At 60.8% G+C, this 54,404-nt stretch carries 62 protein-coding genes (1 of these 62 running past the window's edge); 34 read left to right on the top strand and 28 right to left on the bottom strand.

Going from position 1 to position 54,404, the window contains the following annotated elements:
* The 3 genes from HX815_RS04600 to aldA all read right to left on the bottom strand — a co-directional run.
* Positions 1–945, bottom strand: the 5' portion of a protein-coding gene (locus HX815_RS04600; RefSeq protein WP_008432553.1) for a mandelate racemase/muconate lactonizing enzyme family protein. It extends 273 nt beyond the left edge of the window; the window shows 945 of its 1,218 coding nt (coding positions 1–945); it begins with the start codon at positions 943–945; its stop codon lies off the left edge, out of view.
* A gap of 1 nt (position 946) precedes the next feature.
* Positions 947–2,257: a nitrate/nitrite transporter gene (locus HX815_RS04595; protein ID WP_003212550.1), complete on the bottom strand. Its 1,311-nt coding sequence runs from the start codon at positions 2,255–2,257 to the stop codon at positions 947–949.
* 76 nt (positions 2,258–2,333) lie between these two features.
* Positions 2,334–3,758, bottom strand: a complete 1,425-nt coding sequence (gene aldA, locus HX815_RS04590; RefSeq protein ID WP_177027865.1) for an aldehyde dehydrogenase — start codon at positions 3,756–3,758, stop codon at positions 2,334–2,336.
* Positions 3,759–3,966: 208 nt separating this feature from the next.
* Between aldA and ccoN the strand changes: the two genes are divergently transcribed.
* Both ccoN and HX815_RS04580 read left to right on the top strand, forming a co-directional pair.
* Positions 3,967–5,394 (top strand): cytochrome-c oxidase, cbb3-type subunit I, encoded by a 1,428-nt coding sequence (gene ccoN, locus HX815_RS04585; protein WP_177008515.1) that lies wholly within the window; start codon positions 3,967–3,969, stop codon positions 5,392–5,394.
* Positions 5,394–5,615: a CcoQ/FixQ family Cbb3-type cytochrome c oxidase assembly chaperone gene (locus tag HX815_RS04580; RefSeq protein ID WP_102369024.1), complete on the top strand. Its 222-nt coding sequence runs from the start codon at positions 5,394–5,396 to the stop codon at positions 5,613–5,615. The genes ccoN and HX815_RS04580 overlap by 1 nt, the downstream gene beginning before the upstream one ends.
* Before the next feature lie 110 nt (positions 5,616–5,725).
* Here the strand turns inward: HX815_RS04580 and HX815_RS04575 are convergent, their stop codons facing one another.
* A complete protein-coding gene (locus tag HX815_RS04575; RefSeq protein ID WP_003212554.1) occupies positions 5,726–6,220 on the bottom strand; it encodes a hypothetical protein in 495 nt (164 codons plus the stop codon).
* A gap of 126 nt (positions 6,221–6,346) precedes the next feature.
* Here HX815_RS04575 and HX815_RS04570 point away from each other — a divergent pair, with 126 nt between their 5' ends.
* The gene (locus HX815_RS04570; protein WP_003212555.1) at positions 6,347–7,042 is read left to right on the top strand and encodes an aspartate/glutamate racemase family protein; all 696 of its coding nucleotides are present in this window, start codon (positions 6,347–6,349) and stop codon (positions 7,040–7,042) included.
* Here the strand turns inward: HX815_RS04570 and HX815_RS04565 are convergent.
* From HX815_RS04565 to HX815_RS04555, 3 genes are all read right to left on the bottom strand, one after another.
* Positions 7,039–7,551 carry a GNAT family N-acetyltransferase gene (locus tag HX815_RS04565; protein ID WP_003212556.1) on the bottom strand — a complete coding sequence of 171 codons (513 nt, stop codon included), beginning with the start codon at positions 7,549–7,551 and terminating at the stop codon, positions 7,039–7,041. The two genes, HX815_RS04570 and HX815_RS04565, sit on opposite strands and share 4 nt — an antisense overlap.
* 78 nt (positions 7,552–7,629) lie before the next feature.
* Positions 7,630–8,775 (bottom strand): glycerate kinase, encoded by a 1,146-nt coding sequence (locus tag HX815_RS04560; protein ID WP_177027864.1) that lies wholly within the window; start codon positions 8,773–8,775, stop codon positions 7,630–7,632.
* Positions 8,776–8,866: 91 nt separating this feature from the next.
* Entirely contained in the window at positions 8,867–9,973 is a 1,107-nt protein-coding gene (locus tag HX815_RS04555) for a sugar diacid recognition domain-containing protein (RefSeq protein WP_003212558.1), read from the bottom strand.
* A 161-nt stretch (positions 9,974–10,134) separates the two neighbouring features.
* Here HX815_RS04555 and HX815_RS04550 point away from each other — a divergent pair, with 161 nt between their 5' ends.
* Positions 10,135–11,445 (top strand): MFS transporter, encoded by a 1,311-nt coding sequence (locus tag HX815_RS04550; RefSeq protein ID WP_003212559.1) that lies wholly within the window; start codon positions 10,135–10,137, stop codon positions 11,443–11,445.
* Position 11,446: 1 nt separating this feature from the next.
* Here the strand turns inward: HX815_RS04550 and HX815_RS04545 are convergent, their stop codons facing one another.
* A complete protein-coding gene (locus HX815_RS04545; RefSeq protein WP_177027863.1) occupies positions 11,447–11,734 on the bottom strand; it encodes a hypothetical protein in 288 nt (95 codons plus the stop codon).
* On the opposite strand from HX815_RS04545, the gene HX815_RS04540 reads away from it, so the two are divergent.
* Positions 11,700–12,053, top strand: coding sequence for a hypothetical protein (locus HX815_RS04540; RefSeq protein ID WP_023658819.1), 354 nt, complete (start codon positions 11,700–11,702; stop codon positions 12,051–12,053). The genes HX815_RS04545 and HX815_RS04540 overlap by 35 nt on opposite strands.
* Before the next feature lie 65 nt (positions 12,054–12,118).
* On the opposite strand, the gene HX815_RS04535 is transcribed toward HX815_RS04540, so the two are convergent.
* Positions 12,119–12,823 carry an SDR family oxidoreductase gene (locus HX815_RS04535; protein ID WP_003212561.1) on the bottom strand — a complete coding sequence of 235 codons (705 nt, stop codon included), beginning with the start codon at positions 12,821–12,823 and terminating at the stop codon, positions 12,119–12,121.
* Positions 12,824–12,923: 100 nt separating this feature from the next.
* Here HX815_RS04535 and HX815_RS04530 point away from each other — a divergent pair, with 100 nt between their 5' ends.
* The 3 genes from HX815_RS04530 (at position 12,924) to rarD (ending at position 15,932) form a co-directional block, all read left to right on the top strand.
* On the top strand, positions 12,924–13,826 hold the full coding sequence (locus tag HX815_RS04530; RefSeq protein ID WP_008432540.1) for a LysR family transcriptional regulator: 903 nt from the start codon (positions 12,924–12,926) through the stop codon (positions 13,824–13,826).
* 76 nt (positions 13,827–13,902) lie between these two features.
* Positions 13,903–14,913 (top strand): aldo/keto reductase, encoded by a 1,011-nt coding sequence (locus HX815_RS04525; protein ID WP_008432538.1) that lies wholly within the window; start codon positions 13,903–13,905, stop codon positions 14,911–14,913.
* A 137-nt stretch (positions 14,914–15,050) separates the two neighbouring features.
* Positions 15,051–15,932, top strand: coding sequence for an EamA family transporter RarD (gene rarD / locus HX815_RS04520; RefSeq protein WP_023658818.1), 882 nt, complete (start codon positions 15,051–15,053; stop codon positions 15,930–15,932).
* Here the strand turns inward: rarD and HX815_RS04515 are convergent.
* The 3 genes from HX815_RS04515 to HX815_RS04505 all read right to left on the bottom strand — a co-directional run bounded on the left by HX815_RS04515 (position 15,901) and on the right by HX815_RS04505 (position 19,541).
* Positions 15,901–17,133 (bottom strand): dermonecrotic toxin domain-containing protein, encoded by a 1,233-nt coding sequence (locus tag HX815_RS04515; protein WP_256351040.1) that lies wholly within the window; start codon positions 17,131–17,133, stop codon positions 15,901–15,903. The two genes, rarD and HX815_RS04515, sit on opposite strands and share 32 nt — an antisense overlap.
* A gap of 158 nt (positions 17,134–17,291) precedes the next feature.
* Positions 17,292–18,368, bottom strand: coding sequence for a 4-hydroxyphenylpyruvate dioxygenase (hppD, locus tag HX815_RS04510; protein ID WP_003212566.1), 1,077 nt, complete (start codon positions 18,366–18,368; stop codon positions 17,292–17,294).
* Between the two features lie 249 nt (positions 18,369–18,617).
* On the bottom strand, positions 18,618–19,541 hold the full coding sequence (locus HX815_RS04505; protein ID WP_177027862.1) for a DMT family transporter: 924 nt from the start codon (positions 19,539–19,541) through the stop codon (positions 18,618–18,620).
* Positions 19,542–19,618: 77 nt separating this feature from the next.
* Between HX815_RS04505 and HX815_RS04500 the strand changes: the two genes are divergently transcribed.
* The 3 genes from HX815_RS04500 to HX815_RS04490 all read left to right on the top strand — a co-directional run bounded on the left by HX815_RS04500 (position 19,619) and on the right by HX815_RS04490 (position 22,722).
* Positions 19,619–20,491, top strand: a complete 873-nt coding sequence (locus tag HX815_RS04500) for a LysR family transcriptional regulator (protein WP_177027861.1) — start codon at positions 19,619–19,621, stop codon at positions 20,489–20,491.
* 124 nt (positions 20,492–20,615) lie between these two features.
* Positions 20,616–22,160 carry an EAL domain-containing protein gene (locus tag HX815_RS04495; RefSeq protein ID WP_177027860.1) on the top strand — a complete coding sequence of 515 codons (1,545 nt, stop codon included), beginning with the start codon at positions 20,616–20,618 and terminating at the stop codon, positions 22,158–22,160.
* Positions 22,161–22,356: 196 nt separating this feature from the next.
* Positions 22,357–22,722: a histone-like nucleoid-structuring protein, MvaT/MvaU family gene (locus HX815_RS04490; protein ID WP_003212570.1), complete on the top strand. Its 366-nt coding sequence runs from the start codon at positions 22,357–22,359 to the stop codon at positions 22,720–22,722.
* Positions 22,723–22,892: 170 nt separating this feature from the next.
* Here the strand turns inward: HX815_RS04490 and HX815_RS04485 are convergent, their stop codons facing one another.
* Positions 22,893–23,429 (bottom strand): DUF4946 domain-containing protein, encoded by a 537-nt coding sequence (locus tag HX815_RS04485; RefSeq protein ID WP_008432526.1) that lies wholly within the window; start codon positions 23,427–23,429, stop codon positions 22,893–22,895.
* Positions 23,430–23,622: 193 nt separating this feature from the next.
* Here HX815_RS04485 and gloA point away from each other — a divergent pair, with 193 nt between their 5' ends.
* Entirely contained in the window at positions 23,623–24,144 is a 522-nt protein-coding gene (gloA, locus tag HX815_RS04480; protein WP_008432524.1) for a lactoylglutathione lyase, read from the top strand.
* Between the two features lie 63 nt (positions 24,145–24,207).
* On the opposite strand, the gene ahpF is transcribed toward gloA, so the two are convergent.
* From ahpF to HX815_RS04465, 3 genes are all read right to left on the bottom strand, one after another.
* Positions 24,208–25,773 carry an alkyl hydroperoxide reductase subunit F gene (gene ahpF / locus HX815_RS04475; RefSeq protein ID WP_003212573.1) on the bottom strand — a complete coding sequence of 522 codons (1,566 nt, stop codon included), beginning with the start codon at positions 25,771–25,773 and terminating at the stop codon, positions 24,208–24,210.
* Between the two features lie 127 nt (positions 25,774–25,900).
* The gene (ahpC, locus tag HX815_RS04470; protein WP_003173835.1) at positions 25,901–26,464 is read right to left on the bottom strand and encodes an alkyl hydroperoxide reductase subunit C; all 564 of its coding nucleotides are present in this window, start codon (positions 26,462–26,464) and stop codon (positions 25,901–25,903) included.
* 149 nt (positions 26,465–26,613) lie between these two features.
* Entirely contained in the window at positions 26,614–27,540 is a 927-nt protein-coding gene (locus HX815_RS04465) for a site-specific integrase (RefSeq protein ID WP_177027859.1), read from the bottom strand.
* A 161-nt stretch (positions 27,541–27,701) separates the two neighbouring features.
* Between HX815_RS04465 and HX815_RS04460 the strand changes: the two genes are divergently transcribed.
* Positions 27,702–28,709 (top strand): DNA-binding protein, encoded by a 1,008-nt coding sequence (locus tag HX815_RS04460; protein ID WP_177027858.1) that lies wholly within the window; start codon positions 27,702–27,704, stop codon positions 28,707–28,709.
* Here the strand turns inward: HX815_RS04460 and gorA are convergent, their stop codons facing one another.
* Together gorA and HX815_RS04450 are read right to left on the bottom strand one after the other, a co-directional pair.
* Positions 28,710–30,068 (bottom strand): glutathione-disulfide reductase, encoded by a 1,359-nt coding sequence (gene gorA / locus HX815_RS04455; protein ID WP_102369015.1) that lies wholly within the window; start codon positions 30,066–30,068, stop codon positions 28,710–28,712.
* Positions 30,069–30,124: 56 nt separating this feature from the next.
* On the bottom strand, positions 30,125–32,263 hold the full coding sequence (locus HX815_RS04450; RefSeq protein ID WP_177027857.1) for a TonB-dependent siderophore receptor: 2,139 nt from the start codon (positions 32,261–32,263) through the stop codon (positions 30,125–30,127).
* Between the two features lie 133 nt (positions 32,264–32,396).
* On the opposite strand from HX815_RS04450, the gene HX815_RS04445 reads away from it, so the two are divergent.
* A complete protein-coding gene (locus tag HX815_RS04445; RefSeq protein WP_177020095.1) occupies positions 32,397–33,164 on the top strand; it encodes a helix-turn-helix domain-containing protein in 768 nt (255 codons plus the stop codon).
* A 55-nt stretch (positions 33,165–33,219) separates the two neighbouring features.
* Here the strand turns inward: HX815_RS04445 and galU are convergent, their stop codons facing one another.
* Positions 33,220–34,059, bottom strand: coding sequence for a UTP--glucose-1-phosphate uridylyltransferase GalU (gene galU / locus HX815_RS04440; RefSeq protein WP_003212579.1), 840 nt, complete (start codon positions 34,057–34,059; stop codon positions 33,220–33,222).
* Positions 34,060–34,366: 307 nt separating this feature from the next.
* Here galU and HX815_RS04435 point away from each other — a divergent pair, with 307 nt between their 5' ends.
* Both HX815_RS04435 and HX815_RS04430 read left to right on the top strand, forming a co-directional pair.
* A complete protein-coding gene (locus HX815_RS04435; protein ID WP_003212580.1) occupies positions 34,367–34,552 on the top strand; it encodes a hypothetical protein in 186 nt (61 codons plus the stop codon).
* A 144-nt stretch (positions 34,553–34,696) separates the two neighbouring features.
* On the top strand, positions 34,697–34,981 hold the full coding sequence (locus tag HX815_RS04430; protein ID WP_003212581.1) for a hypothetical protein: 285 nt from the start codon (positions 34,697–34,699) through the stop codon (positions 34,979–34,981).
* Here the strand turns inward: HX815_RS04430 and HX815_RS04425 are convergent, their stop codons facing one another.
* The 4 genes from HX815_RS04425 to HX815_RS04410 form a co-directional block, all read right to left on the bottom strand.
* A complete protein-coding gene (locus tag HX815_RS04425; RefSeq protein WP_003212582.1) occupies positions 34,982–35,212 on the bottom strand; it encodes a hypothetical protein in 231 nt (76 codons plus the stop codon).
* Positions 35,213–35,275: 63 nt separating this feature from the next.
* Positions 35,276–36,199, bottom strand: coding sequence for a c-type cytochrome (locus tag HX815_RS04420; RefSeq protein ID WP_003212583.1), 924 nt, complete (start codon positions 36,197–36,199; stop codon positions 35,276–35,278).
* Positions 36,196–36,846: a c-type cytochrome gene (locus HX815_RS04415; protein ID WP_256351039.1), complete on the bottom strand. Its 651-nt coding sequence runs from the start codon at positions 36,844–36,846 to the stop codon at positions 36,196–36,198. The genes HX815_RS04420 and HX815_RS04415 overlap by 4 nt, the downstream gene beginning before the upstream one ends.
* Positions 36,847–37,041: 195 nt before the next feature.
* On the bottom strand, positions 37,042–37,392 hold the full coding sequence (locus HX815_RS04410; RefSeq protein WP_003212585.1) for a hypothetical protein: 351 nt from the start codon (positions 37,390–37,392) through the stop codon (positions 37,042–37,044).
* Positions 37,393–37,604: 212 nt separating this feature from the next.
* Between HX815_RS04410 and HX815_RS04405 the strand changes: the two genes are divergently transcribed.
* The 5 genes from HX815_RS04405 to ada all read left to right on the top strand — a co-directional run bounded on the left by HX815_RS04405 (position 37,605) and on the right by ada (position 40,693).
* Complete coding sequence (locus HX815_RS04405; protein ID WP_003212586.1) at positions 37,605–37,907, top strand: DUF1883 domain-containing protein; 303 nt, start codon at positions 37,605–37,607, stop codon at positions 37,905–37,907.
* A gap of 11 nt (positions 37,908–37,918) precedes the next feature.
* Positions 37,919–38,083 (top strand): hypothetical protein, encoded by a 165-nt coding sequence (locus HX815_RS04400; protein WP_177019849.1) that lies wholly within the window; start codon positions 37,919–37,921, stop codon positions 38,081–38,083.
* 82 nt (positions 38,084–38,165) lie between these two features.
* Complete coding sequence (locus tag HX815_RS04395; protein ID WP_177027856.1) at positions 38,166–38,882, top strand: 2OG-Fe(II) oxygenase; 717 nt, start codon at positions 38,166–38,168, stop codon at positions 38,880–38,882.
* The gene (gene alkB, locus HX815_RS04390) at positions 38,872–39,552 is read left to right on the top strand and encodes a DNA oxidative demethylase AlkB (RefSeq protein ID WP_087693902.1); all 681 of its coding nucleotides are present in this window, start codon (positions 38,872–38,874) and stop codon (positions 39,550–39,552) included. The genes HX815_RS04395 and alkB overlap by 11 nt, the downstream gene beginning before the upstream one ends.
* Before the next feature lie 76 nt (positions 39,553–39,628).
* Entirely contained in the window at positions 39,629–40,693 is a 1,065-nt protein-coding gene (gene ada, locus HX815_RS04385) for a bifunctional DNA-binding transcriptional regulator/O6-methylguanine-DNA methyltransferase Ada (protein WP_003212590.1), read from the top strand.
* A gap of 6 nt (positions 40,694–40,699) precedes the next feature.
* On the opposite strand, the gene HX815_RS04380 is transcribed toward ada, so the two are convergent.
* Positions 40,700–41,284, bottom strand: a complete 585-nt coding sequence (locus HX815_RS04380; RefSeq protein ID WP_177027855.1) for an ABATE domain-containing protein — start codon at positions 41,282–41,284, stop codon at positions 40,700–40,702.
* A gap of 176 nt (positions 41,285–41,460) precedes the next feature.
* Here HX815_RS04380 and HX815_RS04375 point away from each other — a divergent pair, with 176 nt between their 5' ends.
* The 7 genes from HX815_RS04375 to HX815_RS04345 all read left to right on the top strand — a co-directional run bounded on the left by HX815_RS04375 (position 41,461) and on the right by HX815_RS04345 (position 48,069).
* Positions 41,461–42,339, top strand: coding sequence for an alpha/beta fold hydrolase (locus HX815_RS04375; RefSeq protein ID WP_102604916.1), 879 nt, complete (start codon positions 41,461–41,463; stop codon positions 42,337–42,339).
* 110 nt (positions 42,340–42,449) lie between these two features.
* Entirely contained in the window at positions 42,450–43,514 is a 1,065-nt protein-coding gene (locus HX815_RS04370) for a nitronate monooxygenase family protein (RefSeq protein ID WP_003212593.1), read from the top strand.
* Between the two features lie 119 nt (positions 43,515–43,633).
* Positions 43,634–44,401, top strand: coding sequence for a molybdate ABC transporter substrate-binding protein (gene modA, locus HX815_RS04365; protein WP_256344303.1), 768 nt, complete (start codon positions 43,634–43,636; stop codon positions 44,399–44,401).
* Positions 44,402–45,082 carry a molybdate ABC transporter permease subunit gene (gene modB, locus HX815_RS04360; RefSeq protein ID WP_177027854.1) on the top strand — a complete coding sequence of 227 codons (681 nt, stop codon included), beginning with the start codon at positions 44,402–44,404 and terminating at the stop codon, positions 45,080–45,082.
* Complete coding sequence (modC, locus tag HX815_RS04355) at positions 45,082–46,167, top strand: molybdenum ABC transporter ATP-binding protein (RefSeq protein WP_177027853.1); 1,086 nt, start codon at positions 45,082–45,084, stop codon at positions 46,165–46,167. Before modB ends, modC begins: the two co-directional genes overlap by 1 nt.
* Before the next feature lie 91 nt (positions 46,168–46,258).
* Positions 46,259–47,287 (top strand): DNA topoisomerase IB, encoded by a 1,029-nt coding sequence (locus HX815_RS04350; protein WP_008432490.1) that lies wholly within the window; start codon positions 46,259–46,261, stop codon positions 47,285–47,287.
* Between the two features lie 77 nt (positions 47,288–47,364).
* Positions 47,365–48,069 (top strand): YoaK family protein, encoded by a 705-nt coding sequence (locus HX815_RS04345; protein ID WP_003212598.1) that lies wholly within the window; start codon positions 47,365–47,367, stop codon positions 48,067–48,069.
* A 141-nt stretch (positions 48,070–48,210) separates the two neighbouring features.
* On the opposite strand, the gene HX815_RS04340 is transcribed toward HX815_RS04345, so the two are convergent.
* Positions 48,211–48,564, bottom strand: coding sequence for a hypothetical protein (locus HX815_RS04340; RefSeq protein ID WP_087693907.1), 354 nt, complete (start codon positions 48,562–48,564; stop codon positions 48,211–48,213).
* A 109-nt stretch (positions 48,565–48,673) separates the two neighbouring features.
* On the opposite strand from HX815_RS04340, the gene HX815_RS04335 reads away from it, so the two are divergent.
* Positions 48,674–48,934: a hypothetical protein gene (locus HX815_RS04335; protein WP_003212600.1), complete on the top strand. Its 261-nt coding sequence runs from the start codon at positions 48,674–48,676 to the stop codon at positions 48,932–48,934.
* Between the two features lie 152 nt (positions 48,935–49,086).
* On the opposite strand, the gene HX815_RS04330 is transcribed toward HX815_RS04335, so the two are convergent.
* The 3 genes from HX815_RS04330 to HX815_RS04320 all read right to left on the bottom strand — a co-directional run bounded on the left by HX815_RS04330 (position 49,087) and on the right by HX815_RS04320 (position 50,378).
* Complete coding sequence (locus tag HX815_RS04330) at positions 49,087–49,398, bottom strand: AzlD domain-containing protein (protein WP_008432487.1); 312 nt, start codon at positions 49,396–49,398, stop codon at positions 49,087–49,089.
* Positions 49,395–50,090 carry an AzlC family ABC transporter permease gene (locus HX815_RS04325; protein WP_003212602.1) on the bottom strand — a complete coding sequence of 232 codons (696 nt, stop codon included), beginning with the start codon at positions 50,088–50,090 and terminating at the stop codon, positions 49,395–49,397. Before HX815_RS04325 ends, HX815_RS04330 begins: the two co-directional genes overlap by 4 nt.
* A gap of 72 nt (positions 50,091–50,162) precedes the next feature.
* Positions 50,163–50,378 carry a hypothetical protein gene (locus HX815_RS04320; RefSeq protein WP_003212603.1) on the bottom strand — a complete coding sequence of 72 codons (216 nt, stop codon included), beginning with the start codon at positions 50,376–50,378 and terminating at the stop codon, positions 50,163–50,165.
* Positions 50,379–50,555: 177 nt separating this feature from the next.
* Between HX815_RS04320 and HX815_RS04315 the strand changes: the two genes are divergently transcribed.
* From HX815_RS04315 to HX815_RS04295, 5 genes are all read left to right on the top strand, one after another.
* Entirely contained in the window at positions 50,556–50,912 is a 357-nt protein-coding gene (locus HX815_RS04315; RefSeq protein WP_003212604.1) for a metalloregulator ArsR/SmtB family transcription factor, read from the top strand.
* An 18-nt stretch (positions 50,913–50,930) separates the two neighbouring features.
* The gene (locus HX815_RS04310; RefSeq protein WP_003212605.1) at positions 50,931–52,214 is read left to right on the top strand and encodes an arsenic transporter; all 1,284 of its coding nucleotides are present in this window, start codon (positions 50,931–50,933) and stop codon (positions 52,212–52,214) included.
* A 13-nt stretch (positions 52,215–52,227) separates the two neighbouring features.
* Entirely contained in the window at positions 52,228–52,698 is a 471-nt protein-coding gene (locus HX815_RS04305) for an arsenate reductase ArsC (protein WP_087693911.1), read from the top strand.
* Positions 52,699–52,778: 80 nt separating this feature from the next.
* Positions 52,779–53,570, top strand: a complete 792-nt coding sequence (locus HX815_RS04300) for an AraC family transcriptional regulator (protein WP_023658815.1) — start codon at positions 52,779–52,781, stop codon at positions 53,568–53,570.
* A gap of 74 nt (positions 53,571–53,644) precedes the next feature.
* Positions 53,645–54,256, top strand: a complete 612-nt coding sequence (locus HX815_RS04295) for a LysE family transporter (protein ID WP_177023094.1) — start codon at positions 53,645–53,647, stop codon at positions 54,254–54,256.
* Positions 54,257–54,404 lie beyond the last annotated feature (148 nt).

Here is a 54,404-nt window from a genome sequence, read left to right as displayed (position 1 = left end):
GATCGGTCCGTTGTACAGGTGCGGGGCGATCTGCGCGTAGTAGGCCTCGGCCATGCTCGCGATTTTCTTGGCTTCCAGCAGGCCGCCGCAGCGGGCCACGTTCATTTGCAGGATCGATGCACCACCGGCCTGCAAGAGCTTGAAGAACTCGTACTTGGTGGTCAGGCGCTCGCCGGTGGCGATGGGAATGCTGGTCTTGGCCGCGACTTGGGCCATGGCCTCTTCCTGGCCTGGTGGCACCGGTTCTTCGAACCACAGCGGGTCGTATTTCTCCAGGCGCTTGGCCAGGCGAATCGCCGACGACGGCACCATCTGCCCGTGGGTGCCGAACAGCAGGTCGCACTTGTCGCCCACCGCCTCGCGAATCTTGCGGCAGAAGGTTTCGCAGCGTTCCAGCACTTCCAGGGAGATCTGGTGGCCGGAGTACGCGGTGTACGGGCCTGCCGGGTCGAACTTCACGGCGGTGAAGCCCTTGTTCATGTTCTCGATCGCGCATTCGGCGGCCAGGTCCGGGTCGTCGTAGTCGTACTCGCCCTTGCTGTTGACCGGGTACAGGTAGGTGTAGGAACGCAGGCGTTCGTTGACCTTGCCCCCCAGCAACTCATAGACCGGTTTGTTGGCGGCCTTGCCGATGATGTCCCAGCAGGCCATTTCCAAGCCGCTGACCACCCCCATCATGGTCAGATCGGGGCGCTGGGTGAAACCGCTGGAGTACGCCTGGCGGAAGAAGCGCTCGATGTGGTGCGGGTCGTGGTTGAGCAGGTAGCGCTCGAACACGTCCTCGATGATCGGCAGCATGGCCTTGGGGCCGAAGGTGGCGGCGTAGATCTCGCCCACGCCTTCGATGCCGCAGTCGGTTTTCAGTTTGACGAACAGCCAGTACATGCCGCCGATGTGCGGCGGCGGTACGGCGACAATATGGGTTTCAAGGGCGACGATTTTCATCTCAGGCACCTGTCTGGTTGAATTTTTTACGATTGATCCGGGCGCGCAAGGTCAGGGCCGCGAGGGTCCCGAGCACGCCGATGAAGGCGATGTAGCCGAAGTACAGGTTGTAGCCGACCTGCCCCGGGTATGTGTCGGTGAGGTAGCCATTGATCAGCGGGATAAAGGTGTCCGGCAGGTAACCCACCACCGAGACGATGCCGATGGCCAGGCCGGTGATGCGCAGCGGGATGTCGCAGCTGTCGAGGATCGCCCAGTACAGGCCGCGAATCGCGTAGGTCATCAGGCCGATAAAGATCACCGTGCCGATCAGCAAGCCGAGGCTGCCAATGGCCGGGAACACGATCAGGCCGACCATCGCCAGGGTCACCAGCAGCAGCGCGACGATCAGCACCGAGATGTTCGAAAACTTGTCCCCCAGCCAGCCGCCGCCGATCCCGCCGATGGGTCGCATCCACAACTTGATGGTGGTGATGGTGCCGGCCATCACGGCGGTCATGCCGCTGCCTTGCAGGTAATCGGAGAAGCTGTAGGTGGCCCAGAACATGTGGTAACCGCAGAACACGATGGCGGTCACCAGCCACAGCTCGGGGATTTTCACCAGGGTGGTGAGGTCGGCGATCAGGTTGAACTTGCCCTTCTCGACCGCCGCAGTTTCGGCCATGGACTTGGGGTCCTTGAGCAGCACCAGCACACAACCAATGGCGATACACACGAACGAATACAGGTAGACCACGTGCTTGAAGCCTTCGGCCGCAGTTTGGCTGCGGGTCTCGGTGGCGTAGGCGAACAGCCCCAGGGCCACGGTCGCCAGCAAGGCTTCCACCAGGCCACGGCCGCCGTCGAGGATGCCGAAGAAACGGCCCTGCTCACTGTGATGGGCGATCATCTTCACCCGCTTGAGCACCGAAGCCCAGAAGGTCAGGCCGGTGGTCAGGCCCCAGCAGCCGAAGATGATCATCAGGCCGGTCATCGACGGCACAGTGGAGTACCAGATACCCAGGGCCCCGGTGGCCACCAACGAAAAGAAGATCAGGAAGCGTGGCGGCAGGCGATCGGCCAACCAGCCGCTCGGCAGGTAGCTGAGCAGGAAGATCGTACCGAGCATCGAGTACAGATAACCCAGCTGGCTGTGGTTGATCTGGAACACCTCGAGCATGGTGGTCTGGTAGACCTGGCGCAGGTAGAGGATCGGGTAGATCGCCCCGGCAGCCAATACCAGCAACATCAATTGGAAGTAGCGACTGGCTTTGTCGCTTTTAGCCGCGGACACGGCATCGAAACCCTGGGCAACGGGTGCAGGCTTGGACATCTTGTAGACCTCGGGCACCCACTGTGCAGGTGCCCCGATAATTGTTTTTATTGAGGTGAAGCCGGTGGTCGGTGAATCAGTACTTCATGACCACCAAACGGGTCTGGGTGAATTCAAGCATCCCGTGCTTGCCGTCATCGCCGCCCAGCCCTGAGCGTTTCCAGCCGGCGTGGAAACCCTGGTAAGGGTCGGCCGGGGTCCGATTGACGTACAACTCGCCGGCCTCGATGGCGTTGGCGACTTTCATGGCCGTGCGGTAGTTCTCGGTATAGAGCACCGACGACAGGCCGAACTGGTGATCGTTGGCCATGGCCAGCGCTTCGTCGATATCGCGGTACTTGAGCACCGGCAGCACCGGGCCGAAGATTTCTTCCTGGATGATTTCCATGTCCTGGCGGCAGGCGCTGAGCAGCGTCGGCGGGTAGAAATGGCCCGGGCCGTCGGGGAGTACGCCGCCTGTTTCCAGTACAGCACCGTCGGCGATGGCGCGCTCGACCATGGCGTGAATATTCTGCCGGGAGCTGGCGTTGACCAGTGGGCCCATCAGGCCCGCATCCGTGGCACGGTCACCGAATTTGACGGCGCCGATCTTGGCCTTGAGCAGGGCCAGGAATCGGTCATAGACGCTTTCCTGCACATACACCCGCTCGACGGCCGTGCACAGTTGGCCGCAGTGGGTGGTCTTGGAAGCGATGATGTCGCTGGCGGCTTTTTCCAGGTCGGCGTCGGCCTCGATGATCGCCGGGGTCTTGCCGCCCAGCTCCAGGGACGGCTTGGCGATGTTGGCCTTGCAGTAGTCGAGCACGATGCGCCCGGCGTTGACGCTGCCGGTCAGGGTGATCAGGCCCATGGCCTTGTGGGTGCACAGGGCGGCGGCGGTGGCGTGGTCCATGGTCAGGATGTTGATCACGCCGGCCGGCATGCCCGACTGCTCGACGGCGCGGGCGATTTCAAAGGCGGACAACGGCGTGTTGTTGCTCGGGCGCACCACCACGGTGTTGCCGGCAATCAGCGCCGGGGCGATTTTGCGCAGCAGGGTATAGACCGGGTAGTTGAACGGAATCAGGCAAGCCACGACGCCAATGGGCTCGCGTTGCAGGAACAGGTTTTCGTCCGGGGTGTCGCTGGGGATGATTTCGCCTTCGATGCGGCGTGCCCATTCGGCGTGGTAGCGGGTGATCTGGGCGGCGTAGCGCGCTTCGTTGCTGGCGTCGTCGAGGCTTTTGCCGGATTCGCTGGCCAGCGCTCGGCCTATGCTTTCAGCGCAGGTTTCGAGGGCGGCGGCGAAAGCCCGCAGGTGTTCGGCGCGCTGGATGCTGGTGAGCTTGCCCCAGGTTTTCTGTGCGCTGGCGGCGGCATCGACGGCCGCAATGGCTTCATCAGGGGTGGCGGCGGACACCCGGCCTACCTGGGCCTCGGTCGCGGGGTTGTAGACCGCGATTTGGGCGGTGCTGGCAGGTTCGGCGAAGTGGCCGTTGTAAAAGTTGCGCTCGATTTGCATATGGTTTTTTGCCCAATCGTTGTTGTTTTGCGAGTGACTTGCAGTTTTGTCATTGGGCGGGGGTTGGACAAACGATTTATTGACGGGGGTAACGTGCGAAAAATGCAGGTTAGTGGCTGATCCGTATTAATGACCCGGGTCTGAGTCTGTATTGTTCTACCCATACTTCCTACAGTGCCGCCCACTTGGAACCGTGGGAGGACTAAGCATGCAACCACCATCAACCGCACAGGCCTACAACTACAAGGTCGTGCGTCAATTCGTCATTGCAACCATCGTCTGGGGCGTGGTCGGCATGGCCATGGGCGTGTGGATCGCCTCGCAACTGGTGTGGCCCGAGATGAACCTCGACCTGCCGTGGACCACCTTCGGGCGCCTGCGCCCGCTGCACACCAGCCTGGTGATTTTCGGCTTTGCCGGCAGCGCGCAATTCGCCGCCAGCTACTACGCAGTACAGCGCACCTGCCAGGTACGGCTGTACTCGGACAAGCTCGCTGCCTTTACCTTTTGGGGCTGGCAGTCGGTGATCGTGATCATGCTGGTCAGCCTGCCACTGGGCTACACCACCACCAAGGAATACGCCGAGATCGAGTTCAGCGGCGCGGTGTGGATGACCGTGGTGTGGGTGGCCTATGCGATCGTGTTTTTCACCACTGTGGTGCAGCGCAAGACCCAGCACATCTACGTCGGCAACTGGTTCTTCGGTGCATTTATCGTGGTGATCGCCATGCTGCACGTGATCAATCACCTGTCGATCCCGGTGGACTGGTTCAAGTCCTACCCGGTGTATTCCGGGGCCACCGACGCGATGGTGCAGTGGTGGTACGGGCACAACGCCGTGGGGTTCTTCCTGACCACCGGTTTCCTGGGGATGATGTACTACTTCGTGCCGAAGCAGGTCGGGCGGCCGGTGTATTCCTATCGCCTGTCCATCGTGCACTTCTGGGCGCTGATCACCCTCTACATCTGGGCCGGTCCGCACCACCTGCACTACACCGCGCTGCCGGACTGGGCGCAGTCGCTGGGGATGGCGATGTCGCTGATCCTGCTGGCGCCGAGCTGGGGCGGGATGATCAACGGCATGATGACGCTTTCCGGGGCCTGGCATAAATTGCGCACCGACCCGATCCTGCGCTTCCTGGTGCTGTCGCTGGCGTTCTACGGGATGTCGACCTTTGAAGGGCCGATGATGGCGATCAAGACCGTCAACGCCCTCTCCCATTACACCGACTGGACCATCGGCCACGTCCACGCCGGCGCCCTGGGCTGGGTGGCGATGATCACGTTTGGCTCGCTGTACCACATGATCCCGAAAATCTTCGGGCGCGCGCAGATGCACAGTGTGGGGCTGATCAATATGCACTTCTGGCTGGCGACCATTGGCACGGTGCTGTACATCGCGTCGATGTGGGTCAACGGCATCACCCAGGGCCTGATGTGGCGGGCGGTGAACGATGACGGCACCCTCACCTACTCGTTTGTGGAAGCGTTACAGGCCAGCCATCCGGGATTTGTGGTGCGATTCGTCGGCGGGGTGTTCTTCCTCAGCGGCATGTTGCTGATGGCGTACAACACCTGGCGCACCGTGCGTGTGGCGGATTTGAAGGTAGCGCAGCTTGACGCGCAGATCGCCTGATGTGGGAGATAGCGCTGAACCTGGCGGCGGTGATCGGCCTGTATGGCGCGGTGGAGTATTGCCTGCGGGGCCAGTCGAAGGAGAGCCTGGATGAGGCCAGCCTGACGCCGTTCGCCGATGACCCGGAAGTGGCACGGCGGGTGGAGCTGGCCACGGGCAAGCGGGTCAACGCGGTGGCGCCTGAGGAAACAAAGCAGGACTGGGGCAATATAGAGATCTAATTGTGGGAGCGGGCTTGCTCGCGAATGCGGTGGTTCAGTCAACATATACAGCGACTGACACACCGCTTTCGCGAGCAAGCCCGCTCCCACACAAGCACCACATTGAGCGACTAGCCGCGTTCGCGGGGAATCAGGCTCTGCAACTGCAACGCCAGGAAGTTGGCATCGAAGCCGAACGTATCCGGGTCTTTCAAACCGTTGGTTTTCTTCCACAGCCAGTCGTTTTTCCCCGGCAGCAATACCAGGGAAATGCTGCCGTAGCGGGCGGCGGTCAAGCCCATCACCGACAGCGAAATCAAACCGCCGGCGCCCATCACATCCGGCACGAACTCCACCGGTTTGCCGGCGATATGGATGGTCAGTTTCTCGGTCTTGAAGGTGGAGGTCTCCACCGGCACGCTGGGGCCGGAAGCCACGTACGCCTCGCGCTGCACTTCCAGCAAACCGACCGTCTTCACAGGCGCAAGCCACTGCTCGATCTGGCCGAACAACTCGCCGATCTTCTGCGCCCAATGGGCCGACTGCACTTCGAACTGCTGTTTCTTGTGGGCTTCGCTGTCGGCGTAATGACGCAGCATCTCGCCCAGTTGTTGTACATCGTCCATTGCCGTGTTCCTTGGGTGACCCATGTTGCGAGCCTTGATCATGGCAGATGCCGCACACCGGCGTATGACTAAAGCGCAGCGCGCGGGTAATGTGGTGCCCTCGCCCGTCCAATTCAGGAGCATCGCATGCGCACCATCGGCCTTATCGGCGGCATGAGCTGGGAGTCCAGCGCCGAGTATTACCGCATCATCAACCAGAACGTGCGCGACCAGCTCGGGCCGCTGCGCTCGGCACAACTGTTGATGTACAGCGTCGACTTCGGCCCGGTGGAGCAGGCCCAGCACGCCGGGCGCTGGGACGATGCGGCGCTGATCCTCGAAGACGCCGCCCGCCGCCTGCAAGCCGGGGGCGCCGAGTGCATCGTGCTGTGTACCAACACCATGCACCTGGTAGCGCCGCGGATTGAAGCGGCGGTGTCGATACCGTTTCTGCATATTGCAGACGCTGCCGGCGCGGCGGCCGTGGAAGCTGGCACCCTGAGCGTTGGCCTGCTGGGTACCGCGTTTACCATGGAGCAGGAGTTTCTCAAGTCACGCCTGGCGGCACAGGGGCTGACCGTGCTGGTGCCGGACGCTGAAGAGCGCCAGGCCGTGCACCGGATCATTTACGAAGAGTTGTGCGTCGGGGTGATCAGCGACGCATCGCGCGAGGTGTACCAGCGGGTGATCGAGTCTTTGGCCGCCCGTGGCGCCCAGGCCATCATCCTCGGCTGTACGGAAATCAGCCTGTTGATCAAGCCGCAGCACAGCGACCTGCCCTTGCTGGACACCACCGAGCTGCATGCGCAGGCTGCGGTGGCGTTTGCGTTGCAGGACGACTAGGCCGGCTTGCGGATGCGCGCCATGGTCAGCGTGTCGACGAATGCGCCGTCACGCACGGCGTAGTCGCGCAGCAGGCCTTCGGTCTCGAAGCCGAACTTGTGGTACAGCCGGTGGGCGGCTTCGTTGTCGGCGTACACCGTGAGTTCCACCCGGTGCAGGTTCATCCAGTTATCCGCCACCTCCAGCGCCGCGCCCAGCAGCCGGGAGCCCACGCCCTTGCCCTGCCAGGCGGTGGCGACGCCCATGCCGAATGAACCGACGTGGCTTTGGCGCACGCGCAAATACTGTTCCAAACCCAGCTGGCCGATCACTTCACCGGCATGCAGCGCCACCAGCTGTAGCCGCCGCTCGTTGTCCTGCACCAGGCGTTTGCGCCAGGCCTCGACTGACTGGAAAGGCATTTGCAGCACCTGACGGCAGACAGCCGGGTCGTTGTAGAGCGCAGCGACGCCTTCAAGGTGGGCCTCGGTGAAGCGCGTGATAACGATCTTGGGTTCAGGTGTGTGCATGGTGTTTCGTCCTTTGAAAAACACGTGGCCGACCAGTGTAGGCGGCAAAGCCTCAGAATGGCGAGCCCTGCACTGCACTCATCGGGAACGCGAAGCCACCAATTTCCAGACCCGCGCGATGTCCGAGGCGCGCTCGCGCAACAGGCGCGGTGCCTCGCTGCAGGCCTGCTCCAGGGTAGTCGGGCCGGACGGCAAGGCGAACGCGACATCCACACCGTGGGCGTACATCTGCTCATAGCCATCACCCAGGGTGCCGGCGATCACGATCACCGGCACGTTTTGCTGCCTGGCGATCCGCGCCACGCCAAACGGGGTCTTGCCGCGCAGGGTCTGGGCATCGAACCTGCCTTCGCCGGTGATCACCAGGTCGGCGCCACGCACGGCTTGCTCAAGCCCAACAAGCTCTGCGACCACTTCAACACCCGCGCGAAACTGCGCGCCAAGGAACGCCTTGGCGGCGAAACCCAAGCCACCGGCGGCGCCGCTGCCGGGTTCGTCGCGTACGTCTTTGGGCAATACCCTGGCGCAGTGATCGGCAAAATGGCCGAGGGCCGCATCCAGTTGTTCGACTTGCTGGGGATTGGCGCCCTTTTGCGGGCCGAAAATCGCCGAGGCCCCGTGAGGACCGCATAAAGGGTTGTTCACGTCGGCGGCGATTTCGAAGCGCACTTCGTTCAGGCGGGGGTCCAGTTGTTCAAGGCTGATGCGCGACAGCTTGCCCAGCGCCAGGCCGCCAAGGGGCAGCGCTGCTCCCTCGGCATCAAACAACTGCACACCCAGGGCTAGCATCGCCCCGGCGCCGCCGTCGTTGGTGGCGCTGCCGCCAATGGCCAGGATGATGCGCTGGGCGCCGGCATCCAGGGCGGCGCGGATCAGTTCGCCGGTGCCGAAGGTGCTGCTGGAACACGCATCTCGCTGACCCGGTGGCACGAGTTGCAGGCCGCTGGCTTCGGCCATTTCGATGATTGCGGTGTGGCTCTCGGCCAACCAGCCCCAATGCGCGTCGACACTGCCGCCCAATGGCCCTTGCACACGGCTGGTGCGCAGCTCGCCCTGGCAGGCGGCGAGTACCGATTCCACCGTGCCCTCACCACCGTCCGCCATTGGGCACTTGATCAGCTCGGCGTCGGGCCACACGCTGGCCAACCCCTCGGCAATGGCATTCGCCACGCCCTCAGCACTCAGGCTGTCCTTGAACGAGTCGGGGGCGATGATGATTTTCATGGGCTTTCTCCGGTTTTTATAACGCCCATGCTGCCAGTTGGCACCGGCAATAACGCCGGTCCATTGCACAAGAGTGGCTGGGGTTTGTTGTTCATTTGGACAAAGCTTGCGGCAATAGCTGCACGCCGAGGTACAACGCGAGCATGCCGTCGAGGGTCAGCGGGTCGACGCCGCTCAGCTCGGCGATGCGTTCCATGCGGTAGCGCAGGCTGTTGCGGTGGATCCCCAGGGCATCGGCGCAGGCTTGGCTTTGGCCGTCGTGGTCGCACCAGCTGCGCAGGGTCGCCAGCAACTGGCCGTTGCTGTCCTTGGCCAGTACCTTGCGCAGCGGGTTGAGCAGTTCGTCGAGGGCGTCGTCGTTGCGGTGGCGCCAGAGCATGACCGGCAGGCGGTAGCGATTGAGGGTCAGCAACCGCGATTCGGGCAGCACATCACGGCCATAGGCGAGCAGGTCGCCGACCCGCCGGTAACAACGGCGCAGGCCGGCCAGCCCGTCCGCTTGCCCGCCGACGGCGACCCGCAGGATGTTCCAGCCCAGGCCGTCGAGCTTTTCCAGCAGGCGCGGGTTATCGACTTGCACCGACGCCGGCCGGCACCACAGCAGGGAAAACTGCGCGGAGCTGACGCACCAGCTGTCGGGGTAGCGCGAGGTCAGCCAGGCGCTCAAGGCCTCGGCCGACTGGCCGCTGCCCAGCTCGAACAGGTACGGCGTGCGCGCCAGCTGCGGCTTGAGGCCCAGTTGCTGGGCTTCATCCACCAGGCGCGGCGAATCGCCGGTCTCGGCCAGCAGCAGTGCCAGCAGATCATCGCAGCGCTGGCGCCGCCATTGCTGCTCGGCTTGCTGGTGACGCTGGCTGACCAGCATTTCGGCGGTCATGCGCACCAGTTCGGCATAGGTGCGCAGCAATTCCGGCTCACCGGTAATGCCCAGCACGCCGATCAGGCGCTGGTCGTGCAGCAGCGGCAGGTTGATCCCGGGTTGCACGCCCTTGAGGTGCTTGGCGGTCTGGCCGTCGATTTCCACCACCCGCCCGTTGGCCAGCACCAACTGCGCGCCTTCGTGGCGGGTGTTGATCCGCTCGGGTTCGCCGCTGCCCAGGATCAGGCCCTGGCTGTCCATGACGTTGACGTTATAGGGCAGGATCGCCATGGTGCGATTGACGATATCCTGCGCCAGGTCATGATCCAGCTCGAACATGGGGCTAAATTCCTGAAAAAAACCGGTTGTTCATAGGCACAGCGCAAACCATGCTTCACTGTGCGCGAGCACAAAGACAGCACCCCTTGAGGTGGCCGAGACTCGTTGGGCGATCAACGTTACCCTCGCATCGCGAAAAATCATAATAAAGAGAGACTGCCATGTCACAGAGCGCCGCTGTTACCCAGGCCACCGATGACGATAAAAACGCCGTATACAAGCGCATCACCCTGCGCCTGATCCCCTTCATTTTCATCTGCTACCTGTTCAACTACCTCGACCGCGTCAACGTCGGCTTTGCCAAGTTGCAGATGCTCGACGACCTGAAATTCAGCGAGACCGTGTACGGCCTCGGTGCCGGGATCTTCTTTATCGGCTACGTGCTGTGCGGCGTGCCGAGCAACCTGGCGCTGACCAAATTCGGTCCACGGCGCTGGATTGCGCTGATGATGATCGTCTGGGGCGCCCTGTCCACCTGCCTGTTGTTCGTTACCACACCGACGCACTTCTACGGCTTGCGCCTGCTGACCGGCGCCGCTGAAGCCGGGTTCTTCCCGGGCGTGGTGCTGTACCTCTCGCAGTGGTTCCCGACCTTCCGCCGTGGGCGGATCATGGCGCTGTTCATGTCGGCGATTCCGGTATCCGGCCTGCTCGGCAGCCCGTTCTCCGGCTGGATCCTCAACCACTTCGCCGCCGGCCAGGGCGGGCTTGCGGGCTGGCAGTGGATGTTCCTGCTGCAAGGCGTGCCGACGGTGATCCTCGGCGCCCTCGCCTACTTCCTGCTCAGCGACAGCTTTGCCAACGCCAAGTGGCTCACGCCCCATGAGCGCGCGGTGCTGGAAGCCGACCAGGCGACCGACCTGGCCAACAAACCGAAGACCACCAGCGACTCGCTGCTGGAAGTGTTCAAGAACCCGGCGATCTGGGCGTTCGGCCTGATCTACTTCTGCATCCAGAGCGGTGTGTACGCCATCAACTTCTGGCTGCCATCGATCATCAAGAACATGGGCTTCAGCGATAACCTGGTGATTGGCTGGTTGAGTGCGATCCCGTACCTGCTGGCGGCGGTGTTCATGCTGCTGGTGGGCCGCTCTGCCGACTTGCGCAAGGAGCGTCGCTGGCACCTGGTGGTGCCGATGCTGATGGGCGCGATCGGGCTGGTGATTGCGGTGAACTTTGCAACCACGCCGGCCATTGCGATCCTCGGCCTGACCATCGCCACCATGGGTGCCCTCACCGGCCTGCCGATGTTCTGGCCGGTGCCAACCGCGATGCTCAGCGCAGGTGCGGCAGCGGGTGGTCTGGCGTTGATCAACTCCATGGGCCAGATGGCGGGGTTCCTCAGCCCGTATATCGTCGGGTTTGTGAAAGATGCCACCGGGTCTACGGACCTGGCGCTGTACCTGCTGGCGGCGGTGATCGTCGCGGGCAGTGTGCTGGCGTTGCGCATGACGCGCACACTCAAGGCTTGAATCAGCGCTGACCGGTGCCGCGATATCGAGGGCGGCGCCGGTCATCTATCTGCTCATATAAAGGCGTGTTTTTATAGGCAAACAACTGCCTGACAGCCGTATTAACCTCTACGCCCATTCCAGGTAACAAATAGGCTACAACCTTTACCCAGCCTTTACTTTCGTACCCCATCATCCCGTCCGAAACCGCTGTCTGAAGCATATGCCCGGGGATATTATCAAGACCGGTTCGGTGCATATGTAGAGGACTTATCATGATCAGTCGACTCTCAAAAATGAAAGTAGCCATGTTGCTCATTGCCACCCTCGCCATCGCAGGGCAAGCAGAAGCCCGTGGAGGATATGGCTATGGCTGGGGTCACGGTTATGGGTACGGGCATGGCGGTGGTTGGGGCTGGGGTGGCCCGGCTTTGCTGGGTGCGGTTGTCGGCGGTCTCGTAGTGGGGTCAGTGGTCGCCAACTCCCAGCCTCCGGTCTATGTGCAGCAGCAACCGGTTTACGTGCAACCGCAGCCGGTGTACATCCAACAGCCGCCGCCGGTCTATTACCAGGCGCCACCTCCAGGCTATTACTACCCGCCACAACCGGTTCCGGTGCCACGTTATTAAGCACGGCCCTATTACTGATAATGCAGGTCCCGCCTGAAAGCGGGACCTTTTTTATTCAGCTGCCTTTAGAGTAATCCGCCGCCGTCGACATCAATCACGCTACCGGTGATAAACCCGTTCTCCATCGCCAACACGTACCCGGCAGCCACTTCTTCGGCCTGCCCCACGCGCCCCACCGGCAACGCCCCGCCCGCCTTGGCAAACATTGCCAGTCGCTGCTCATCGGACAATCCGGCATACGCCTCGGTGTCGATCACGCCCGGGCTGACCACATTGACCCGCCGTGGCGCCAGTTCCTTGGCCAGTTGCTTGCCCAGCGCTTCGGTCGCCGCATTGATGCCGGTCTTGATGAACTGCCCCGCGACCGTTTTGCGCCCCAACTGCCCCGACGTCAGGGTGATGCTGCCGCGCTCGGCGAGAAATGGCAGCGCCGACTGGATCGCCCGCAGCGAACCCCAGAGCTTCACGTTGAAGTTGTCTTGCGCCAGGTTCAGGTCGGTCTCGATCAGGGCCTTGGCCTGCACCGCAGGCCCTGCGGTGTAGACCAGATGGTCAAACGGCCCCACGGTTTCGAACAAGCGCTGTAATGAGGCTGCGTCGGTCACGTCCACCTGCTCGCTGCGCACCCCGTTCTCCACGGTTGAAGACAAGCGCCGCCCGGCCAGCACCACATGGGCACCGCGTGCCACGGCCTGCTTGGCCACCGCGGCACCAATGCCGCTGCTGCCGCCAATGACGATGATGGTTGTGCCGTTGAGGGGAGATGTCATGGGGAAATACCTGGCTGAGAAAATGAGCTTTCATCTTCCCAGCTTGGCAATCGTTGAAAAATCCCGGTAAAACGACAAGATCTTTAAAGGATTTTTACAAATGAGCTCAATCCTCGACCTTGAAGTGTTCGTACGCACTGCTGACACCGGCAGCCTGTCGGCAGCCGCCCGCAGCCTCAGCCTGACCCCGGCCGCAGCGAGCATTGCCCTCAAGCGCCTGGAAACCCGCCTGGGCATCCGGCTGCTGGCGCGTTCCACCCGCAGCATGCGCCTGACCGAAGAAGGCCGGCGCTACCTCGACAGTGTGCGCGTGGCACTGGAGGCGCTGTCGGAAGGCGAACAGGCGGTCAAGCAGCAAGGCCAGAGCCTGAGCGGGTTACTGCAATTGGCCGCGCCCTCGGATTTCGGGCGCAATGTGCTGCTGGGCTGGCTGGATGAGTTCAAGCTCGAACACCCGAACGTGCGCCTTCAGTTGCTGCTCAATGACAGCAATGCCGACCTGTTCCGCGAAACCGTCGACATCGCCCTGCGCTTCGGCGTACCACGGGACTCCAGCCTGGTCGCGTTGCCGGTGGTGCCCGACCACACGCGGGTGGCGTGCGCCAGCCCCGACTACCTCGCGCGCCACGGTACGCCACGCCTCCCCCAGGACCTGGCACAACACAGCACGCTGCGCTATATGCGCCAGGGTCGGGCGAACAACACCTGGTACTTTCGCCAGGGTGAGGTGTTGCAGGAAGTCGAGGTCGGCGGCGACTACCTCAGTGATGACGGCGAGATCGTGCGGCGCTGGGCGTTGGCCGGTCACGGCATCGCCTATAAAGCGCGGCTGGATGTAGCCCGCGATATCAAGGCCGGGCGCCTGGTGCCGTTGCTCACCGATTGGCAAGGCGAACCGACCCCGTTCAATCTGATGTGTCCCCATCGGTTGCAGGTGTCGGAGCGGGTCAAGGTACTGCACCGCTTCCTGCAACTTCGCTGCGCCGAACTATTACCGCAATAACCGTCGCGGGGCTTGTTCCAGAGCCTTGCTCTCTGGTATTGGATAGGGCCTGTCTCCCCCTTTTGAGGTGTTCACGATGATTTACCGCACACTGGGCCAGTCCGGGTTGAAGGTCAGCGCACTGACCCTGGGCAGCATGATGTTTGGCGAGCAGACCAACACCGAGGACTCGCTGCGCATCATCGACAAGGCCTGGGATCAAGGCATCAACTTTATCGACACCGCCGACGTCTACACCGGCGGGCGCTCCGAGGAAATCGTCGGCGAAGCCATCGCCCGCCAGCGCCAGGATTGGGTGCTGGCCTCGAAGGTCGGCATCGGCCCGGCGGATGGCCTGCCGAACCGCAGCGGCCTGAGTCGCAAGCGGATTTTCAATGCGCTGGAAGCCAGCCTGACGCGCCTCGACACCGATTACCTGGACATCTATTACCTGCACCGCGAAGACCACAACACGCCACTGGAAGTCACGATTTCAGCGATTGGCGACTTGATCCGCGAGGGCAAGATCCGCCACTGGGGCCTTTCCAACTACCGCGGCTGGCGGATCGCCGAAGTGATCCGCGTGGCCGAGCGCCTCGGGGTGGACAAACCGATCATCAGCCAGCCGCTGTACAACATCGTCAACCGTCAGGCCGAGGTGGAGCAGATCACCGCCGCCGCCGCATATGGCCTGGGCGTGGTGCCTTACAGCCCGCTGGCCCGTGGCGTGCTCAGCGGCAAATATGCGCCGGACGTAACGCCTGAAGCCGGCAGCCGTGCCGGGCGCCAGGACAAGCGCATCCTGGAAACCGAATGGCGCGTTGAATCCCTGCGCATCGCCCAGCAGATCCAGCAATACACCCAGGGCCGTGGCGTGGGGATTGTCGAGTTCGCGATTGCCTGGGTCCTGAACAACTCGGCGGTCAGTTCGGCGATTGTCGGGCCGCGCACCGAGGCGCAGTGGGATGCCTACACCGGCGCGCTGGAGGTGAAGATCACGGCGGAGGACGAAGCATTCATCGACTCGCTGGTCACGCCAGGGCATGCATCGACGCCAGGGTTCAATGATGTGAGCCACTTTGTGTCGGGGCGAGTTGCCCGGCCATAAGTCCCTTTTATGGGGGGACCTGAGAAATCCTCCCATAAACCGCTCCAAAACAGAGCAAACATCTCACCTCAAAAGCACTATATTCCCTCCCTGAAATCCCCCCTTCTTTTGTATCAATCGGCTTTCGTGAGGACAGTGTGTCTAAAGGTGTTGTGTTATCGGTCTTGGCCTCGGTGTTGTTTGCCGTGATGTATTACTTCACGTCGCTGCTTACGCCCTTGAGCGGCCTGGAGATCTTCGGCTGGCGCATGTTGTTGACGGTGCCCTGCATGACCGTGTTCATGATTGTCAGCGGCGAGTGGCGACGGGTGTGGGAACTGGTTCGGCTGGTTGCGGCCAAACCCGCGCTGATCGGCGGGGTCGTGGTGTCTTCGGCGCTGCTGGGGGTGCAGTTGTGGCTGTTCATGTGGGCGCCGCTCAACGGTCGCAGCCTGGATGTATCGCTGGGCTATTTCCTGCTGCCATTGACGATGGTGCTGACCGGTCGGCTGGTGTATGGCGAACAATTGTCACGCCTGCAAAAGATTGCGGTGTTCTTCGCCGGTGCTGGTGTGCTGAACGAGTTGTATCAGGTGGGCGGATTCTCCTGGGCAACCCTGGTAGTGATCATCGGCTACCCGGTTTACTTCGTACTGCGCAAACGCCTGAAGACCGACCACCTCGGCGGGCTGTGGCTCGATATGGCGCTGATGTTGCCGGTGGCACTGTGGTTCGTGCAAAGCGGCGAACAGGGTTTTGCCGTGCTCGACGCCCACAAGGGCTTGTACGCCTTGATCCCGATGTTGGGCTTGATCAGTGCGTCGGCGCTGGTGTGCTACGTCGTCGCCAGCCGCTTGTTGGCCTTCAGCCTGTTCGGGCTGCTCAGCTATGTAGAACCGGTGCTGCTGCTCGGCGTGGCCTTGTTGTTGGGCGAAAGCATCAAGGCGGGGGAATGGCTGACGTATCTTCCGATCTGGCTCGCGGTGATGGTGCTGGTGTTTGAAGGCTTCAAGCATTTGGTGCGTCAGCAGAAGGCCTGACAGCGCTTTTTTTTGCTGCCATTTCGAGCATTACAGCCGTTTGCGACACCCCCCCTCGGATGGCCCCGTAATACGGAATCCTGCCTTGGATTTCGTCGCCTATTTGCGTCAGTGCGGCGTCCATTTGCGCCTTTTCAACGCCAAACAGCTTACCGAGCCGGTTGTCCTGGTTGAGTTCAAGCAAGGTGCCGGTGACGGGGTTTTTGACGATTTTTTCGATGGACTGCGCCACATCCTCAGGCACGCCCAGTGCGATCAAGGCCGTCCCAATGCCTGAACCCGGATTCTTCAGTTGGCGGATGAACTCGTCGAACAGCCCCCATAAATCGTTGGCACCTACATTATCCAGGCTGACACTGACGACCGTTTTCAAGTATTGCTCTCGCGAGACAGGCGACAGCGGCTGGTCATTGTTCAGGCCGTTTTTCACAAAGTAGAAGTTGCCCTTGTTACCTCCTCCATGGAAGTTGCCGTAGGCATCGTACTGATAGAGTACGGTTTCTCCGTCCGGACGTGTGCCTGCGAAAGTCACCCGGCCATCACGGGTCTCAACTTTCAGGTAGGTCCCCGTCAGCCCGTTGACCGGTACCGGCGGCACGCTTGTGTGCTTGTCCAAGCGATTGAAGATATCGCCCTTTTCGTAGCCAAAAGGCCCGACCACGGCATTGATATCGCCTGCGGCGAAGCGCGTCATCGTGTCTTTTACCCGCTTTGTCTGATCGGCAGGTGCATTGCGGGAAAAATGCCCGGCAAATACATCCAACTTCTCAGGGTCGGTGGCGACCTCTTTGAGCCAGGCGTTCATTTCTTCAAGGTTATTGAATTCGAAGAACGAATTGCCCTCCACGTCAGGAATGTACAACAGGACATTCGTTCCGGTTTCAGAGGCGGGTACGCGTTTGACCACCAGAATGTCGCTCGACTGGATCCCGTCCACCGCGAACGTGCAGACCTGCGCACCGACGGTTGATGAGGTACCCGGGGCCAATACGGCATTGGCCAGTTCGACGCCTGCGGCGGTCAGCTCGCCTTGCGCACTGCTCCATTCCACGTTCGAGGAAAACGTCACGCGGGCGACAGTGGCAGGACTTAATGGGGAGGGATCGGTTGGGGCCAAGGGACTGATGGCGGGTACGTCGTTGACGGCTGCTGCCTGATTCAAACCTGGAGGTGGACTACCGGTGTGCGCAATGACTGTCATACATGAACCTCAACTGGGCATATGACACTGAGTAACGCTGGCAGTGAATTCCGTTCCTGGCCGCTAGCAACCGCCTATGTCCCGATGTTTCTGCCGGGCAACAAAAAGCCCGGCCAGGTGCAATCCCGGTCGGGCTTTTTTGTGTATCGCCCAGGCGATCAGTCAGCGGTCAACACACCACGACGCACTTGGTCGCGCTCGATGGATTCGAACAGCGCCTTGAAGTTGCCTTCACCAAAGCCGTCGTCACCCTTACGCTGGATGAACTCGAAGAACACCGGGCCCATCAGGGTTTCCGAGAAGATCTGCAGCAGCAGGCGCTTGTCCCCCGCCACTGACGAGCCGTCCAGCAGGATGCCCCGTGCCTGCAGTTGATCCACCGGCTCGCCGTGGTTCGGCAGGCGGCCCTCGAGCATCTCGTAGTAGGTGTCTGGCGGCGCGGTCATGAAGCGCATGCCGATCTTCTTCAACGCATCCCAGGTCTTGACCAGGTCATCGGTGAGGAAGGCAACGTGCTGGATGCCCTCGCCGTTGAACTGCATCAGGAACTCTTCGATCTGCCCGGCACCCTTGGACGATTCTTCGTTCAGCGGGATGCGGATCATGCCGTCCGGGGCGCTCATGGCCTTGGAGGTCAGGCCGGTGTATTCGCCCTTGATGTCGAAATAGCGCGCCTCACGGAAATTGAACAGCTTCTCGTAGAAGTTCGCCCAGTAGGCCATGCGGCCGCGGTACACGTTGTGGGTCAAGTGGTCGATGACCTTGAGGCCCGCGCCCACCGGGTTGCGCTCGACACCTTCGAGGTACACGAAGTCGATGTCATAGATCGAGCTGCCTTCACCAAAGCGGTCGATCAGGTACAGCGGCGCGCCGCCAATGCCCTTGATCGCCGGCAGGTTCAACTCCATCGGGCCGGTTTCGATATGGATAGGCTGGGCGCCCAGTTCCAGGGCCCGGTTGTAGGCCTGTTGCGAGTCCTTGACGCGAAACGCCATGCCGCACACCGACGGGCCGTGCTCGGCCGCAAAGTAGGAGGCGATGCTGTTGGGTTCGTTGTTGAGGATCAGGTTGATCTCGCCCTGCCGGTACAGGTGTACGTTCTTGGAACGGTGGGTCGCGACCTTGGTGAAGCCCATGATCTCGAAGATCGGCTCCAGGGTGCCCGGGGTTGGCGATGCGAATTCGATGAACTCAAAGCCCATCAGGCCCATTGGGTTTTCGTACAGGTCTGCCATTTTCGGTGCCTCATCATCATTCTTGTAATTAACAAATGTTTATTTGCGAGCAAGGATGAGGTCAGCGGGTGGCGCACAGGAGATACCCCGCACGCTGCGGGCGAGGAAGTCACCAAAGATGAGGGGGGACCCGAGTAGCTTCATGGTTACATCAGTCTCTGACGGGCGAGGCTTGCGTTAGCGCAAGTCCTTATTCTTGTATGCGTAAATCGATTCTACACAGCGTAAACAGATTTGTCCGTACTCTTATCAAATCCCCATTGCCCTGGCCCGCGCAAGGGGTTTGTTGCACAGATAGATGCCCAGCAGGATGACCGCCCCACCCAGCAGCATCGGCACGGTCAGTTGCTCGCCAAGCAGCAATGCGCCGCAGATCACTGCCGTCAGCGGATTGAGGGCGATAAATACACCCGCACGGGTGGCGCCAATGCGGCGCAGGCCATCGTAGTAGCCGATGTAGGCCAGTGCCGAGCCCAGCACGCCCAGGTACAGCAAACTCATCAGTTGGGGCAGATCAATCCGGCCCAATGCGGCCATCGTTAGCCGACCCGTCACCAGCGTGGTGATCGTCAGCATCAGCGTGCCCAGCAGGATCGACCAGGTCACGGTTTGCAACGGCCCCAGGCGCTGGTTGAGACTCCGGGCAAACAGCGAGTACACGCCCCACCCCACCACGCAGCCGAAAATCAGCAGGTCACCGACCCACGCATCTGCCGTGCCCTGCAGCAACTGAGGGTTGCGACTGACGATCACCAGCCCTGCGCCACCCAGGCACAGCGCGATCCCCACCAGCTTGAAGCAGCCCAGGCGTTCCTTGAACAGCAGCCACGAGGCCAGGCCAATCACTGCCGGGTTCAGCGCCACGATCAATGACGCCCGGGACGCATTGATGTAATGCAGGCCGTAGAAAAAACACAGGTTGTAGAAAAAGATCCCGAAAAAGCCCAGCACCATCAATTGCACCCATTGCGCGGTGGTCGGACGCACCAGGCGAATACGCGCGACGCCCAGGAAGGCCAGCAGCGCCAGGCTGGCCAGTGCAAAGCGCACGGTCGCCGCCAACAGTGGGTCCAGGCCTGCCGCCAGATAGCGCCCGGCAACGAAGGTGCCGCCCCAGATCATGGTCACGGCCGCCAGCTTCAGATATGTCAGACGGTCAGGGCTCGGGTTCATCAGATTTCTACTCACAAGACACGGGATTGGCTTATTGTTTGGCTAATCCCCGATCATCGTAAAATGAGTAAATACTCATGACCCTTACCCAACTGGAAATCTTTTCCCTGGTGGCCGAACTGCAAGGTTTCACCAGCGCCGCCAATCGCCTGGGCATCAGCCAATCGGCGGTGTCCCATGCGATCAAATCCCTGGAGCAGGAACTGGGTGTGGAGTTGATCCGACGTCATCAGTCCCAGGTCGAACTCAGCGATATCGGCCAACAACTGCTGTTGCGCGCCCGGGCCATGCTCGGGTTGGCCAACACGCTGCAACAGGAAGCCGCCGATGCCCGCGGGATGAAGCGCGGCACGCTGCGCATCGGCTCGTTCGGGCCGACCTCATCGATTCGCTTGTTGCCCGTGATCCTGCAGCATTTTCGCGAGCAGCATCCGGGCATCGAGGTGCATGTCGACGAAGGCCCCGATCGCCAGGTGACGCAGTGGCTGGAAGAGCGGCGCGTCGACGTTGGGTTTGTAGTGCTGCCTGAAGAGCGCTTCGATACGTTCCCGTTGATTGAGGACCAACTGGTCGCGCTGCTGCCCTTGGGGCATCACTTGGGCGCGCAGGCAAGTGTCAGCCTGAAAGCGCTGTGTGGTGAACCTTTTATCCTGACCCAGGCCGGTTCGGCCGAACTGGTCTCAAGGCTGTTCGTCGGTGCAGGGTTGCAGCCGGATGTGCGTTACCGCTGCTCACAGCTGCTCAGCACCCTGGACACCGTGCGCCGGGGCGACGGCGTGACCATTGTCGCCGAGTTGTCGCTGCCTGAATCCACGCAGGCGGATTACCTGATCAAACCGCTCAAGCCTGCCGTCAAACGCCAGGTGGGGCTGGCGGTACTGGACCGTCGGCAGTCCTCGCCGGCAACCCTGGCATTTATTCAACTGGCCACACGGTTGAAGCTTTATTGAACATGCACAGACGCCTGCCGCCATCTATCATGGCCAATACCGATACGCTTTGTTGGAAGGCCACCGAGGTTGTCCCGACCGCATTTGAGCGTCCTATTGCCCTCTCCCGCTACAGGCTGCGCAAATGCCACTGACCGTCAAAGGCCCCCGAAAGGCCTCCACTCGCCACCTGATCACCCTGCTCAGTGGCGCGCTGCCCATTTTGCTGGGTGTGCTTATCCTGTATTGGCAAGCCGGGCGCACCCTCGAGCACAGCACCGCGCAAACCGCCCAGGAGGCCGTGCGCCAGTTTGACCTGATGCTCGACAACACCGCCCTCGCCGCCCAGGACCTGCTGCCACTGGCCGGCCATGAATGTGATAACCCGACTCAACTGAAGCTGCGGGAACAGGTCACCCGCCGGCCGTTCGTGCGCGCCACCACCTTGTCCTGGCAGCGCAACATCTATTGCAGCTCGTTGTTTGGTGGCAACTACCAGTCCCCGGTCAACCCTGAGGACTACGTCGGCGGCCGTCTCTGGCTGATGAAAGGCAACCCGGTGACACCCGACACCGCATTGCTGGTGTATCGCCTCACCGAGGGAGACCGGGGGGCCTTCGCCTCTATTGATGGCTACCACTTGACCAACGCGTTGCGCCTGATCAGCCGATATACCGACCTGGTGTTGCAGGTGGGGCCTAACTGGCTGGCGGCGGATGGCAAGGTGCACAGCACAGCGCTGCCGACATTTTCCGTCGCGCATCATCATCTCGACTCCACGCGGTATACCTACAGCGTGGAAGCCGGGATGCCGGAGGGTGAAACCTGGCGCTACATGCGGGCGCGGTATCCCGCGCTGTTCGTTCTGGTGGTGTTTTTCGGCGTGCTGGCAGGCATCCTCGCCCACTGGCTGCAAAAGCGCTCATCGGCACCGACCCTGGAACTGCAACGGGCCCTGGGCGCCAATGAATTTGTGCCCTATTACCAGCCAGTGGTGCGTGGCGACAACATCCGGCAGTGGGCCGGCTGTGAAGTGCTGATGCGCTGGAATCATCCCAGGGAAGGTCTGGTGCGCCCGGACCTGTTCATTCCCCTGGCCGAACATTCGGGCCTGATCGTACCGATGACCCGCGCCCTGATGCGCCAGACCGCCGCACAGTTGGCGCCCCACACCGCGCAGTTTGCCGACAATTTTCACGTGGGCATCAACATTACCGCTCGCCATTGTCACGACCTGGGGCTGGTGGAGGACTGCCGGGAGTTCCTCGCTGCCTTCCCGCCGGGCAAGGTGATCCTGGTCCTGGAGTTGACCGAGCGCGAGTTGATCGAACCCACGGATATCACCCGCCAGCTGTTCCAGGCGCTGCATGAAATGGGGGTAATGATCGCGATCGACGACTTTGGCACCGGCCACTCCAGCCTGGGTTATTTGCGCAACTTCAATGTCGATTACTTGAAGATAGATCAAAGCTTCGTGGCAATGATCGGTGTTGATGCACTCTCGCGGCATATACTCGACAGCATCATTGAACTGTCTGCCAAGCTGGACCTGGGCATCGTTGCCGAAGGCGTCGAAACACAAGAACAATGCGACTATCTGGCGGCCCAAGGCGTTGATTTCTTGCAAGGCTACCTGTTTGGCAAGCCTGTACCTTGCGACGAGTTCATTAGATTCCTGAACAGCCATTGAATAGCCAGCCACTTCAACGGAAATATTGTTATTTATACAAAAGACATGATTTACTCATGACTGATTAACTACTACAATTTTTCCTGCCTGTGCTGAATTGGCAGGAAGGCCACTTTCATTGAGTCGCCTTAAGGCTCTTGGCTTATCGCTTTGTTTGCAGTAGATATCAGCCAAATACACTATTGGAGTATAGATTTTGTCCAGACTCGCCGAATTTCGCGCAGCAGAAAAAGCCCTTCAAGAGCAGCTTGCCCAGCTGGAATCCCTGAAGAACGATGCTGGTTTGAAGAAAGAAATCGAATTCGAAGAAAAGCTGCAAGGGCTGATGAAGACCTACGGCAAAAGCCTGCGCGACATCATCTCCATCCTGGATCCTAACCCGGGCAAGTCCGGCGCTTCCGTCGCTGCCGCACCCAAACAGCGCCGTGCCCGCGTCGTCAAGGTTTACCACAACCCGCACACGGGTGAACTGATCGAAACCAAGGGCGGCAACCATCGCGGCCTGAAGGCGTGGAAAGAACAGTACGGCGCAGCCACTGTAGACTCCTGGCTTCGCGGCTAATGCTTTGCGGCTAGTACAAACGCACTAAGAAAAGCCCTGCACATGCAGGGCTTTTTTGTTTACAGGCATCGATAGTGAAACAAATCAGGACGCTGGCACTTTCAAAAGCGAACTTTAAAAAACATTTCACTTTGTTCAAATCGACTTATTTGTCGCGATGCCTACAACGCTCAAAGTTTAAGGCTGTCACGCACCGAACTGACTTCATCCTTGCTTGATTCGTAAGCGTCGGCCTGGCCTGCGTATGAAAAAACATAGGCCTTATCGGTATCGACAGCCCCCACCAACGTTTGCGACAGCACATGCCGACCGTTCTCGGTGATTACACAGGTAGTTTCCAATGCCTCAAGCCGGCTCAATGTTGTGGGGTGCATCTTGGTGCACACACTTTGATAACCACCCTGGGCAAAGTCCTTCTGGATGGATTTGCGCATTTCCAGCAGCACGCCTTGCAGGTTGACCGTATGCCCCGCTTCGATTGGCGTGCCCGTCAACTCCATGACCATCAAGGTCGCGCCATTCTCATCATTCTTTATGGCCCGCTGGCGGGACACCGCCGACGGTTGCGCCGGGGCCTGGTCGTCGGGCGCCACTTCCTCTACCTGCCAGCCGCTGGGCCAATGAATTTCCGGGTCAGCCGCCCATGCAGCGGTGCTGCCCAGCAACAGGCCCAGGGTACTCAACAACGGTGCGCGAAATCCGGTCATTACGAAAAACACTCAAGGTTCAAGCGACAAAGTTTGGGCCCCTGCACCCGCTGGCCGCAAGGGTTGCGTGACCTTTTTCATTTGGCGCAACCGGCAGGGCTGCGTATCATGGACCGGCTGCACGGATGCCAGCCGCAAGCCAAGGGATGCTCCAACCGGAGCCACGTTTGCCCCATTTTTCTCTGGAGGGCCCATGAGCCTGCACGAACTGAACACTTTCCCGGGCGTCACCGCCCAGCCTGACGCCGCCACCACGAACTTCGTGTTCAACCACACCATGCTGCGGGTCAAGGACATCACCAAGTCGCTGGATTTCTACACCCGCGTACTGGGTTTTTCCCTGGTTGAAAAACGTGACTTCCCGGAAGCCGAATTCAGCCTGTACTTCCTGGCCCTGGTCGACAAGGCCCAGATCCCGGCCGACGCTGCCGCCCGCACCCAGTGGATGAAGTCGATCCCGGGCATCCTCGAACTGACCCACAACCACGGCACCGAAAACGACGCGGACTTTGCCTACCACAACGGCAACACCGACCCGCGTGGCTTTGGCCATATCTGCATCTCGGTGCCGGACATCGTTGCTGCCTGCGCGCGCTTTGAAGAACTGGGCTGCGACTTCCAGAAGCGCCTGAGTGACGGCCGCATGAAAAGCCTGGCCTTCGTGAAAGACCCGGATGCGTACTGGGTTGAAATCATTCAGCCAACGCCGCTGTAAGGTTCCGCCGGCAATAAAAAACCCCATGATCACTCATGGGGTTTTTCATTTCCGGGCCGGAATTTACGCCGGGGCGGAAGTGCGGATCAGGTGATCGAAAGCACTCAGGGAAGCCTTGGCGCCCTCGCCTACTGCTATTACGATCTGCTTGTACGGAACAGTCGTTACGTCGCCGGCGGCAAAAACGCCTGGCAACGAAGTCTCACCACGTGCATCGACGATGATCTCGCCACGTGGAGTCAACTCCACAGTGCCTTTGAGCCAGTCGGTGTTGGGCAGCAAACCGATCTGTACAAAGATGCCTTCCAGGTCGATAGTCTTGAATTCGCCACTGTCGCGATCCTTGTAGGCCAGGCCGGTAACTTTCTGGCCATCCCCCTTGACCTCACTGGTCAGCGCGCTGGTAATCACGTCAACGTTCGGCAGGCTGTACAGCTTGCGCTGCAACACGGCGTCGGCGCGCAACTTGCTGTCAAACTCAAGCAAGGTCACGTGGCTGACGATACCGGCCAGGTCGATGGCTGCTTCAACGCCGGAGTTACCGCCGCCGATCACCGCCACGCGCTTGCCCTTGAACAGCGGGCCGTCGCAGTGCGGGCAGAAGCACACGCCCTTGGCCTTGTATTCCTGCTCACCCGGTACACCCATTTCGCGCCAGCGGGCACCGGTGGCCAGGATCACGGTCTTGGACTTGAGGGTCGCACCGCTTTCGAAACGGATTTCGTGCAGCTCACCGTTGTTTTTCGCCGGGATCAGCGCAGTAGCACGCTGCAGGTTCATGATGTCCACGTCGTACTGACGCACGTGGGCCTCCAGGGCGCTGGCGAGTTTCGGCCCTTCGGTTTCCTGTACCGAGATAAAGTTCTCGATCGACATGGTGTCCAGCACCTGCCCGCCGAAGCGCTCGGCTGCAACACCGGTACGGATGCCTTTACGTGCAGCGTAGATAGCCGCTGCCGAACCCGCTGGGCCACCGCCGACGACAAGTACGTCGAACGCATCTTTGGCGCTGATTTTCTCGGCGGCTTTTTCGATACCGCTGGTGTCGAGCTTGGCGAGGATTTCTTCCAGGCCCATGCGGCCCTGGCCGAAGTTCACACCATTCAAGTAAACGCTGGGCACGGCCATGATCTGACGATCATCGACTTCTGCCTGGAACAGCGCACCGTCGATGGCGACGTGGCGGATGTTCGGGTTCAGTACTGCCATCAGGTTCAGCGCCTGGACCACGTCCGGGCAGTTCTGGCACGACAGCGAGAAGTAAGTCTCGAAGCTGAACTCGCCTTTAAGGGCGCGAATCTGTTCAATCACTTCGACACTGGCCTTCGAGGGGTGGCCGCCGACTTGCAGCAGCGCCAACACCAGCGAAGTGAATTCATGGCCCATTGGGATGCCGGCAAAACGCAGGCTGATATCGGCACCCGGGCGGTTGATGGAGAACGATGGCTTGCGCGCATCATTGCCATCGCTTTTCAGGGTAATCAGCGTCGAAAGGCTGGCTACATCCTGCAAGAGGGCAAGCATTTCCTGGGATTTCGCACCGTCATCGAGGGAGGCGACGATCTCGATCGGCTGGGTGACCCGTTCCAGGTATGACTTCAACTGAGCTTTAAGATTGGCGTCCAACATACGGGCGATTTCCTATTAATTCGGTTTATTGCAGACAAAAAAACGCCCGAGCGAATCTCGCCCGGGCGTTTCGAGGGCGGATGCAGCTTACTTAGTTGCGGTAACCCGCCCTTGGCATTTCACAGACTTAGATCTTGCCGACCAGGTCCAGGGACGGAGCCAGGGTGGCCTCGCCTTCTTTCCACTTGGCTGGGCAGACTTCGCCCGGGTGAGCAGCAACGTACTGGGCCGCCTTGATTTTGCGCAGCAGCTCGGAAGCGTCACGGCCAACGCCGCCATCGTTCAGTTCAACGATTTTGATCTGGCCTTCAGGGTTGATCACGAAGGTGCCACGGTCTGCCAGGCCAGCTTCTTCGATTAGCACGTCGAAGTTGCGGGAGATGGTCAGGGTCGGGTCGCCGATCATGGTGTACTGGATTTTGCCGATGGCTGGCGAGGTGTTGTGCCAGGCAGCGTGGGCAAAGTGGGTGTCGGTGGAAACGCTGTAGATTTCGACGCCCAGTTTCTGGAATTCGGCGTAGTTGTCAGCCAGGTCTTCCAGTTCGGTTGGGCAGACGAAGGTGAAGTCGGCTGGGTAGAAGAACACGACAGACCATTTGCCTTTCAGGTCAGCATCAGTCACGTCTACGAAGTTGCCGTTTTTGTAGGCGGTAGCTTTGAACGGTTTTACTTGGCTGTTGATGATAGGCATCGTTGACTCTCCGTCAGGTTTGTAGAAGGGCTTAGTAAGTTGATGAGGTGAATCCTACCCACTCTCCCGGCCGATGGCTCATTGGCAAACCTGATGCTGACGATTGGTTTTCACTATCAAGAGACTGTATTAATAGAAGAAACCTTGAATCACTCGAGGGATGCCCGGGTCATGCCGAGAAAGGGCGTCGCTTCAACATAGCGCATGGCCGATTTCATGTCTTTCCAGCCGACGTAAGTCATCAACGACTTCAAGTCCCAGCCACTGCGATGAGCCCAGGTAGCGAAGCCCCGGCGCAGGGAGTGGCTGGTGTACTGATCGGCCGCAATCCCGGCACGCTCCAGCGCCTGGCGCAACAGCGGGATCACGCTGTTGGCGTGCAAGCCCTCCTCGCCCAGGTTGCCCCAGCGATCAATGCCGCGAAACACCGGGCCGCGCACCAGCGCTGAAGCGCTGAGCCATTCGCTATAGGCCTGCACCGGGCACAGCCGCAACAGCGCCGGCGTCTGGTAAGTGCGGCCGATATTTTCCCGATCACTTTTGCTGCGCGGTAGATACAGGGTGATGCCCGAACCGGGCACCGCCTGCACGTGCTCGATATTCAACCGGCATAACTCATCGCTGCGAAAGCCACGCCAGAAACCCAGCAGGATCAACGCTGCGTCACGCTTGGTCCGCAGCCATCGGGGATGGTCTTCTGCGGCTCGGGCGTCGTGGCCTTCCTGTTCGAGGAACTGGATGACCTGCTCCAGGTGCTGCAGTTGCAATGGCTCTGCCTGCTTTTCCTGAGCCGGGTGCAGGGCACGAATGCCTTTCAGGACTTTGCGCACCACTGGCGCCTTGGTCGGATCAGGAAACCCCTGGCTGGTGTGCCACTGGGCCAGCGCCGATAAACGCAGCTTCAACGTGTTGACCGACAGCACGCCCGCATGCGCCACCAGATAGCGCGCCACGCTGTCACTGGTCGCCGGCAGGAATCCACCCCAATTCACCTCGAAATGCTCGATTGCCGCTCGATAGCTGCGGCGGGTGTTATCGCGGGTGGCCGCATTCAGATAACGGTCCAGCTCACTCATGCCTGTACTGCCATTGGCTGTTGTCCATTTCAAAACCTGTATCACACGGGATAATACGCCAATATCCCATCTGATAAATCATCAATTTCGGCTTTAAAACAATCGTGATATAGTACGTATATACATACTACGTACCACAGTATCAAATCGACGGAGACTCCATGGCTCGCGGCGGCATCAATAAAGCAGTAGTTCAAACGGCACGCCTGGCGATCCTTGCCCGCGGCGAAAACCCGAGCATCGATGCAGTACGCATCGAGATGGGCAATACCGGCTCGAAAACCACGATTCACCGCTATCTGAAGGAGCTGGACGAAAGCGAAACCCGCCAGACCATCACCGAAGCGCCCATTGACGACGAACTGGGTGAACTGGTGGCGCGACTGGCCCAGCGCCTGAAGGAGAAGGCCCAGGAGCCTATCGACCTGGCCCTGGCGCAGTTCCAGCAACAGAAAACCGCCCTGCTCGCCCAGGTTGAGGAGCTGGAAGCGGCCCACTCCCAGCTCAAGCAGCAGTTCGATATCCAGTCCGCCGCCCTGGCCGATGAAAGCGCGGCCTTGCAAAGCACTCGCTCCAGCCTGCAAACCGAGCAAACCCGCAACGCCGGGCTGAGCCAGGCGTGCAGCGATTACGAGTTGCGGATCAACGACAAGGACGAGCAGATTCGCTCACTGGAAGAGAAGCACCTGCATGCCCGGGACGCCCTGGAGCATTACCGCAATGCGATCAAGGACCAGCGTGAGCAGGAACAGCGTCGCCATGAAGGCCAGTTGCAGCAGGTCCAGGCAGAGCTGCGCCAGGCCCAGCAGAGCGCGATGGTGCGCCAGGATGAAATCACTCAGTTGCACCGCGATAACGAGCGCCTGCTGATCGAGCATCGAGTGACCGTGAAGGAATTGAGCGCACTGCAGGAACAGGCTCGCCAGGACCGCGAACAGCAGCGTCAATTGAGCGAGCAAGTGAGTGTGATCGACAGCGAGCGCACCCTGTTGCAGGAGCGCTTGCGAGTTGCCCAACTGGAGAATCAGGCGCGCCAGGAAGCGCTGGCCGAGCATCAGAAGACCAACAAAACCCTGGAACTGGACCTGGTCAAGGCCCAGGCCAGTATTGATGCGCTGCGCCTGGCAGCCGTCGTTGCGACGGTGCCGGAAGCAACTACCGAGGGCTGATTACTGCGCCACTGGCGTGCGCATGGTGACGAACTCTTCCGCCGCCGTTGGGTGCACGCCGATGGTTTCATCGAAATGCTGCTTGGTCGCGCCCGCCTTGAGCGCGATCGCCAGGCCCTGCACGATCTCGCCAGCGTCGGGGCCGACCATGTGGCAACCCAGGACCTTGTCGGTCTCGGCGTCGACTACCAGCTTCATCAGGGTCTTTTCCTGGCAGTCGGTCAGGGTCAGTTTCATCGGCCGGAAGCGGCTTTCGAACACCTGCACCTTGTGCCCGTCTTCACGGGCCTGCTCTTCGCTGAGGCCCACGGTGCCGATATTCGGCAGGCTGAACACCGCCGTCGGGATCATCGCGTAGTCCACCGGACGATATTGCTCAGGCTTGAACAAGCGACGTGCCACGGCCATGCCTTCAGCCAGGGCCACTGGCGTCAGTTGCACGCGGCCGATCACATCACCAATCGCCAGGATCGACGGTTCGGCGGTCTGGTACAGCTCATCCACTTCGACAAAGCCGCGCTTGTCCAACTTGACGCCAGTGTTTTCCAGCCCCAGGTTATCGAGCATCGGGCGTCGGCCAGTGGCGTAGAACACGCAATCGGCTTCCAGCACGCGGCCATCTTTCAAGGTGGCCTTGAGGCTGCCATCGGCCTGTTTGTCGATACGCTCGATGTCGGCGTTGAACTGCAGGTCCAGGCCGCGCTTGGTCAGCTCTTCCTTCAAGTGCGTGCGCACCGAGCCGTCAAAACCGCGCAGGAACAGGTCGCCGCGATACAGCAGCGAAGTCTGTGCGCCCAGGCCATGGAAAATCCCGGCGAACTCGACGGCGATATAGCCACCGCCGACTACCAGCACACGCTTGGGCAGCTCCTTGAGGAAAAACGCCTCATTGGAGCCAATGGCGTGCTCGCGCCCCGGGATGTCCGGGATCTGCGGCCAGCCACCGGTGGCTACCAGAATGTGTTTGGCGGTAAAACGCTCGCCGTTGATTTCTACCTGGTGCGGGTCCACCAGCCGCGCATGCCCTTCGTGCAGGGTTACGCCGCTGTTGACCAGCAGGTTGCGGTAGATGCCATTGAGGCGGTTGATTTCACGATCCTTGTTGGCGATCAGGGTCGCCCAATCGAAATTCGCTTCACCCAGGGACCAGCCAAAACCGCTGGCCTGCTCGAAGTCTTCGGCGAAATGCGCGCCGTATACCAACAGTTTCTTCGGCACGCAGCCCACATTCACGCAGGTACCGCCCAGGTAGCGGCTTTCAGCCACCGCCACTTTGGCGCCAAAACCCGCAGCGAATCGTGCAGCGCGCACACCGCCGGAACCGGCACCAATTACATAAAGGTCAAAATCGTAGGCCATTTCACTCTCCTCGGCAGGACAACAGCATACCTGCTGCCGCGCCAGAGGTCAGCGCCTTACCAGCGATACGTCGCGCTGGCCTGCAACGAACGGGTTGCGCCCCAGTAGCAAAGGAAACCGTTGCTGCAGTAGGCCAGGTATTCCTTGTTGAACAGGTTGCTGGCGTTGAGGGCCAGGCGCCAGTTCTGCACGTCATAGTGCGCCGCGGCATCAAACAGCGTGCGCGATGACACCTCCAGCGTGTTGTCGGCGCTGCCGTAGCTCGGCCCGAAGTAGCGCGCACCCGCCGCGAAACCGACGCCCTGCAGCGGGCCGTCGTGGAAGGTGTAGTCCGCCCACAGCGAGGCACTCTTGCCCGGGATGCCGGTCGGGTGTTCGCCCTGGTCGCCGTCATTGGATTTGAGGATGCGCTGGTCCATCCAGGTGTAAAAACCGATCAGGCTGAGGTTCGAGGTGACCTCGGCATGGGCTTCCAGCTCGATGCCGCGGGAGCGGATTTCGCCTTTCTGGGTGGCAAAATTGGGGTCGACATCGTCGGTGGTCAGGACGTTTTGCTGACGCAGGTCGAACACTGCCGCGCTGTACAGGCTGCGGGAGCCCACAGGCTGGTATTTAACGCCGGCTTCGTACTGCTTGCCGGTGGTCGGCACAAATGTCGCGCCCAGCCGGTCAGTGCCCAGTTGCGGCTGGAACGATTCGCTGTAGCTGACATACGGCGCAACGCCGTTATCAAACACGTAGCTCAGGCCCGAACGCCAGGTGAGTTTCTCGTCGTGCTGGCGCGTGTTGCTCAGGTTGGCGCCGGTCAACGCGCTGTCCTGATTGTCGTAGGTACGCGCCCAGTCTTGCCGCACACCGATCAGCCAGCGCCAATGGTCGAAGCTGAGCTGGTCCTGCAGGTACACGCCAAACTGGCTCTGGGTGGTGTATTGGTTGATGGACACCGGCACCCTCGGCAAGGCGCTGAAGTCGGGGTTGTAGATATTGATCGCACTCGGGAAATACTGACCGCCCCGGTTGATGGTCTGCAACAGCCGCTGGAAGTCCGCCCCCATCAGCACAGTGTGCTTGACCGGGCCGGTGCTGAAGTCGGACTGCAACTGGTTATCAAGGGCGAACTGGCCAAGGTGCTCATGATTGACGTTGACCCACAGCGGCGCGGTGGCAAGGTTGGCGTCCAGCGGCCCGGTGAGGGAAGTCTGGTAGTAGTCGACGTCATCATGCATATAGCGCAGGTGCTGGCGAAAGCTCCAGGTGTCGTTGAACCGGTGGCTGAACGCGTAGCCCAGGGAAAACTGATTGCGCTTGAAGCGATCGCGGTCCGGGTCGCCCAGGTAATCATCGGGGCGCAAGCGCCCATTCGGGTTGTGCAGCGCGGTGCCATACGCGGGTACCGGGTTGAACAGCCCACCTTCCGGGTCGTATTGATAGTTGGCCAGCAGGGTCAGGCTGGTGTCGTCGTCGATGTTCCAGGTGATGGCCGGCGCGATGGCGATGCGCTGGTCCTTGATGTGATCGGTCTGGGTATCGGCCATGCGGCCCAGCCCGGTCAGCCGATAGGTCACATCGCCCTGCTCGTCCAGGCGCCCGCCAAAATCGAAGCCGGCCTGATAGCGGTTGTCATTGCCCACGCTCATTTGCAACACGTGCAGTGGCTCATCCGTCGGCCGCTTGCTCTGCATGTCCACCAGGCCGCCCGGCCCGCTCTGGCCGTACAGCACGGAAGCTGGCCCGCGCAGCACGTCGATGCGCTCCAGAAACCAAGGGTCGACCCGAGGCGTAGCGAACCAGGTCGTGCGATTGAGCTTGAGCCCGTCGAGGTAGGAGTCGGCATCGAAGCCGCGAATGCTCAACTGGTCAAACCGCAGGTCGTTATCCTGGGAGTAAACCCCTGGTGTGTAGCGCAATGCCTGGTCGACGGTTTGCGCCGCCTGGTCATCCATCTGCTGGCGGCTGACCACCGAGATCGATTGCGGCGTCTCCACGATCGGCGCGCCGGTTTTGGTGCCCACGGTGGTGTTGCGCGCCACATAGCCTGGCACCACGCCGTCTGCCGGCTCGGCCTCGGCGGCTGTCACCGCGGTGTCCTTCAACACGATGGGCGCGTCATCGGCCCACACAACAGGAGCAAGCGCCAACACCACCAGCGCCAGCCTGGAAAGGTAAAACGGAGGAGAAGACAACGCACCGGACATGACGATTCCTTGAAAAGTCTTTTTGTTAATCGTTCTTATTTAATATTGAATCGCGTTAAAGATCCGGTCATTCTTCTACGCGCACGGGTCAATTAATGACCGTTCCAACCTACATCTCAGGAATCATTCTTGATTGGACAACATCTGGCGTAAACGCTTTGGGGCGCCCGCTCGCAGCACCAGCGAGGAATTGCGGGTTCGGGCCCATGACTATGTCGATGGCGCACGGGAGATTTGGCACAGCCATGAATATGGCCAACTGGTGCACGCCACCCAAGGCGTGATCCGGGTGCTGACCCGCATGGGCGCCTGGACCGTCCCGCCGGCATACGGCTTTTGGATTGCGCCGGGTGTCGACCATGAATTGCACATGGTCGGTGAGGTTGCGATGCGCGCACTGTACGTGGAAAGCGATCAATTACCCACTGCGTGGCAATCCTGCCGATTGATCAGGGTGGAGCCGCTGCTGCGGGAGCTGATTCTGGGCATGCTCGCACCCGACGCCCACACTGCCCTGCTCACGCCATTGCTGCTGCACCAGTTGATATCCGCGACTGAAACCGAAGGCTGCAGCCTGCCATTGCCCCGGGACAAACGCGTGCTCAGTGTGTGTGAAATGCTTCTGGAAGACCCGGCGAACCCGGCCACCCTGGAAGACTGGAGTGAATCCATCGGCGCCAGCGTGCGCACCCTGCGCCGGCGGTTTCGGGATGAAACCGGGCTGAGCTTCAACCAATGGCGCCAGCAGCTACGGATTGCCGAAGCCGTTTGCCAGTTAGCCCAGGGCCGACCATTGGGGGCTATTGCACGGGACATGGGCTATGCCAACGGCAATGCGTTTGGTGCAATGTTCAAGCGGGTACTGGGCGAAGCCCCCAGCCGCTATTTGGGCAAGGCATAAAAAAACCTGCGGTCTTTCGACTCGCAGGCTTTTTCAACGGGCTGGCAACGATGAATCAGTAAGCCTTGCCAGTCTTGTAGAAGTGCTCGTAGCAGAAGTTGGTCGCTTCGATGTAGCCTTCGGCGCCACCGCAGTCAAAACGACGACCCTTGAACTTGTAGGCAATCACGCAACCGTCTTTTGCCTGCTTCAGCAGGGCGTCGGTGATCTGGATCTCGCCACCCTTGCCTGGCTCGGTTTCTTCGATCAGCTTGAAGATGTCAGGGGTCAGGATGTAGCGGCCGATGATCGCCAGGTTCGACGGAGCATCTTCCGGCGCTGGCTTTTCAACCATGTCGCGTACGCGGATCAGGCCATCACCGATATCGTCGCCGGCAATCACGCCGTACTTGTTGGTTTCCTGAGGATCGACCTCTTGAACCGCGACGATGGTGCAACGGTACTTCTGGTACAGCTTGACCATCTGGGTCAGGACGCCGTCGCCTTCCAGGTTTACACACAGGTCATCGGCCAGTACCACGGCGAACGGTTCGTCACCGATCAGCGGACGACCGGTCAGGATCGCGTGCCCCAGGCCTTTCATTTGGGTCTGGCGGGTGTAGGAGAACGAGCACTCGTCGAGCAGCTTACGGATGCCGACCAGGTATTTTTCCTTGTCGGTGCCCTTGATCTGGTTTTCCAGCTCGTAGCTGATGTCGAAGTGGTCTTCCAGGGCGCGTTTGCCACGGCCGGTCACGATCGAGATTTCGTTCAGGCCGGCATCCAGTGCTTCTTCCACGCCATACTGGATCAGTGGCTTGTTCACCACCGGCAGCATTTCTTTGGGCATGGCCTTGGTCGCTGGCAGGAAGCGAGTGCCGTAACCGGCTGCTGGGAACAAGCATTTCTTGATCATATGAGTCCTTACAAAGGGCTGTGCGTACGAAATTCGGCGCAGTCTAATCAGGCCGCAGTCACCTTACAATGGGTCCTGCTGGCGTTGCGATGTCAACATAGAGAAAAAATGTCGGCGTAAGTTCCGCCGGCATTCAATCAAGTACCTTCGCCGCTGTTAGAAATCGTCGGCTTGTGCCCGTCATTCAAAGGGCTCCAACCTTTTTAGCATGCTTTATGGCGATCGGCACTGACCTGCAACAACTTGCGCTGCCCCACGCCGTTTGGCGCTATCATTACGCCCTTGAACCAGACAACGAGATTGATAGATGTCAGAACCAAAAGGCGTGAACGGCTACCTGATCACCAAGCGAGCGGACGGCTGGCACTTGATCAACTTCCATGGCGACAGCGTTGCCGGCGCATTCGCGACCGAAGCTCAAGCCTGTGCCGTGGCCGAAGTGTTTGTGGATGAAGCCGGCCACGCGTCGAGCAAGCGTCCGAAAACCAAGTAACACCGCGGTAACGCCAATCAAGCCTCGTTTGACGGGGCTTTTTTGTGTTTGTCTGTACGTTGATGGCGGTTCGCTATAATCTCGCCTGTAACGCCCCACGACAGTGTCAGCGCTCCCCTCCAACACCCTGATGACGACTCCTACATGAACAAGATCCTGGCACTGATTGCGGTACTGGCGCTTACCGGTGGCTGCACCACCACTTCCGACACGGTCCTGAAGAACGGCGAACAAGGACTGGCCATCGACTGCTCCGGCGAAGCCAACTCCTGGGCCAGCTGTTATGAAAAGGCTGATGCGTCCTGCGCGGGCACCGGCTACCGGATTGTCGGCACCGAAGGCACACCGGCCCTGAAAGAAAGCGACAAGACCCTGGGCAAGGATGTCGGCAACTACAAGACCCGCAGCGTGACGGTGGTCTGCAAATAATTACATGTGAATTTCGGCGAACTTGATGCCCAGGCCGCGAATGGTCTCGATCAAGTCGTCCAGGCGGGAGAAGGATTCGACTTCATCCTGGTCATCCACCAGGAAGTAGCTGCGACCGCCGCTCTTCTTGAAGAACACGATCCACTCGCCCGTATCCGCGGGATTTTGAATCACATGGGTCGCAGAAATATGCCCCCCTGCATGCTGTTCCCTGACTTGCTCACGTTTCATGACTGAGTTTCCGAAAAGACAATGCCGCTGATTCAGCGGCATTTTTTATGGGTTATCGACAGTTTAACGGATGCCTTGCCCGATCAGTACGCCATCGACCGTCTGCCCGTAAAGATTGACGCCGTCATTGGCGTGGAACTTCACCCGGGTTTTCTCCACGGAGCCGTCCACCAGGCGCGGGTCCTGAGGACGCTCGTGACGGTTGACGTAGGCCGCCACGTCCCAGGCTTGCTGGTCGGTCAGGCTGCCGCCCTGGCCCAGGGGCATGTTGTGCTTGATGAAGGACGCTGCCGTATTGATTCGATGCATCCCGGCGCCCCAGTTGTAGGAGTCTTTACCCCAGAGCGGCGGCATCACGTAGTTGTCGCCCACTTTCTGGCCCTGGCCTTCGGCGCCATGGCACACCGCGCACTGGCCCTTGTAGACCTCTGCGCCCTGGGCCAGGTCGTAACCCTTGGCGGGTGCCGGCACGTCCGGGTAGCCACGGCCCGGCAGTTCGACGCCCAAGGGAGCCTTGCTCGCCAGCCAGTAGGCATACACCGACAGCGCGGTAATCTCCGGGCTGTCTGCAGCCGGTGGCGTGCCGCCATTCATGCTGAACTGGAAACAGCCCTGCAAACGCTCGGCGAAGGTGTTGACCTTGTCGTTCTTTTTTCGATACGCCGGGTACATCGGGTAGGCACCCCACAGCGGCGCCGAATTGGCCAGGCGACCCTGGTCCAGGTGGCAATTGCTGCAATTGAGGCCATTACCGACAAATTGCGGCGCCAGGCGCTTGGTGTCGACAAACAGCGCGTAGCCCTGTTTCACCAGCTTGCCGTAGGCGTTGTCCGGCAGCTCGCTTTCTTTGGGCGGCTGGAACTGCACGGCAGCCCCATGAGCGCCGGCTGGCTGCAACTGTGACTGGTCTTCCATGGCAATAGGGGCGGCATGGACGGGTACGCCGATCAGGCTTCCCAGCAGCGGAGCAAACAAGAAGCGCTTCATGGCTTGGCCTCCTGGCCGCTCAACGAGGCAAAATAGGTGGCCACGGCCTGCACTTCTTCAGCGCTGAGGGATTTGGCGATATGGCCCATCAGATCATTCGGATCGTTATGGCGCGTGCCGCTGCGCCAGGCGTTCAACTGCGCCGCGAGGTAGGCCGCAGATTGTCCGGCCAGGGGTGGAAACCCGTCGCCGACGCCCACGCCGGCCGGGCCATGACAGCTGACACAGGCCGGAATCTGGCGCTCCCACGCGCCTTGCAGGGCAATCTTTTGCGCAGCGTCAATAGGCATCTCGCTGCGGTGCACCGGCACAGGTGCGGGCGCAGGCATTGCCGCCAGCTGCCGGGTTACAGCGCTGACTTCCTCTTCCGTCAGGGCGTTGGCCAGCGGTTGCATCACCGGGCTGTTACGGGCGCCACTTTTAAAATCCTGCAGTTGCTTACGCAAATACCCCACCGATAAACCGGCCAAACGCGGAAAACCCGCGGCTGCCAGCCCCAGGCCATCAGCCCCGTGGCAGGCCACGCACGGCGCAGCTCCCGGCTGCGAGCCGCCCTGCATATAAACGTTTTTCCCCTCCAGCGCGTGTGCATTGCCCAACATCAGCAACAACGCGCTACCCATCAGAACTCGTTCCAGAGACATCATCACGACTCCATTTTTATAGTTATATGCTTAGGCGAATTAGGCATAAGCCTACAAATGGTAGGGCAATGGCCCGGTCGCGACAACACTCATCCGCGAGCAAAAGGACGGTGTACTGAACCTCGCGCACAAAAAAACCCGACGCTGCGGCAGCAGGGTCGGGCTTCTTGATCGGATTCGAGGTGGGCGGCTAAAGACTCAGCCGGAAATGCACGCTTCCCCCGCAGCCTTCACGTCACCTGGACGAATAGGCACATTGGACATGCTCTCGTAGAGCTTGATACTGCTCCCGCTGGAGCGCTCTTCAATTTCAAAAATGGCCGACGGGTCGGCAGAAAACTTCTGCGGTACGATAACTTGAACACCATCCTTGTGAGGCTCGATCTGCGAAGGCCTGCGGGTTTTAGACAATTTCTGGACAACGCACGCCGCGTATTCCTGTGGTTTTTTCCCGGAGATCACTGCCAGCGTTGGTGGGGTCTGCTTGATATCCGCCACCGAAGCACATCCACCCAACGCCAGGGCCAGAACCAACACACTCCACTTCATATAAAAACCTCCGATAAAGACCCTACGACAGCGAAGAAGGTATTTTTCTCCCGCCCACGTAGGATTTATCCCTGATAACTCGGTAAATAACTGTTTTAAATTGTCGAAGTCGTCGACGACGGTCCGATAATAAACGTGCTGGGGCTGATAAACTCCATCTTAACCTACGTATCGTTCTGATTTTTCAGAAAAAGCCCTTCTGGAGACACCTTATGAAATTCATCCACCAGCGTGAGCACCTCAATGAAGGAGATATTGTCGTCATTGAATGCTCGCAAACCTGCAACATCCGCCTGATGAGCGATGCTAACTTTCGCAGCTTCAAGAACGGCGGCCGCCATACTTACCACGGCGGCGCGTTCGACAAGTTCCCGGCAAAAATCACTGCGCCCAGCACCGGGTTCTGGAACATCACCCTGGACGTCGTGACCCGCCGCGCCATCAGCGTGACCAAAAAGCCGACCTTGTCCCACAAGATCCGCATTGTGCGCCGCACCAATTCGAAACTGAGCTGACAGGAATGCCCGTGACTACCACCAAATATGTGATCAAGTACAAACTCAACGGTGAGCGCCGCTTCGAGTTCGCCCAACTGCAAGCAGGCAGCGTGGAGGAAGCCAAGGAAGCCCTGGAGAAAATCCACGATGCCAGCGATGAGATTACCGACATCAATGTGAGCAAGGCGCTGTAATTCGAGCGCAAGCATCGGAGTGTTCTGACGCTGACGACTTTCTAGACTGGCAGCCCTAATGCGCTGCCACAGGAACTTGTCGATGCCTTCCACTCCACTGCATGAACGCCTGGCCAAGCTGGACTGGGCCGCCATCGAGCAAGCCCTTGATGAACAGGGTAACGCACTGATTCCGGCCCTGCTGGATCAGCAGGAATGCGCTGAACTGAGCGGCCACTACCCCCGACCCGAACTGTTTCGCTCCCATGTGATGATGGCCAGGCACGGCTTTGGCCGGGGCGAATACAAATATTTCCGCTACCCGCTGCCAGCGCCGATCCGCGCGCTGCGTGAACAGCTGTATGGGTTCCTGGCGCCCCAGGCCAATCGCTGGAACGAACAGATGAACCTGCCGATCACCTATCCGGTGCACCATGCCGACTTCATTGCCCGCTGCCACGCTGCCGGGCAGCAACGCCCTACCCCGTTATTGCTGCAATACGGCCCAGGCGACTACAACTGCCTGCATCAGGATCTGTACGGGGAACATGTGTTTCCCCTACAAGTTGCCATCCTGTTGTCGCAGCCGGGAGAGGACTTTCGTGGCGGGGAGTTGGTGCTGACGGAGCAGCGGCCAAGAATGCAATCCCGGGCTCAGGTCGTCCCTCTTAACCAGGGTGACGCGGTAATCTTCGCGGTCAATCAGCGACCCATGCCGAGTGTGAGGGGGTTTCATCGGGTGACCTTGCGCCATGGGGTCAGTGTTCTGCACAGTGGTACTCGGCATACCTTGGGAGTGATTTTTCACGATGCGCAGTAAGACCCTTCCCGGATCAACCGCCGATTTGTTCGCCGATGAGGCGCTGCAACAGCCCCCGGGGCGCGAGCAAATCGGTGAACAATCCTACGTCCTCAGGGGCTATGCCCTGCCCTGGGTCGAGCGTTTGCTACCGGAGCTGCGACGGGTATTGGCTCAATCGCCCTTCCGGCAAATGGTCACGCCCGGTGGTTTTACCATGTCGGCGGCGTTAAGCAGTTGCGGTGACTTGGGCTGGACGACCGACTCCACCGGTTATCGCTACTCCCCTATTGACCCGAATAACCAACAACCCTGGCCAGCCCTGCCGGCCGCATTGCGCGAACTGGCCGTGATGGCGGCAGCAGATGCAGGTTTCGACGATTTCGAGCCGGATGCCTGCTTGATCAACCGCTATGTGCCAGGCGCGAAAATGTCCCTGCACCAGGACAAGAACGAGCGGCGCTATGCCGCCCCGGTGGTCTCGGTGTCATTGGGTTTACCGGCGATCTTCCTGTTCGGCGGCCATGAGCGCAGCGACAAGACGCAAAAAGTCTCGCTGTTCCATGGCGACGTAGTGGTATGGGGCGGCGTGGACCGCCTGCGCTTTCACGGCGTGATGCCGATCAAGCCCGGCACGCATCCGGTCATGGGGCCGCAGCGCATCAACCTGACGTTTCGCACGGCCGGATGAATTTGACCGCAAGCATCGGAGTGATGGGAATGCCCCACGGGACTAACCTGGCATTCTTCAACCAGGAGCCACCACCATGACCGCGCGCCACGCCACCGAACAAGACCCCCGCTGGGCCGCGATTGTCGCCCGTGACGCCAAGGCCGACTTGACCTTCGTCTATGGTGTGAAAACCACCGGTGTGTACTGTCGCCCCAGCAGTTCCGCGCGGCGGCCGCGCCCGGAGAACGTCGAGTTCTTCGACACCCCGCAACAGGCTGAAGCGGCGGGCTACCGGCCCAACAAGCGCGCGTCGGGGGACCAGACCCAGGTGGCCGCACGCCATGCGCAACTGGTGGCAGCGGCCTGTCGGCACATCGAACAGGCCGAAACCCTGCCGCCCCTTGAAGATCTGGCCGCCCTCGCCGGCTTGAGCCCGTTCCATTTTCATCGGGTGTTCAAGGCGGTGACCGGCCTGACGCCCAAGCGCTACGGCAGCGCTCATCGCTCGCGCAAGGTGCGCGACGGCCTCAAGGACCAGCACTCGGTGACCAATGCGCTGTACGACGCCGGCTTCAATTCCAACAGCCGCTTTTATGAGGCTGCCGACCAATTGCTCGGCATGAAGCCCCGCGACTACAAAGCCGGCGGCACCAACACGGATATTCGCTTTGCCGTTGGCCAATGCTCGTTGGGCGCCATTCTGGTGGCCCAGAGCAATCGCGGTGTGTGCGCGATCCTGCTGGGGGATGACCCGGACAAACTGGTGCGCGACCTGCAGGACCAGTTTCCCCGCGCCAATCTGCTGGGTGCCGATCACGACTTCGAACAATTGATCGCCCAGGTGGTGGGCTTTATCGAAGCGCCGGCCCTGGGCCTGGACTTGCCCCTGGACTTGCGCGGCACTGCGTTTCAGGAACGCGTGTGGCAAGCCTTGCGGGAAATCCCGGTGGGGTGCACCGCCAGCTACGCCGAGATCGCCCAGCGCATCGGCGCGCCGACCGCCTATCGCGCCGTGGCCCAGGCGTGTGGTGCCAACAGCCTGGCGGTGGCGATTCCCTGCCATCGCGTGGTGCGCGCCGACGGCAATCTGTCGGGCTACCGCTGGGGTGTCGAGCGCAAGCGGCAGTTGCTGGAGCGCGAAAGCCCGGCAGAATCCTGAGGACGTCTACACCAGTTTGCGCTTGCGAAACTCGGCCACCTTATGCCGATTGCCACACAGCGCCATGCTGCACCAGCGGCGCTTGTGGCCCTTGGTGCGGTCGTAGAACCACAGCACGCACTCGGGATGTTCGCAGGTGCGGATCAGGCCGAAATCCCCTTCCACCAGTAACGTCGCGGCGGCCTCGGCAATCGGCGCCAGGAACTGCTCGGCAGTCTGCACCTTGCGCTGGCGCTCCAGCCGCAACTCGCCAGGCGCCGGCCAAGCCAGTTGCGGGTGACTGACCGCCTTGCGCAGGAACGCATTCAGCGCGCCGGGATCGCCCTGCTGGCCGGCCTTGCGCTGTTCCAGTAACACGCGGATCACTTCCCGCAATCCCCGCGCCGCGTCCAGCAGTGCCCCCTCCTCAAATACCGGTACTGCGCCCTCCTCGGCCCAGCCAAGCCGCACCAGCCAGCGCTCGACATCGGCATCGCCTTGCCAGAATTCAAAGGGCACACCGTCGACATTCGCCCGGGTATTGAGCATGTCCAGCACGGGATGATCAGCCAGGACGTAGGGTTCCAATGGGGATGGGGTGATGGCGGGCATGGCGAATCCTCTTCAAGTCCGCGCCATCGTAACCGCTGATTTCGCTTTTGAATAGTTACTAAATTCGTCAATCAGTAACCCATTAAATTAATTTGACAGGTTACATTTTCAAGTGCAGCCTGCAAAACCAGTAACCCAACAAATCAATTTAACCAGTTACAAAGAGGACTACGATCATGTCGATTTCAGCCCCGGTTGTTCGCTATCAGCACGTTGATGCCGATGGTGTGCGCATTTTCTACCGTGAAGCCGGCGACCCCTCCGCGCCGGTGTTGTTGCTGCTGCATGGCTTTCCCAGTTCGTCCCATATGTACCGTGACCTGATCCCGCTGCTTGCCACCCGTTACCGGATCATCGCCCCGGACTTGCCAGGCTTCGGCTTCACTGAAGTCCCCGCCGAACGTAATTACCACTACAGCTTCGATAACCTGGCGATCACCGTTGGCCACTTCGTCGACGCCCTGAACCTCAGTCGCTATGCCCTCTATGTGTTCGACTACGGCGCACCGGTGGGCCTGCGCCTCGCCGTGGCCCACCCGGAACGGGTCAGCGCGCTGATATCGCAAAACGGCAATGCTTACCTGGAAGGTTTGGGTGACGCCTGGGATCCGATCCGGGCCTACTGGGCCGAGCCGAGCCAGGCCAATCGCGAGGTGATCCGCAACGCGGTCATCAGCCTGGAAGGCACGCGTTATCAGTACCTGCATGGCGTGTCGCAACCGGAGCTGGTGGCGCCGGAGTCCTACATGCTCGACGTGCTCCTGATGCAGCGTCCCGGCAATGACGAGATCCAGTTGGACCTGTTCCTCGACTACCGCAACAACCTGACGCTGTACCCGGCGTTCCAGGCGTTTTTCAAGGCCACGCAAGTGCCGGCGCTGGTGATCTGGGGCCAGAACGATCCCTTCTTCATCCCGCCGGGCGCCCATGCCTACAAAGGCGACAACCCCAACGCCGTGGTGGAATTACTCGACACCGGCCACTTCGCCCTGGAAACCCACGCCGCGCACATTGCCCAACGGATTCATGCAGTACTGGGCGACGCCATCAACTGATAACCGCCCATGAAACACTGGATTCGTCCAGTGAATAATACAGACTGGCCTGGTGCTGCCTGGCCCTGCTAAAACGACGGAACAGCATTCCACCGTTGGAGAAGCGTCCCATGAGCACCTGGCCAGACACCCGAATTCTTGACCTGCTGGGCATCGAGTTACCGATCATTCAGGCGCCCATGGCCAATGCCACGAGCACGGCTATGGTGATTGCGGCCAATCAGGCCGGCGCCCTCGGTTCAATGCCGGCGGCGGCGCTCAGCATCGAGCAACTGCGCGAAGCACTCACCACGATTCGCCAGGCCAGTTCGCGGCCGCTGAACGTAAATTTCTTCTGCCATCAGCCACCGACGCCGGATGCTCACCGCGACCTTCAGTGGAAGAACCTGCTGGAAACCTACTACCGCGAGCTGGGCGCCGATTTTGACGCGCCGACGCCCGTCTCCAACCGCGCACCGTTCAACAACGCCGCCTGTGAAGTGGTGGAAGAATTCCGCCCGGAAGTGGTGAGCTTTCACTTCGGCCTGCCGGAAAAATCCCTGCTGGACCGGGTCAAGGCCACCGGGGCGAAAGTGCTGTCGTCGGCTACCACCGTCGAAGAAGCCATCTGGCTGGAACAGCACGGCTGCGATGCAATCATCGCCATGGGCAGCGAAGCCGGTGGCCATCGCGGGATGTTCCTCAGCGACGACCTGAATAGCCAGATCGGCACCATGGCCCTGGTGCCACAGGTTGTCGATGCCGTGCGCGTGCCGGTGATTGCGGCCGGCGGCATCGGGGATGCCAGGGGCATTGTCGCGGCCTTCGCCCTTGGCGCGTCAGCGGTGCAGATTGGCACCGCGTACCTGTTTACCCCCGAGGCCACCGTCTCGAAGTCACACCACCACGCCTTGCGCACTGCCCAGGCCAGTGAAACCGCGCTGACCAACCTGTTCACCGGGCGCCCGGCGCGGGGCATCATCAACCGCGTAATGCGTGAGTTGGGCGCGATCAACCCCACGGCGCCGGCGTTCCCGCTGTCCGGCGGTGCGTTGATGCCGCTCAAGGCCAAGGACGAAGCCGGCTTCAGCAACTTGTGGTCGGGCCAGGCGCTGCGCCTCGGCAAAGACATCTCCAGCTATGACCTGACGCTCGAACTGGCCGCGCAAACCCTGGAAAAACTCGGCCGACGCTGAACCTGAACTCCCGGGACAACTTTGCGCTGTACCGGCAGTGGCCAACCGCTATATATTCCCATACATAGCGGTAGTCCCCTTCTGCCTATAACAAGCCGCAAACCCCAAGGAGCTTCTTGATGATGATTCGCGCCTCACGCCTGGCCCCCACGGCCCTCGCTACCCTGATCGCCGCGTTTGGCTTCTCCTCGGCGAATGCCGATGAAGTACAGGTGGCCGTGGCTGCCAACTTCACCGCACCGATCCAGGCGATTGCCGCCGACTTTGAAAAAGACACCGGCCATAAACTGGTCGCTGCCTACGGCGCTACCGGCCAGTTCTACACCCAGATCAAGAACGGCGCGCCGTTTGAAGTGTTCCTCAGCGCCGACGACACCACCCCGCAGAAGCTCGAAGCCGAAGGCGACACCGTCAAGGGCTCGCGCTTCACCTACGCGGTCGGCACCCTGGCACTGTGGTCGGCCAAGGAAGGCTACGTCGATGGCAAGGGCGAAGTGCTGAAGAAAAACCAGTTCCAGCACCTGTCCATCGCCAACCCGAAAGCCGCGCCTTATGGCCTGGCCGCCACCCAGGTGCTGGCGAAGGAAGGCCTGACCGAGAAGGTCAAGGACAAGCTCGTTGAAGGCCAGAACATCACCCAGGCCTATCAGTTCGTCTCCACCGGCAACGCCGAACTGGGTTTTGTAGCGCTGTCGCAGATCTACAAGGACGGCAAAGTCACCAGCGGTTCGGCCTGGATCGTACCGTCTTCGATGCATGACCCGATCAAGCAGGACGCGGTAATCCTCAACAAGGGCAAGGACAGCGCCGCCGCCAAGGCCCTGGTTGAATACCTCAAGGGTCCGAAAGCCGCCGCGGTGATCAAGTCCTACGGTTACGAGCTGTAAATGCCGCTGTCGAGTGCCGATTTTTCCGCGATCTGGTTGACCCTGAAACTGGCATCGCTGACCACGGTCATCCTGCTGGTCATCGGCACTCCGATAGCCCTGTGGCTGTCGCGCACCCGCTCGTGGTGGCGCGGCCCCATTGGCGCGGTGGTGGCCTTGCCGTTGGTGTTGCCACCCACGGTGATCGGCTTCTACCTGCTGCTGACCATGGGCCCCAATGGCTACTTCGGCCAGTTCACCCAATGGCTGGGCCTGGGCACCCTGACCTTCAGCTTCGCCGGGTTGGTGATTGGCTCGGTGATCTATTCGATGCCGTTCGTGGTGCAGCCGTTGCAAAACGCCTTCTCCGCCATCGGCACTCGCCCGCTGGAAGTGGCCGCGACCTTGCGGGCCAATCCCTGGGACACCTTTTTCACGGTGATCCTGCCCCTGGCGCGCCCAGGGTTTATCACCGCGTCGATTCTCGGTTTTGCCCACACCGTCGGCGAGTTCGGCGTGGTACTGATGATCGGCGGCAATATTCCCAACAAGACCCGGGTCGTCTCGGTGCAGATCTACGACCACGTCGAAGCCATGGAATATGCCCAGGCCCACTGGCTGGCCGGGTCCATGGTGGTGTTTTCTTTCCTGGTGTTGCTGGCGCTCTACTCCAGCCGTAAAACCAAGGCGGGCTGGAGCTGATGTCGATGATCGAGGTACGCCTGCAACTGAAGTATTCCGGGTTTGCCCTGGACGTCGACCTGCACCTGCCCGGTCGCGGGGTGACGGCGCTGTACGGCCATTCCGGCTCCGGCAAGACCACCTGCCTGCGTTGCATCGCCGGGCTGGAGCGGGCTGAAGAGGGTTTCGTGCAGATCAACGACGAGGTCTGGCAAGACAGCCGCAAAGGACTGTTCGTGCCACCCCACAAACGCGCCCTGGGCTACGTGTTTCAAGAAGCCAGCCTGTTCCCGCATTTGTCGGTGCTGGCCAACTTGGAGTTCGGCCTCAAGCGCATCCCGCGCCAGCAACGCCGGGTGGAGATGAGCCACGCCACCGAACTATTGGGCATCGGCCACCTGCTGGAGCGCCATCCGCAGCACCTTTCCGGCGGTGAGCGCCAGCGCATCGGCATCGCCCGCGCCCTGCTCACCAGCCCGAGCCTGTTGCTGATGGATGAACCGTTGGCCGCGCTGGACAGCAAACGCAAAAGCGAGATCCTGCCGTATCTCGAACGCCTGCATGACGAACTGGAGATTCCGGTGCTGTACGTCAGCCATGCCCAGGACGAAGTGGCGCGCCTGGCTGATCACATCGTGTTGCTCAGCGACGGCAAGGCCCTGGCCAGCGGTCCCATCGGCGAAACCCTGGCCCGGCTGGACCTGCCCATGGCCCTGGGCGACGACGCCGGTGTGGTGATCAACGGCACCGTCAGCGCCTACGACGCGCACTACCAGTTGCTCACCCTGCAATTGCCCGCGAGCCAATTGCAGATGCGCGTGGCCCATGCACCATTGGCGCTGGGCAAACCGTTGCGTTTCAAGATCCAGGCGCGGGACGTCAGCTTGAGCCTGCAGGCCGAGGAACACAGCAGCATCCTCAATCGCCTGCCGGTGACGGTGACCGAGGAAATCCCGGCGGACAACGCAGCCCACGTGCTGGTAAGCCTGGACGCGGCCGGCACGCCGCTGCTGGCGCGCATCACCCGTTACTCGCGGGACCAGTTGCAGCTGCATCCCGGCCAGACGCTGTGGGCGCAAATCAAGGCGGTGGCGGTACTGGCCTGACTGCCCGACAGCTGCTATGGGGGAGCAAACTTGTTGGCACGACCGCAAAACCCTGCGGTCAATCAGAAATACCTGCCAAGGAATTTGCGCCATGCCCGATCCTGCGTTGCTTGCCGACCTGCCCCGCGACCTGCATTACGTCGACGATACCCAGCCCGGGATCTCCCGCAAAAAGCTGCGGGGCAAATTCCAATACTTCAAGGCCGACGGCACACGCATAACCGATGCCGACGAAATCAAACGCATCAACGCACTGGCAGTGCCGCCGGCCTATACCGATGTGTGGATCTGCGCCGACCCGCGCGGCCATCTGCAGGCCACCGGGCGGGATGCCCGGGGGCGCAAGCAGTACCGCTACCACCCGCGCTGGCGCGAGGTGCGCGACACCGACAAATACTCCCGGCTGCAACAGTTCGGCAGCGCGCTGCCCAAGTTGCGCAAACAGTTGGAAGCACAGATCGAGGCGCCCGGGTTCAATCGGGAAAAGGTCCTGGCCACGGTGGTGCTGCTGCTCGACGCCACCCTGATCCGCGTCGGCAATACCCAATATGCCCGCGACAACCGCTCCTACGGCCTGACCACCCTGCGCACCCGCCATGTGGATATCAAGGGCAGTGAGATCCTGTTCCAGTTTCGCGGCAAGAGCGGCATCGAGCACCAGATCAGCGTCAAGGACCGGCGCCTGGCCACGGTGATCAAGCGTTGCCTGGAGTTGCCGGGGCAGAACCTGTTCCAGTACCTGGACGAGAACGGCGAGCGCCATACCGTCAGTTCCACCGATGTGAATGCCTACCTGCACACCCTGACCGGCGCGGATTTTACCGCCAAGGACTACCGCACCTGGGCCGGCAGCGCCCTGGCGCTGGCAGTGCTGCGCGAGCTTGAGTGGCAGCCGGAATCCGACGCCAAGAAACATGTGGTGGAGATGGTCAAGAACGTTGCCAAGCAACTGGGCAACACGCCGGCGGTGTGTCGCAAGTGCTACATCCACCCGGCGGTGCTGGAGCATTTCAGCCTGGGCGAACTGGCGAAACTGCCCAAGCCCCGAGTGCGCAAAGGCTTGAAAGCCGAGGAAGTCGGGCTGGCGATGTTTCTGGAGCAACTGGCCGAACGCCTGTAAGTGCGCCAAGTCATTGCAGCGGAGCACGAAGCGCCCTACGGTAGTGGCCGGATAATCTCACCGAGGAACCCGGCCCCATGCTGCCTTCATCCCTGAAGCCCTACACCAACGCCGCCTTGCTGCATCGCCACAAATGGCGCGGGCGTGTCGGGTTGCTGCTGGTGGCCAGCCTTTCCGTGCTGGCGGGCATGACCGATGCGATTGGTTTCATGGCCAGCGGGGATTTTGTGTCGTTCATGAGCGGCAACACCACGCGCCTCGCCGTGGCGATCAGCGAAGGCGACCTGGGCCTTACCGGGCGCCTGACGTTGCTGGTGGCGACGTTTATCGCCGGGAATGCGCTGGGCGTGATGGTCAGCCGCGTCAGCCGGCGCCACGCCCTGCCCCTGTTGCTGTGCATCGCCACCCTGCTGTGCGGGGCTGCGGCCTGGCCGTTCGCCGATCAATTGCCGGCGTTGCTGGCAGCGATCATCGCCATGGGCATGCTGAATGCCGCCGTCGAAGAAGTGAACGGGTTGCCCGTGGGGCTTACCTATGTCACCGGGGCGCTGTCACGCTTTGGTCGCGGGCTGGGCCGCTGGATGCTCGGTGAACGCCGCAACGGCTGGCGCGTGCAACTGATCCCGTGGGCCGGGATGTTTGTGGGTGCGGTGATCGGTGCGTTGCTGGAGCACCACATGGGGATTCGTGCGCTGCTGGTCAGCGGGGTGCTGTCGGCGCTGTTGGGGCTGGTGTCGCTGAAGATTCCGCGGCGCTGGCACCTGGGGTACATGCCCCGCTAGAAAACAGTTGCCCTCCCGACGCTCCGGCCTCGACATCCCTGTACCGGTAAAGAGCCGTCACGCCGGGTGAGCGGGAAAATACTAAAACAATGCCTGCGGGACTGTCCGCAGGGCATTTCTGAACTTTTCTAACGGAATGGATTACAGGCAGGTCGCCAGTGCCGCCAGGCGGCGCTTGGCCGGATAGTCATCCTGGGCCGCGTAATAGTTGACGGAGGCGCCGGCGCCGGCACTGCGCACGTCGACAAAATAGTCACCTGCCGTGGTGTAGATGGTGAAGCCACCAGCCTGTGCAGGCTCCATGAAACCACCGGCATCCACCCCGAACACCGCTTCATCCTGCCAGCCGAACTGGATGCACTGGGCAACCACCAGCGGAGCCTTGTCCGAGGCCAGGGTTTTGTAGGGCGCGCCGGTACGCGCCTCTTTCATCTTCGAGCCCGCGCAACCGGCCAGCGATGCCAGGACCAAAGCGCCAATTACCACCATCCGCATACCGAAGCTTCCTTGGAAAAAACGCGACTGTACCATTAGCAGGCGACACCGAAGGATTATTGCGTCACCCTGCCGCCTACTTACGAACCCGCTTTTACCCGGAAACCCCATGACACCCAATGCCGAGCGCTACAACCCCTCCACCGACTACGCCGACAAGCTGATCAGCCGCATCGGCCAGACGCCTTCGTGGATCGCCAAACGCATCGGCGTGACCGACAAGCGCATCCGCTACATCCTTGACGGCGAGCGCACCGTGAAGGGCGAAAGCACCCCGATCCAGATGACCTACACCGAGCAGTTTGCCCTGGAATGCCTGGCGGCCGAGGCGAAAGCCAACAAGAAAGCCGCCGCCCCGGTTATCGAATAGCTGACAGATTCATGAACTTTGTTTCACTGTGAAGGAAGACCTCGCCGCCTATAGTCGGCAGGCTCATTTTTAAGAAGTCTCCCTTCCAGCCTGCCCTCCCGCAGGCTTTTTTTTGCCTTGGTTTTGCTCCCCCCGTAGCAGGAGTTTGTTGGTCAGAGCAGCCAGCGGAACAGATAGAACAGCGCCATGCTCAGCAACACGGTGATCAGCACGCTACGGGTCCAGAACATCAACGCCACGGCGCTGATTCCGGCCAGCAGGTAGGGGTTGCCCACACTCAGGTTGAGCTTGTGATCAGCCAGGAAAATGATCGGGCCGCAGATGGCGGTGAGCATCCCCGGTACGGCAAACCCGAGAAACTCCCGCGCCCCGCGATTGAGGCGCACCGGCAGGCGCGGCTCGAGAAACAGGTAGCGGTTGAGAAACACGATCAGGCCCATGCCAAAAATCATCACGAAGATCATTGCTGCCCTACTCCCAGCCGCTTGCAGGCAAACCCTGCGCTCATCCCCAACACACCGGACACCACCACCGCCGATTCCCAGTGCAGGTAGCTCAGCCAAACCGAGCACAGCAACGACACGGCTACGCAGACGATGGTCGGCACGTCGCGCACTACCGGGGTGATCAGGGCGATAAAGGTCGCTGCGATCGAGAATTCCAGGCCCAGTTGATCCAGCCCGGGAATGCTTTTGCCGAGCACGATGCCGGCGAAGGTAAAGACGTTCCAGATGATATAGAACGTCAGGCCGACGCCCAGGGCGTACCAGCGATTGAAGGTCTGGCGGTCGTACTGGCTGACCAGGGCGAAGAATTCGTCGGTCAGCAAAAAGCCCAGGCTCATGCGCCACCTTGGCTTGAGCGGCGACAGCGTGGGACGCATGTGCATGCCGTAGAGCAAATGCTGGGAGGTCAGCAGCAAGGTGGTCAGCAGGATCGAAATCAGGCTGGCGCCGCTCTTGACCATGCCGATGGCCACCAATTGTGCGGCACCGGCAAACACGATGGTCGACAGCCCCTGGGCTTCCAGCGGCGTGAATTGGGCATCAATTGCAGTCGAACCGGCCAGCAATCCCCACGGCGCACACGCCAGGGACAATGGAATGATCGCAATCGCGCCACGGGAAAAGGCGTTCAGAGGCAGAGCGTTAGGCATACACAACAAGCTCATCGACAGTCAGTCGACAAGCATGCCAGCGGTATCAGGGATTGTCTTGAACGATCGTGCTCAAGCCAGTTTGACCGACACCCGCTCCACCGCGTCCCGGGCTTCGCGCAGTTCGTGGGCGTCCTGGTTGAGCCGGTGGATGGTATTGAGCAGGCGCTGGCGCAGCACTTCATCGCTGAGCTTTTCGACGGCGCGCATCAGGTCAAAGGCCGCGGTTTCGTTATTGTCCGCGACGGAATCCAGGGTCTTGCGCAGGTTGCGAGTGGCACGGGTCACACGTTTTCTTCCTTCATCACCAATGGGCAGGCACTTTAGGACATTTGTGTTTCAGTTTAATTTCAACCACTTGTCATCGATTGTCGGGCACTTGACGCAGGTCAATCGAAACAAGGTTTGACCAATACATATGGAAATCCGTATATTCGTATTTCCATATATATCAAGGCACTGACCATGTCAGATCTTTTCTCCCCGCCCAACGTCTTCAAATGCCTGGCCGACGCCACCCGCGCCAGGCTGACGTTGTTGATCCTGCGTGAAGGCGAACTTTGCGTGTGCGAATTGATCCATGCTCTGGACGACAGCCAGCCGAAAATCTCCCGCCACCTGGCGCAACTGCGCAGTTGCGGGTTGCTGCTGGACCGTCGCCAGGGCCAGTGGATTTATTACCGCCTCAACCCGGCCTTGCCGGAGTGGGTGACGGCAGTGCTCGACACCACCCTGCAAGCCAACCAAGCCTGGTTAAAAACAGACGCCCAGCGTCTGGAAACCATGGGTGACCGACCACAACGGGCCAGCGCCTGCTGCTGATCCTGCGGAGAGCTTTTCATGCTTGTAGCCGTTGCTATCTTTCTGTTCACCATCATTTTGGTCATCTGGCAGCCCAAGGGCCTGGGCGTGGGCTGGAGCGCCACGATGGGTGCGATCCTGGCCCTGGCCTGTGGGGTTATCAGCCTGGCCGACATCCCGGTGGTGTGGCACATCATCTGGAACGCCACCGGGACCTTCGTCGCGCTGATCGTCATCAGCCTGCTGCTGGATGAGGCGGGCTTCTTCGCCTGGGCTGCCTTGCATGTGGCGCGCTGGGGCCGTGGGCGCGGTCGGCGACTGTTCGCGTACATGGTGCTGCTGGGCGCGCTGGTATCGGCTTTGTTCGCCAACGACGGCGCGGCGCTGATCCTCACGCCCATCGTGATGTCGATGCTGTTGGCGTTGCGCTTTTCCCCGGCAGCCACCCTGGCGTTCGTCATGGGCGCCGGGTTTATCGCCGACACCGCGAGCCTGCCGCTGGTGGTCTCCAACCTGGTGAACATCGTCTCGGCCGACTATTTCAAGATCGGCTTCAACGAATACGCTGCAGTGATGGTGCCGGTAAACCTAGTGAGCGTCGCCGCGACCCTCGCCGTATTGCTGTGGTTTTTCCGCCGGGACATTCCGCAAACCTACGACCCGGCCGACCTCGATGACCCCGCCAGTGCGATCCACGACCGCGCCACCTTCCGCGCCGGCTGGTGGGTGCTGGGCATCCTGCTGGTGGGCTGCTTTGCCCTGGAACCGCTGGGCATTCCCATCAGTGCAATTTCTGCCGCCTGCGCCATATTACTGCTGGTGATCGCCGCCAAGGGCCACAAAATCTCCACCCGCAAGGTGCTGAAGGAAGCGCCCTGGCAGATCGTGATTTTCTCCCTGGGCATGTACCTGGTGGTCTACGGCCTGCGTAATGCCGGGCTGACCGACTACCTCGCGACCTGGCTCGACACCTTCGCAAGCTATGGCGTATGGGGCGCGGCCTTGGGCACCGGTGTACTCACCGCGCTGCTGTCTTCGGCGATGAACAACCTGCCAACCGTGCTGATCGGCGCGCTCTCCATCGAGGCCAGCCACGCCGTGGGCGTGGTCAAGGACGCGATGATCTACGCCAACGTGATCGGCAGCGACCTCGGCCCCAAAATCACCCCTATCGGCAGCCTGGCGACCTTGCTCTGGCTGCACATCCTGGCACGCAAAGGCATCACCATCACCTGGGGTTACTACTTCAAGGTCGGGATCGTGCTGACCCTGCCGGTACTGTTGATCACCCTCGCCGCCCTGGCCTTGCGCCTGAGTTTCTGACGGAGTTCGCTTGATGAAAGTCCTGTTCATGTGCACCGCCAACAGCTGCCGCAGCATTCTTTCGGAAGCCTTGTTCAACCATCTGGCGCCGGACGGTTTCCAGGCCATCAGCTCCGGGAGTTTCCCCAAGGGCCAGGTGCTGCCACGCAGCCTGACCACGCTGAAGGCCGCCGGCATCAGCACCGAAGGCTTGTACAGCAAGGGCAACGACGCCTTTGAAGGCAGCCCGCCGGACATCGTCGTCACCGTGTGCGACAAGGCTGCTGGAGAAGCTTGCCCAGTGTATTTCGGCCCGGCCATGAAGGCACATTGGGGGTTGGAGGACCCGTCGGATGTTCAAGGCGATGAAGCCCAGGTCGACGCCGCGTTCCGCGCCACCCTGGAAATCATTGAACGGCGCTGCCGGGCTTTTTTCGAGATTCCGTTCGCCAGCCTCAGTCCCATCGAAATCAAGGCCGAGCTTGATCGCATCGCCACGCCGTAACCGAAGAGCCGGGCGAGTAGTCGATCTGAAGGTCTTTTCCGGCGTATGCTCGCGGGCAACGGTCACAGCGAGCCCCCTCAATGAGTTCCATGCAGCACGCCTGGCTGGGCAACTACGAAGTCAGCAGCACCGCCTGCACCGGCCTGACATTTGCCCGCCACAGCCATGATGAATGCGTGATCGGCGTCAACCTGCTCGGCGAGGAACAGGTGTGGCTGGATCGTCGCACCTTCGAGGCCGGCCCCGGCAGCATCACCCTCTACAACCCGGGGCAGATTCAAGGCGGAGGCGCGGCCGAAGGGCAGCCGTGGCGGTTTGTCAGCTTGTATGCGACTGCCGAGCAATTGGCGGCTGATCTGGGCCTGGCGCACCTGGAGTTCGACCGTTCGCTGTGCTTCCAGCCGGCGTTGGCGATGAAACTCGCCGGGGCGATTGAAGGTGCGTTGAGTGTCGATCCGCTGGCCCGGGAGCTGAGTGAGGAAGCCCTGGTGGTGCTGCTCGGCGAAGTCGTCGGTTGCAGCGGCGTCCGCTTGCCTGGCAGCACTGCGGTGGGACGCGGGTTGGTGATCAAGGCCCAGGAATTGCTGGCTGAAAACCTGCACCAGGCGGTGGCACTCGAGACCCTTGGTGACGAGTTGGGCCTGTCGAAATTCCATCTTCTGCGGGCTTTTCAGAAAGAAACCGGGCTGAGTCCACGCCAGTGGGCGATGCAACTGCGTACCCGGCGCGCCAAGGGGCTGTTGCGCTCAGGCGTTGCGGCGTCGCAGGTTGCCCATGCCTTGGGGTTTGCTGACCAGAGCCATCTGAATCGGCATTTCCGGGCGGCCTACGGGATCACACCGGGGCGCTATCAACGCGTGCTCAAGGGCTGAAAAGCGCAATCTGGTTCAAGACGACTTACACACCCTTCCCTAAAATGCCGGCCATCACTTGAAGGAAGGCAGGCATGTTGACGATCTTTTTTTCGGCGCTGGTGTTTGGGTTTGTGTTTTGCCTGTCGCCGGGGGCGGTGCTGGCGGAGACGCTGCGCCGTGGGCTGCTGCATGGGTTTACCCCTGCGCTGTTGGTGCAGATCGGTTCGCTGGTGGGCGATGCCGTGTGGGCGGTGATCGGGCTTACGGGCATGGCGTTGTTGATCCAGCATGAGTCGGTGCGGGTGCCGCTGACGGCCGTTTGTGGGCTGTATCTGGCCTGGCTCGGGATTCGCAGCCTGATGGATGCCTGGCACTTGCCAGAGGCCGGGAGTGCGCCGGCCAGGTCCGGGCAGAATGCGCTGGTGGTGGGGGCGGCGATTTCCCTGGCCAATCCGAAGAACATTGTCTATTGGGGGGCGCTGGGGAGTGCGTTATCGGGGATAGTCGGGGCGGCGCCTAGCCATGGGCAGACGTTGATGTTTTTTGCGGGGTTTATGCTGGCGTCGGTGTTGTCGTGCTTTTTGATTGCGGGGTTGGTCAACTTGCTGCGGCGGAATGCTTCGCCCATGTGGCAGAGGGTTAGCTATGGGGCTTGTGGGGTGGTGCTGCTGTATCTGGCGATGTTGGCGTTGCGGGGGATTTGAGGGGGCATATCCGTTATTTGGGTAACGGCGGCCTATGGTTCCGCTCTTACAGCGGCTCACTTTTGAAAAGCGCAAAAGTAAGCAAAACGCTCTTGCCCCACCACTCGGCTCCTCGCTTAGGCTCGGAGTGCCCTCACTCCGGCTTTGG

It is taken from the genome of Pseudomonas sp. E6002 (assembly GCF_013385565.1).
In the GTDB taxonomy this organism is placed as follows: Bacteria; Pseudomonadota; Gammaproteobacteria; order Pseudomonadales; family Pseudomonadaceae; genus Aquipseudomonas.
The sequence above is the reverse complement of the archived record's forward strand: the minus strand, read 5'-3'. Positions and strand labels throughout refer to the sequence as shown.

Bases quoted from the DNA above. Each gene is read 5' to 3' on its own strand.
- HX815_RS04595 (WP_003212550.1), bottom strand. From the start codon at position 2,257: ATGTCCAAGCCTGCACCCGTTGCCCAGGGTTTCGATGCCGTGTCCGCG.
- aldA (WP_177027865.1), bottom strand. From the start codon at position 3,758: ATGCAAATCGAGCGCAACTTTTACAACGGCCACTTCGCCGAACCTGCC.
- ccoN (WP_177008515.1), top strand. From the start codon at position 3,967: ATGCAACCACCATCAACCGCACAGGCCTACAACTACAAGGTCGTGCGT.
- HX815_RS04580 (WP_102369024.1), top strand. From the start codon at position 5,394: ATGTGGGAGATAGCGCTGAACCTGGCGGCGGTGATCGGCCTGTATGGC.
- HX815_RS04575 (WP_003212554.1), bottom strand. From the start codon at position 6,220: ATGGACGATGTACAACAACTGGGCGAGATGCTGCGTCATTACGCCGAC.
- HX815_RS04570 (WP_003212555.1), top strand. From the start codon at position 6,347: ATGCGCACCATCGGCCTTATCGGCGGCATGAGCTGGGAGTCCAGCGCC.
- HX815_RS04565 (WP_003212556.1), bottom strand. From the start codon at position 7,551: ATGCACACACCTGAACCCAAGATCGTTATCACGCGCTTCACCGAGGCC.
- HX815_RS04560 (WP_177027864.1), bottom strand. From the start codon at position 8,775: ATGAAAATCATCATCGCCCCCGACTCGTTCAAGGACAGCCTGAGTGCT.
- HX815_RS04555 (WP_003212558.1), bottom strand. From the start codon at position 9,973: ATGTTCGAGCTGGATCATGACCTGGCGCAGGATATCGTCAATCGCACC.
- HX815_RS04550 (WP_003212559.1), top strand. From the start codon at position 10,135: ATGTCACAGAGCGCCGCTGTTACCCAGGCCACCGATGACGATAAAAAC.
- HX815_RS04540 (WP_023658819.1), top strand. From the start codon at position 11,700: ATGATCAGTCGACTCTCAAAAATGAAAGTAGCCATGTTGCTCATTGCC.
- HX815_RS04545 (WP_177027863.1), bottom strand. From the start codon at position 11,734: ATGGCTACTTTCATTTTTGAGAGTCGACTGATCATGATAAGTCCTCTA.
- HX815_RS04535 (WP_003212561.1), bottom strand. From the start codon at position 12,823: ATGACATCTCCCCTCAACGGCACAACCATCATCGTCATTGGCGGCAGC.
- HX815_RS04530 (WP_008432540.1), top strand. From the start codon at position 12,924: ATGAGCTCAATCCTCGACCTTGAAGTGTTCGTACGCACTGCTGACACC.
- HX815_RS04525 (WP_008432538.1), top strand. From the start codon at position 13,903: ATGATTTACCGCACACTGGGCCAGTCCGGGTTGAAGGTCAGCGCACTG.
- HX815_RS04515 (WP_256351040.1), bottom strand. From the start codon at position 17,133: ATGACAGTCATTGCGCACACCGGTAGTCCACCTCCAGGTTTGAATCAG.
- hppD (WP_003212566.1), bottom strand. From the start codon at position 18,368: ATGGCAGACCTGTACGAAAACCCAATGGGCCTGATGGGCTTTGAGTTC.
- HX815_RS04505 (WP_177027862.1), bottom strand. From the start codon at position 19,541: ATGAACCCGAGCCCTGACCGTCTGACATATCTGAAGCTGGCGGCCGTG.
- HX815_RS04500 (WP_177027861.1), top strand. From the start codon at position 19,619: ATGACCCTTACCCAACTGGAAATCTTTTCCCTGGTGGCCGAACTGCAA.
- HX815_RS04495 (WP_177027860.1), top strand. From the start codon at position 20,616: ATGCCACTGACCGTCAAAGGCCCCCGAAAGGCCTCCACTCGCCACCTG.
- HX815_RS04485 (WP_008432526.1), bottom strand. From the start codon at position 23,429: ATGACCGGATTTCGCGCACCGTTGTTGAGTACCCTGGGCCTGTTGCTG.
- gloA (WP_008432524.1), top strand. From the start codon at position 23,623: ATGAGCCTGCACGAACTGAACACTTTCCCGGGCGTCACCGCCCAGCCT.
- ahpF (WP_003212573.1), bottom strand. From the start codon at position 25,773: ATGTTGGACGCCAATCTTAAAGCTCAGTTGAAGTCATACCTGGAACGG.
- ahpC (WP_003173835.1), bottom strand. From the start codon at position 26,464: ATGCCTATCATCAACAGCCAAGTAAAACCGTTCAAAGCTACCGCCTAC.
- HX815_RS04465 (WP_177027859.1), bottom strand. From the start codon at position 27,540: ATGAGTGAGCTGGACCGTTATCTGAATGCGGCCACCCGCGATAACACC.
- HX815_RS04460 (WP_177027858.1), top strand. From the start codon at position 27,702: ATGGCTCGCGGCGGCATCAATAAAGCAGTAGTTCAAACGGCACGCCTG.
- gorA (WP_102369015.1), bottom strand. From the start codon at position 30,068: ATGGCCTACGATTTTGACCTTTATGTAATTGGTGCCGGTTCCGGCGGT.
- HX815_RS04450 (WP_177027857.1), bottom strand. From the start codon at position 32,263: ATGTCCGGTGCGTTGTCTTCTCCTCCGTTTTACCTTTCCAGGCTGGCG.
- galU (WP_003212579.1), bottom strand. From the start codon at position 34,059: ATGATCAAGAAATGCTTGTTCCCAGCAGCCGGTTACGGCACTCGCTTC.
- HX815_RS04435 (WP_003212580.1), top strand. From the start codon at position 34,367: ATGTCAGAACCAAAAGGCGTGAACGGCTACCTGATCACCAAGCGAGCG.
- HX815_RS04430 (WP_003212581.1), top strand. From the start codon at position 34,697: ATGAACAAGATCCTGGCACTGATTGCGGTACTGGCGCTTACCGGTGGC.
- HX815_RS04425 (WP_003212582.1), bottom strand. From the start codon at position 35,212: ATGAAACGTGAGCAAGTCAGGGAACAGCATGCAGGGGGGCATATTTCT.
- HX815_RS04420 (WP_003212583.1), bottom strand. From the start codon at position 36,199: ATGAAGCGCTTCTTGTTTGCTCCGCTGCTGGGAAGCCTGATCGGCGTA.
- HX815_RS04415 (WP_256351039.1), bottom strand. From the start codon at position 36,846: ATGATGTCTCTGGAACGAGTTCTGATGGGTAGCGCGTTGTTGCTGATG.
- HX815_RS04410 (WP_003212585.1), bottom strand. From the start codon at position 37,392: ATGAAGTGGAGTGTGTTGGTTCTGGCCCTGGCGTTGGGTGGATGTGCT.
- HX815_RS04405 (WP_003212586.1), top strand. From the start codon at position 37,605: ATGAAATTCATCCACCAGCGTGAGCACCTCAATGAAGGAGATATTGTC.
- HX815_RS04395 (WP_177027856.1), top strand. From the start codon at position 38,166: ATGCCTTCCACTCCACTGCATGAACGCCTGGCCAAGCTGGACTGGGCC.
- alkB (WP_087693902.1), top strand. From the start codon at position 38,872: ATGCGCAGTAAGACCCTTCCCGGATCAACCGCCGATTTGTTCGCCGAT.
- ada (WP_003212590.1), top strand. From the start codon at position 39,629: ATGACCGCGCGCCACGCCACCGAACAAGACCCCCGCTGGGCCGCGATT.
- HX815_RS04380 (WP_177027855.1), bottom strand. From the start codon at position 41,284: ATGCCCGCCATCACCCCATCCCCATTGGAACCCTACGTCCTGGCTGAT.
- HX815_RS04375 (WP_102604916.1), top strand. From the start codon at position 41,461: ATGTCGATTTCAGCCCCGGTTGTTCGCTATCAGCACGTTGATGCCGAT.
- HX815_RS04370 (WP_003212593.1), top strand. From the start codon at position 42,450: ATGAGCACCTGGCCAGACACCCGAATTCTTGACCTGCTGGGCATCGAG.
- modA (WP_256344303.1), top strand. From the start codon at position 43,634: ATGATGATTCGCGCCTCACGCCTGGCCCCCACGGCCCTCGCTACCCTG.
- modB (WP_177027854.1), top strand. From the start codon at position 44,402: ATGCCGCTGTCGAGTGCCGATTTTTCCGCGATCTGGTTGACCCTGAAA.
- modC (WP_177027853.1), top strand. From the start codon at position 45,082: ATGTCGATGATCGAGGTACGCCTGCAACTGAAGTATTCCGGGTTTGCC.
- HX815_RS04350 (WP_008432490.1), top strand. From the start codon at position 46,259: ATGCCCGATCCTGCGTTGCTTGCCGACCTGCCCCGCGACCTGCATTAC.
- HX815_RS04345 (WP_003212598.1), top strand. From the start codon at position 47,365: ATGCTGCCTTCATCCCTGAAGCCCTACACCAACGCCGCCTTGCTGCAT.
- HX815_RS04340 (WP_087693907.1), bottom strand. From the start codon at position 48,564: ATGCGGATGGTGGTAATTGGCGCTTTGGTCCTGGCATCGCTGGCCGGT.
- HX815_RS04335 (WP_003212600.1), top strand. From the start codon at position 48,674: ATGACACCCAATGCCGAGCGCTACAACCCCTCCACCGACTACGCCGAC.
- HX815_RS04330 (WP_008432487.1), bottom strand. From the start codon at position 49,398: ATGATCTTCGTGATGATTTTTGGCATGGGCCTGATCGTGTTTCTCAAC.
- HX815_RS04325 (WP_003212602.1), bottom strand. From the start codon at position 50,090: ATGCCTAACGCTCTGCCTCTGAACGCCTTTTCCCGTGGCGCGATTGCG.
- HX815_RS04315 (WP_003212604.1), top strand. From the start codon at position 50,556: ATGTCAGATCTTTTCTCCCCGCCCAACGTCTTCAAATGCCTGGCCGAC.
- HX815_RS04310 (WP_003212605.1), top strand. From the start codon at position 50,931: ATGCTTGTAGCCGTTGCTATCTTTCTGTTCACCATCATTTTGGTCATC.
- HX815_RS04305 (WP_087693911.1), top strand. From the start codon at position 52,228: ATGAAAGTCCTGTTCATGTGCACCGCCAACAGCTGCCGCAGCATTCTT.
- HX815_RS04300 (WP_023658815.1), top strand. From the start codon at position 52,779: ATGAGTTCCATGCAGCACGCCTGGCTGGGCAACTACGAAGTCAGCAGC.
- HX815_RS04295 (WP_177023094.1), top strand. From the start codon at position 53,645: ATGTTGACGATCTTTTTTTCGGCGCTGGTGTTTGGGTTTGTGTTTTGC.